At 37.9% G+C, this 57,671-nt stretch carries 50 protein-coding genes, 15 tRNA genes, 1 rRNA gene, 3 pseudogenes and 1 riboswitch (1 of these 70 running past the window's edge); of the genes and pseudogenes, 18 read left to right on the top strand and 51 right to left on the bottom strand.

The genetic code is table 11. The features are described 5' to 3' along the window. A protein-coding gene (locus ACH0AK_RS09725; RefSeq protein ID WP_499796881.1) for a DUF368 domain-containing protein crosses the window boundary here: on the bottom strand, positions 1–811 show its 5' portion. The gene continues 26 nt to the left of window position 1, outside the view; only the first 811 of its 837 coding nucleotides appear in the window; its start codon is at positions 809–811; its stop codon lies beyond the left edge, outside the window. A gap of 102 nt (positions 812–913) precedes the next feature. Then, the gene (locus ACH0AK_RS09720) at positions 914–1,543 is read right to left on the bottom strand and encodes a lysozyme family protein (protein WP_010735791.1); all 630 of its coding nucleotides are present in this window, start codon (positions 1,541–1,543) and stop codon (positions 914–916) included. Positions 1,544–1,753: 210 nt separating this feature from the next. Between ACH0AK_RS09720 and ACH0AK_RS09715 the strand changes: the two genes are divergently transcribed. Together ACH0AK_RS09715 and mprF are read left to right on the top strand one after the other, a co-directional pair. After that, positions 1,754–2,470, top strand: a complete 717-nt coding sequence (locus tag ACH0AK_RS09715) for an alpha/beta fold hydrolase (protein ID WP_010735792.1) — start codon at positions 1,754–1,756, stop codon at positions 2,468–2,470. Positions 2,471–2,493: 23 nt separating this feature from the next. Further along, positions 2,494–5,079 carry a bifunctional lysylphosphatidylglycerol flippase/synthetase MprF gene (gene mprF / locus ACH0AK_RS09710; RefSeq protein ID WP_499796874.1) on the top strand — a complete coding sequence of 862 codons (2,586 nt, stop codon included), beginning with the start codon at positions 2,494–2,496 and terminating at the stop codon, positions 5,077–5,079. A 74-nt stretch (positions 5,080–5,153) separates the two neighbouring features. Here the strand turns inward: mprF and fic are convergent. From fic to ACH0AK_RS09695, 3 genes and pseudogenes are all read right to left on the bottom strand, one after another. Further along, a pseudogene (fic, locus tag ACH0AK_RS09705) lies at positions 5,154–5,666 on the bottom strand (protein adenylyltransferase Fic); the annotation flags it as partial. A gap of 179 nt (positions 5,667–5,845) precedes the next feature. Beyond that, positions 5,846–7,033, bottom strand: a complete 1,188-nt coding sequence (gene tuf, locus ACH0AK_RS09700) for an elongation factor Tu (RefSeq protein WP_023519460.1) — start codon at positions 7,031–7,033, stop codon at positions 5,846–5,848. A gap of 407 nt (positions 7,034–7,440) precedes the next feature. Next, positions 7,441–9,324: a glycosyltransferase family 2 protein gene (locus tag ACH0AK_RS09695; protein WP_023519459.1), complete on the bottom strand. Its 1,884-nt coding sequence runs from the start codon at positions 9,322–9,324 to the stop codon at positions 7,441–7,443. A gap of 241 nt (positions 9,325–9,565) precedes the next feature. Between ACH0AK_RS09695 and ACH0AK_RS09690 the strand changes: the two genes are divergently transcribed. Continuing rightward, positions 9,566–9,922, top strand: a complete 357-nt coding sequence (locus ACH0AK_RS09690; protein WP_029594083.1) for a YxeA family protein — start codon at positions 9,566–9,568, stop codon at positions 9,920–9,922. Between the two features lie 129 nt (positions 9,923–10,051). Here the strand turns inward: ACH0AK_RS09690 and ACH0AK_RS09685 are convergent, their stop codons facing one another. Beyond that, positions 10,052–11,056, bottom strand: a complete 1,005-nt coding sequence (locus ACH0AK_RS09685) for a nucleoid-associated protein (RefSeq protein WP_499796873.1) — start codon at positions 11,054–11,056, stop codon at positions 10,052–10,054. Positions 11,057–11,215: 159 nt separating this feature from the next. Between ACH0AK_RS09685 and ACH0AK_RS09680 the strand changes: the two genes are divergently transcribed. From ACH0AK_RS09680 to ACH0AK_RS09670, 3 genes are all read left to right on the top strand, one after another. Then, a complete protein-coding gene (locus ACH0AK_RS09680; RefSeq protein ID WP_010735800.1) occupies positions 11,216–12,067 on the top strand; it encodes an aldo/keto reductase in 852 nt (283 codons plus the stop codon). A gap of 22 nt (positions 12,068–12,089) precedes the next feature. Further along, on the top strand, positions 12,090–12,335 hold the full coding sequence (locus tag ACH0AK_RS09675) for a hypothetical protein (protein WP_010735801.1): 246 nt from the start codon (positions 12,090–12,092) through the stop codon (positions 12,333–12,335). A gap of 308 nt (positions 12,336–12,643) precedes the next feature. Next, positions 12,644–13,384, top strand: coding sequence for a hypothetical protein (locus tag ACH0AK_RS09670; RefSeq protein ID WP_226076297.1), 741 nt, complete (start codon positions 12,644–12,646; stop codon positions 13,382–13,384). Between the two features lie 122 nt (positions 13,385–13,506). On the opposite strand, the gene ACH0AK_RS09665 is transcribed toward ACH0AK_RS09670, so the two are convergent. The 4 genes from ACH0AK_RS09665 to ACH0AK_RS09650 all read right to left on the bottom strand — a co-directional run bounded on the left by ACH0AK_RS09665 (position 13,507) and on the right by ACH0AK_RS09650 (position 20,486). Beyond that, positions 13,507–15,108 (bottom strand): phosphatase PAP2/LCP family protein, encoded by a 1,602-nt coding sequence (locus ACH0AK_RS09665; protein ID WP_077151656.1) that lies wholly within the window; start codon positions 15,106–15,108, stop codon positions 13,507–13,509. A 20-nt stretch (positions 15,109–15,128) separates the two neighbouring features. Then, the gene (locus tag ACH0AK_RS09660; protein WP_010735804.1) at positions 15,129–16,268 is read right to left on the bottom strand and encodes an FtsW/RodA/SpoVE family cell cycle protein; all 1,140 of its coding nucleotides are present in this window, start codon (positions 16,266–16,268) and stop codon (positions 15,129–15,131) included. Next, entirely contained in the window at positions 16,258–17,403 is a 1,146-nt protein-coding gene (locus tag ACH0AK_RS09655) for an FtsW/RodA/SpoVE family cell cycle protein (protein ID WP_010735805.1), read from the bottom strand. Before ACH0AK_RS09655 ends, ACH0AK_RS09660 begins: the two co-directional genes overlap by 11 nt. An 84-nt stretch (positions 17,404–17,487) precedes the next feature. Further along, positions 17,488–17,655: riboswitch (M-box (ykoK) riboswitch) on the bottom strand. Positions 17,656–18,047: 392 nt separating this feature from the next. After that, a complete protein-coding gene (locus ACH0AK_RS09650) occupies positions 18,048–20,486 on the bottom strand; it encodes a hydroxymethylglutaryl-CoA reductase, degradative (protein WP_226076280.1) in 2,439 nt (812 codons plus the stop codon). Between the two features lie 455 nt (positions 20,487–20,941). Between ACH0AK_RS09650 and ACH0AK_RS09645 the strand changes: the two genes are divergently transcribed. Next, entirely contained in the window at positions 20,942–22,099 is a 1,158-nt protein-coding gene (locus ACH0AK_RS09645; protein ID WP_062805420.1) for a hydroxymethylglutaryl-CoA synthase, read from the top strand. A 30-nt stretch (positions 22,100–22,129) separates the two neighbouring features. Here the strand turns inward: ACH0AK_RS09645 and ACH0AK_RS09640 are convergent, their stop codons facing one another. Both ACH0AK_RS09640 and ACH0AK_RS09635 read right to left on the bottom strand, forming a co-directional pair. After that, on the bottom strand, positions 22,130–22,852 hold the full coding sequence (locus ACH0AK_RS09640; RefSeq protein WP_226076278.1) for a class I SAM-dependent methyltransferase: 723 nt from the start codon (positions 22,850–22,852) through the stop codon (positions 22,130–22,132). Between the two features lie 202 nt (positions 22,853–23,054). Continuing rightward, positions 23,055–25,721, bottom strand: a complete 2,667-nt coding sequence (locus tag ACH0AK_RS09635) for a cation-translocating P-type ATPase (RefSeq protein ID WP_226076276.1) — start codon at positions 25,719–25,721, stop codon at positions 23,055–23,057. Between the two features lie 336 nt (positions 25,722–26,057). Between ACH0AK_RS09635 and cls the strand changes: the two genes are divergently transcribed. Further along, positions 26,058–27,509 carry a cardiolipin synthase gene (gene cls, locus ACH0AK_RS09630; protein WP_226076274.1) on the top strand — a complete coding sequence of 484 codons (1,452 nt, stop codon included), beginning with the start codon at positions 26,058–26,060 and terminating at the stop codon, positions 27,507–27,509. Positions 27,510–27,623: 114 nt separating this feature from the next. Here the strand turns inward: cls and thiD are convergent, their stop codons facing one another. From thiD to ACH0AK_RS09615, 3 genes are all read right to left on the bottom strand, one after another. Then, positions 27,624–28,439 (bottom strand): bifunctional hydroxymethylpyrimidine kinase/phosphomethylpyrimidine kinase, encoded by an 816-nt coding sequence (gene thiD / locus ACH0AK_RS09625; RefSeq protein WP_062805421.1) that lies wholly within the window; start codon positions 28,437–28,439, stop codon positions 27,624–27,626. A 148-nt stretch (positions 28,440–28,587) separates the two neighbouring features. Further along, positions 28,588–29,028, bottom strand: a complete 441-nt coding sequence (locus tag ACH0AK_RS09620) for a universal stress protein (RefSeq protein ID WP_010735813.1) — start codon at positions 29,026–29,028, stop codon at positions 28,588–28,590. Between the two features lie 195 nt (positions 29,029–29,223). After that, the gene (locus ACH0AK_RS09615) at positions 29,224–30,621 is read right to left on the bottom strand and encodes a glycoside hydrolase family 1 protein (RefSeq protein WP_062805422.1); all 1,398 of its coding nucleotides are present in this window, start codon (positions 30,619–30,621) and stop codon (positions 29,224–29,226) included. A 153-nt stretch (positions 30,622–30,774) separates the two neighbouring features. On the opposite strand from ACH0AK_RS09615, the gene celB reads away from it, so the two are divergent. The 4 genes from celB to ACH0AK_RS09595 all read left to right on the top strand — a co-directional run bounded on the left by celB (position 30,775) and on the right by ACH0AK_RS09595 (position 34,924). Next, entirely contained in the window at positions 30,775–32,046 is a 1,272-nt protein-coding gene (celB, locus tag ACH0AK_RS09610) for a PTS cellobiose transporter subunit IIC (protein WP_010735815.1), read from the top strand. A 303-nt stretch (positions 32,047–32,349) separates the two neighbouring features. Further along, entirely contained in the window at positions 32,350–33,072 is a 723-nt protein-coding gene (locus tag ACH0AK_RS09605; protein WP_023519447.1) for a GntR family transcriptional regulator, read from the top strand. Positions 33,073–33,323: 251 nt separating this feature from the next. Continuing rightward, entirely contained in the window at positions 33,324–34,301 is a 978-nt protein-coding gene (locus ACH0AK_RS09600; protein ID WP_062805425.1) for a ring-cleaving dioxygenase, read from the top strand. A gap of 20 nt (positions 34,302–34,321) precedes the next feature. Then, positions 34,322–34,924, top strand: a complete 603-nt coding sequence (locus ACH0AK_RS09595; RefSeq protein WP_010735818.1) for an alpha/beta hydrolase — start codon at positions 34,322–34,324, stop codon at positions 34,922–34,924. Positions 34,925–35,130: 206 nt separating this feature from the next. Here ACH0AK_RS09595 and ACH0AK_RS09590 read toward each other — a convergent pair whose 3' ends face one another. From ACH0AK_RS09590 to ACH0AK_RS09540, 11 genes and pseudogenes are all read right to left on the bottom strand, one after another. Beyond that, positions 35,131–35,394, bottom strand: coding sequence for a hypothetical protein (locus tag ACH0AK_RS09590; protein ID WP_010735819.1), 264 nt, complete (start codon positions 35,392–35,394; stop codon positions 35,131–35,133). Positions 35,395–35,766: 372 nt separating this feature from the next. After that, positions 35,767–36,072: a hypothetical protein gene (locus tag ACH0AK_RS09585; RefSeq protein ID WP_023519445.1), complete on the bottom strand. Its 306-nt coding sequence runs from the start codon at positions 36,070–36,072 to the stop codon at positions 35,767–35,769. Positions 36,073–36,081: 9 nt separating this feature from the next. Further along, positions 36,082–37,332, bottom strand: a complete 1,251-nt coding sequence (locus tag ACH0AK_RS09580; RefSeq protein WP_226076268.1) for an alpha/beta hydrolase family protein — start codon at positions 37,330–37,332, stop codon at positions 36,082–36,084. After that, the gene (locus ACH0AK_RS09575) at positions 37,329–37,724 is read right to left on the bottom strand and encodes a hypothetical protein (RefSeq protein WP_244062948.1); all 396 of its coding nucleotides are present in this window, start codon (positions 37,722–37,724) and stop codon (positions 37,329–37,331) included. Before ACH0AK_RS09575 ends, ACH0AK_RS09580 begins: the two co-directional genes overlap by 4 nt. A gap of 70 nt (positions 37,725–37,794) precedes the next feature. Beyond that, the gene (locus tag ACH0AK_RS09570; protein WP_244062938.1) at positions 37,795–38,202 is read right to left on the bottom strand and encodes a hypothetical protein; all 408 of its coding nucleotides are present in this window, start codon (positions 38,200–38,202) and stop codon (positions 37,795–37,797) included. Positions 38,203–38,443: 241 nt separating this feature from the next. After that, positions 38,444–38,842: a hypothetical protein gene (locus tag ACH0AK_RS09565; RefSeq protein ID WP_499796871.1), complete on the bottom strand. Its 399-nt coding sequence runs from the start codon at positions 38,840–38,842 to the stop codon at positions 38,444–38,446. Between the two features lie 19 nt (positions 38,843–38,861). Next, positions 38,862–39,107, bottom strand: a complete 246-nt coding sequence (locus ACH0AK_RS09560; protein ID WP_244062940.1) for a hypothetical protein — start codon at positions 39,105–39,107, stop codon at positions 38,862–38,864. After that, a complete protein-coding gene (locus ACH0AK_RS09555) occupies positions 39,104–39,499 on the bottom strand; it encodes a hypothetical protein (protein ID WP_244062941.1) in 396 nt (131 codons plus the stop codon). The genes ACH0AK_RS09560 and ACH0AK_RS09555 overlap by 4 nt, the downstream gene beginning before the upstream one ends. A gap of 56 nt (positions 39,500–39,555) precedes the next feature. Further along, positions 39,556–39,867: pseudogene (locus tag ACH0AK_RS09550) on the bottom strand (lipase); the annotation flags it as partial. Next, positions 39,864–40,271, bottom strand: a complete 408-nt coding sequence (locus ACH0AK_RS09545) for a hypothetical protein (RefSeq protein ID WP_041684184.1) — start codon at positions 40,269–40,271, stop codon at positions 39,864–39,866. The gene ACH0AK_RS09545 and the pseudogene ACH0AK_RS09550, both read right to left, overlap by 4 nt. 272 nt (positions 40,272–40,543) lie before the next feature. Beyond that, on the bottom strand, positions 40,544–40,831 hold the full coding sequence (locus ACH0AK_RS09540) for a hypothetical protein (RefSeq protein WP_438784572.1): 288 nt from the start codon (positions 40,829–40,831) through the stop codon (positions 40,544–40,546). 584 nt (positions 40,832–41,415) lie between these two features. On the opposite strand from ACH0AK_RS09540, the gene ACH0AK_RS09535 reads away from it, so the two are divergent. From ACH0AK_RS09535 to ACH0AK_RS09525, 3 genes are read left to right on the top strand one after another with little or no spacing between them, the layout of a single operon-like run. Beyond that, positions 41,416–41,712: a hypothetical protein gene (locus tag ACH0AK_RS09535; RefSeq protein WP_226076421.1), complete on the top strand. Its 297-nt coding sequence runs from the start codon at positions 41,416–41,418 to the stop codon at positions 41,710–41,712. Beyond that, the gene (locus ACH0AK_RS09530; RefSeq protein WP_226076415.1) at positions 41,652–42,341 is read left to right on the top strand and encodes an MFS transporter; all 690 of its coding nucleotides are present in this window, start codon (positions 41,652–41,654) and stop codon (positions 42,339–42,341) included. The genes ACH0AK_RS09535 and ACH0AK_RS09530 overlap by 61 nt, the downstream gene beginning before the upstream one ends. A 32-nt stretch (positions 42,342–42,373) precedes the next feature. Next, positions 42,374–42,634, top strand: a complete 261-nt coding sequence (locus tag ACH0AK_RS09525; RefSeq protein WP_226076264.1) for an MFS transporter — start codon at positions 42,374–42,376, stop codon at positions 42,632–42,634. 135 nt (positions 42,635–42,769) lie between these two features. On the opposite strand, the gene ACH0AK_RS09520 is transcribed toward ACH0AK_RS09525, so the two are convergent. The 7 genes and pseudogenes from ACH0AK_RS09520 to ACH0AK_RS09490 form a co-directional block, all read right to left on the bottom strand. Next, positions 42,770–43,438 carry a DUF624 domain-containing protein gene (locus tag ACH0AK_RS09520; RefSeq protein WP_062805430.1) on the bottom strand — a complete coding sequence of 223 codons (669 nt, stop codon included), beginning with the start codon at positions 43,436–43,438 and terminating at the stop codon, positions 42,770–42,772. A gap of 12 nt (positions 43,439–43,450) precedes the next feature. Further along, a pseudogene (locus tag ACH0AK_RS09515) lies at positions 43,451–44,286 on the bottom strand (carbohydrate ABC transporter permease). 13 nt (positions 44,287–44,299) lie between these two features. Beyond that, positions 44,300–45,196 carry a carbohydrate ABC transporter permease gene (locus ACH0AK_RS09510; RefSeq protein ID WP_023519438.1) on the bottom strand — a complete coding sequence of 299 codons (897 nt, stop codon included), beginning with the start codon at positions 45,194–45,196 and terminating at the stop codon, positions 44,300–44,302. 219 nt (positions 45,197–45,415) lie between these two features. Next, positions 45,416–46,681: an ABC transporter substrate-binding protein gene (locus ACH0AK_RS09505; protein WP_010735826.1), complete on the bottom strand. Its 1,266-nt coding sequence runs from the start codon at positions 46,679–46,681 to the stop codon at positions 45,416–45,418. A gap of 35 nt (positions 46,682–46,716) precedes the next feature. Next, positions 46,717–47,850, bottom strand: a complete 1,134-nt coding sequence (locus tag ACH0AK_RS09500; protein ID WP_226076259.1) for a glycoside hydrolase family 88 protein — start codon at positions 47,848–47,850, stop codon at positions 46,717–46,719. Between the two features lie 11 nt (positions 47,851–47,861). Next, the gene (locus ACH0AK_RS09495; RefSeq protein WP_499796869.1) at positions 47,862–49,649 is read right to left on the bottom strand and encodes a DUF2264 domain-containing protein; all 1,788 of its coding nucleotides are present in this window, start codon (positions 49,647–49,649) and stop codon (positions 47,862–47,864) included. Further along, entirely contained in the window at positions 49,558–49,863 is a 306-nt protein-coding gene (locus ACH0AK_RS09490) for a hypothetical protein (protein WP_023519435.1), read from the bottom strand. The genes ACH0AK_RS09495 and ACH0AK_RS09490 overlap by 92 nt, the downstream gene beginning before the upstream one ends. 308 nt (positions 49,864–50,171) lie before the next feature. Between ACH0AK_RS09490 and ACH0AK_RS09485 the strand changes: the two genes are divergently transcribed. Next, complete coding sequence (locus tag ACH0AK_RS09485) at positions 50,172–51,227, top strand: LacI family DNA-binding transcriptional regulator (RefSeq protein WP_023519434.1); 1,056 nt, start codon at positions 50,172–50,174, stop codon at positions 51,225–51,227. A 181-nt stretch (positions 51,228–51,408) separates the two neighbouring features. Here the strand turns inward: ACH0AK_RS09485 and ACH0AK_RS09480 are convergent, their stop codons facing one another. Both ACH0AK_RS09480 and ACH0AK_RS09475 read right to left on the bottom strand, forming a co-directional pair. Further along, positions 51,409–53,082, bottom strand: coding sequence for a heparinase II/III family protein (locus ACH0AK_RS09480; RefSeq protein WP_226076255.1), 1,674 nt, complete (start codon positions 53,080–53,082; stop codon positions 51,409–51,411). Between the two features lie 3 nt (positions 53,083–53,085). Beyond that, on the bottom strand, positions 53,086–53,934 hold the full coding sequence (locus ACH0AK_RS09475; protein ID WP_137072144.1) for a hypothetical protein: 849 nt from the start codon (positions 53,932–53,934) through the stop codon (positions 53,086–53,088). A 595-nt stretch (positions 53,935–54,529) separates the two neighbouring features. Between ACH0AK_RS09475 and ACH0AK_RS09470 the strand changes: the two genes are divergently transcribed. After that, on the top strand, positions 54,530–55,246 hold the full coding sequence (locus ACH0AK_RS09470) for a helix-turn-helix domain-containing protein (RefSeq protein WP_226076246.1): 717 nt from the start codon (positions 54,530–54,532) through the stop codon (positions 55,244–55,246). A gap of 167 nt (positions 55,247–55,413) precedes the next feature. After that, positions 55,414–56,040 (top strand): hypothetical protein, encoded by a 627-nt coding sequence (locus ACH0AK_RS09465; protein ID WP_226076243.1) that lies wholly within the window; start codon positions 55,414–55,416, stop codon positions 56,038–56,040. Positions 56,041–56,151: 111 nt separating this feature from the next. Here ACH0AK_RS09465 and ACH0AK_RS09460 read toward each other — a convergent pair. The 16 genes from ACH0AK_RS09460 to rrf all read right to left on the bottom strand — a co-directional run. After that, a tRNA-Leu gene (locus ACH0AK_RS09460) sits at positions 56,152–56,235 on the bottom strand. Between the two features lie 17 nt (positions 56,236–56,252). After that, positions 56,253–56,324, bottom strand: a tRNA-Gln gene (locus ACH0AK_RS09455). Between the two features lie 9 nt (positions 56,325–56,333). After that, positions 56,334–56,406: transfer RNA gene (locus ACH0AK_RS09450), tRNA-His, on the bottom strand. A gap of 64 nt (positions 56,407–56,470) precedes the next feature. Then, positions 56,471–56,555, bottom strand: a tRNA-Leu gene (locus tag ACH0AK_RS09445). A gap of 16 nt (positions 56,556–56,571) precedes the next feature. Then, a tRNA-Cys gene (locus tag ACH0AK_RS09440) sits at positions 56,572–56,642 on the bottom strand. A gap of 38 nt (positions 56,643–56,680) precedes the next feature. Next, positions 56,681–56,752: transfer RNA gene (locus ACH0AK_RS09435), tRNA-Gln, on the bottom strand. A 10-nt stretch (positions 56,753–56,762) separates the two neighbouring features. After that, positions 56,763–56,835, bottom strand: a tRNA-His gene (locus ACH0AK_RS09430). A 2-nt stretch (positions 56,836–56,837) separates the two neighbouring features. Next, positions 56,838–56,911, bottom strand: a tRNA-Trp gene (locus tag ACH0AK_RS09425). A 6-nt stretch (positions 56,912–56,917) separates the two neighbouring features. Beyond that, positions 56,918–56,998: transfer RNA gene (locus ACH0AK_RS09420), tRNA-Tyr, on the bottom strand. Position 56,999: 1 nt separating this feature from the next. Beyond that, a tRNA-Phe gene (locus ACH0AK_RS09415) sits at positions 57,000–57,075 on the bottom strand. Between the two features lie 43 nt (positions 57,076–57,118). Next, positions 57,119–57,191, bottom strand: a tRNA-Asp gene (locus ACH0AK_RS09410). A gap of 12 nt (positions 57,192–57,203) precedes the next feature. Then, a tRNA-Val gene (locus ACH0AK_RS09405) sits at positions 57,204–57,276 on the bottom strand. Positions 57,277–57,292: 16 nt separating this feature from the next. Next, positions 57,293–57,364: transfer RNA gene (locus ACH0AK_RS09400), tRNA-Glu, on the bottom strand. Positions 57,365–57,380: 16 nt separating this feature from the next. Then, a tRNA-Ser gene (locus tag ACH0AK_RS09395) sits at positions 57,381–57,469 on the bottom strand. Positions 57,470–57,508: 39 nt separating this feature from the next. After that, a tRNA-Asn gene (locus ACH0AK_RS09390) sits at positions 57,509–57,582 on the bottom strand. Positions 57,583–57,594: 12 nt separating this feature from the next. Next, positions 57,595–57,671, bottom strand: a 5S ribosomal RNA gene (gene rrf, locus ACH0AK_RS09385); the annotation flags it as partial.

The following is a 57,671-nucleotide window of genomic DNA, read 5'->3' as shown; positions in this document are numbered from 1 at the left end:
TCATCCACCAGCCTAGTGCAGCACCAGCAATGAATAACACTAGACATGCCAAGATACCTAAAATGCCAAGTCCACTATAATTTGTAGGAATGATCATGATCGTGGATGCAAAAACAATGCCTAGAATAAAATGGAATAATTTGCTATAAGCTTTTGAGAAAATAAAATCCATTACTTTGGAAAGACCTAGTACACACACGATTCCGCCGATTGCAATAGGAATGATCACTTCTAAACGCACTTCTTTAAATCCATCAGCCATCGCTTTATACAGTCCCATATAAACTAAAAAATTCGATGGACTTAATCCAGGAACGATCATTCCGAGACCAATCAAACCGCCTGCCATCATCCAGATATAGACATTTTGTTCTACTTGCCCATCAAATAAACGGGCACCATATAACAAGAAAAGATAACCTAAAATAAATGTCACAACCATAATAATGAGATCTGTATTGTTTCGGCCTTTTTTCCCTGACTCTTTCCATAAAGCGGGCACCGTTCCAGCAATACATCCCACAAAGAACCACAAAATCGTTGTTTCATAGGCCCCTAGTAAAAAACTGACTAAAAAAGACAGCAAGAATACACCAGTGACACCACCTAAGCCGACTGGTAAAAAGAATAAGACGTTTTCTTTAAAGTTTCTAGTGATATGTGCTAAGAAAGAAATCAGCCGCTCATACATTCCAAATACTGCTGCTAAAGCTCCTCCGCTCACTCCCGGCAAGATAAATCCTGAGCCGATAAACATTCCTTTGAAAAATCTTAATCCCCAATCTTTCGTTGTATTCTCTCTTTTCTCCATTACTTTTTGATTTTCTTCCACTCGTCCAAGCACTCCTTCTTTCCATTCATTGTATTCATTATTCGTCTTGCTTTGATTTGCAGTTGGTTCGATCCAACAGGCTTAAAAAATATTTTCATACCATTCAAGAAACTGTTGGTTCATCTTCACTACATCTGCATAAAACATATTACCACCATTATGGTATAAATACCCACCATTATACAATAATGACTGGATTCGCCAATAGCGATAGGTTTTTTTGTTGTCATTGCCTAAAAGCGGACTCAACACATCCCTAGAATACTCTTCGGCTAAACGGACCGTGTTCTTCCCGCCTCTTTCGTTGACGTAAGCAATATAGTCTTTGCCAAAATTGTACGCTTGGATCGCTGTCGCCAGATCGCAACCTAATGCTTTCGCCTCAGCTATCATCTCTGAGAGGTATTTGACTCCTTGGTCAATACTTCCTTCTTGTGTCGTGATCGCCTCCATCTGTCCATAGGCACTTTCCGAACTTTGCATCAAATCGACACCATTTCCTCTTGATTCAGTAAGTATGATTGCCTTCACTAGATTCTCATGTTCTTGCATTTGATACTTTTCTAATGCTGACGAAATCTCTGGCTGATAATTTTCTACACGCTTGATCGATTGATATGTTCTACCGAATAGAAAAAGAATCGTTGCCAGAATCGTGAAGACAAATAGACCTACGATCATACGGAAGATTGATTTTCTTTTTTTCTTCATTCAAACCCACCTAGCTATTTGACATCTTTTTTTATCTTACTATTTCTTTTCATTCTTGGCTATTTTTTCTCTGTTTTTTCTTATTTAATTTAATAAAAAATGAATGTTTCATTTTCCCTTTCATCTTACGAAAATGATCGTTCGTTTTATAGAGTTTCGATTTCTAAAATAGATAAAGAGCGTTATAATTCAAAATAGTAGGTGATAAATGTGAAAAGAGAAAAGAAATTTGCAAAAATGGCAGATGGTACTGACATCTATTATGAAAAAAGTGGACATGGATTTCCCCTCTTGCTACTTCATGGAAATGACGGGAGCGGTGATTTCTTTTCAGAACAAGTGCCCGTTTTAGAACAATACTTTACGATCTATCTCATCGATAGTCGCGGGCATGGACAATCGACAAATCAAGCAGGAACATTGAATTTTCGTTTGATGGCAGATGATTTATTGACAGTCATGCTGCTGGAACAAATCTCACAAGCGAATATCTTGGGATTTAGTGATGGAGCCAATCTTGCCTTAGTTTTTTCAAGCAATTATCCAGATAGGGTCAATCGCTTGATTTTAAATTCGGGTAATACACGGTTGAATGGGGTTCTCTGGTCCTCACGACTACTCAGTGCTTTTCACTATTTCTTTGTTTGGTTGCGCGCACTGTTCCAGCCACATTTACGTCAGCATTTATTGGTCATCGATTTATTGCTTCATGATATTGGCCTCACGACAGAACATTTAGAAAAAATCAATTGCCCAACACTGATCATCGTCGGTAAAAAAGATGTCATCAAACTGAAACATTCGCTTTATTTAGCGAAAACGATCCCTAATGCTTCATTTGTTCTCGTCACAGGACAAGGACACCAATTAGCTCGCCAAAACCCAGAACGCTTCAATCAAGAAGTTTTAGACTTCTTGACAAAATAAATTTGAAAATAGTAGGTGATTTTTTGTTCAAGCCAATCATTCAGTGGTTCAAAAGCCACTTGAGACTTATCAAAACGATTTTTTTGATTTCTGTATTAGTGATTATTATTCGTGAATTGATGACAATCAGTACTTTGTTATCTGCGGACCAACTAGCTCAAACATTTTCCACGATCCCACTCTGGAAAATTGGTGTCATGTTTTTGATTGGGTTGATTTCTATTCTACCCATGATTGGATATGATTTGATTTTCAACAAGTTACTAAATCAAAAGCAAAAGCCATTATATTTATTTGAAACAAGTTGGATGATCAATACCATTAATAACATTGCTGGATTTGGTGGCTTTGTCAGTATCGGTTTACGATCCGAACTCTACGGTCAAAGAAAAGATAGCAAACAAGTCATGCAAGCTTTATCTAAAGTATTTTTATTTTTGATGGCGGGTTTATCTCTGTATAGTTTAGTCTCGTTTTTTATGGTCTTCTTTACTCCTGTCGCTCCGTTTCTTAAACAGTATTGGATTTGGTTGATTGCCGGTGGTTTGTATTTCCCCATCGTTTTTATTTTTACCACGATCAAAAAAGAAGGCTATGTTGGTGGTCTTTCAATTAAATCCCAAGGGCAATTGTTACTCGTTTCCTTATTGGAATGGACGGGTGTCTTAGGAACCTTTCTTGCAGTCGGCTATTTGATGGAGATCCCCATCGATCTATGGCAAACAATCCCTCTTTTTATCTCTGCTTCAGTTATCGGGATCATCTCAATGATCCCAGGAGAAATCGGTAGTTTTGATGTGATGATGATCTTTGGTTTATCAGCTCTAGGTATCCCTAAAGAAACCGTTGTGATCTGGATCTTGCTTTATCGGATCTTCTATTACTTTATTCCATTTTTCATTGGATTAGTTTTCTTCTTTAAAAATGTCGGTGTATCGATCGACCAACGATACTCTGGTATTCCAAAGCAATTAGCGACCCAGATTGCCCGGAAGATCCTGGTGATCTTAATGTATTTTTCTGGCATCATGTTGGTTCTTTCAGCAACGATCCCGCAAGCATTTACTGAGTTTCGTTGGTTGCATCATATCAATCCTATAAAGATGCATTTTATTATGCAATTTCCAAGCATATTGTTAGGCTTCTTGTTTGTTATTATGGGACGAGGCATCGCAGCCAGAGTCAAGCGTGTCTACTGGCCAACCATTTTTTTGATCCTTGTTTCATTAATTTATGTTGGACTGAATGATCTAAGCACTACTGGCATTATTTTCTTACTATTGCTATTAGGTATCGTGATCGCTTCACGTAATGAATTGTTCAGAGATCAATTTATCTACTCGTGGGAATGGTTGACGATCGATGGGTTGATCATAGGTGCATTGACCGTTTTATATATCGTGATCGGTGTTTATAATATGCCCACTTTCCCACATCGTAATCATCGGTTTATTTCATTTTTTCTATTTCCATCAGAAAAAATTTGGTTGTCTGGTTTTCTAGCAATTTTAGCAGTAGCCTTTATCATGATTTTATTTGTCCACTATCTCCAAGGTAAAAAATCACAAGTTGGACAAGAGTTAGATGAAGCGGTCGCCACCACGATTTTAGAAACTTACGGCGGTAATTCAGATAGTCAACTGATTTTTTTGAAAGATAAACGGATGTTTACCTATGAAAAAGACGGGGAAGCAACCGTCTTGTTACAATTTGCTAGTTATAACAATAAGTGTGTGGTGATGGGCGATCCCTCAGGCAAAAAAGAAGATTTTCCAGAAGCGATCGAAGCCTTTATCGCAGAAACAGATCGCTTATGCTACTTGCCAGTCTTTTATGAAACGAGCGAAGAACTGGTTATGATCCTTCATGAATTTGGCTATGATTTTATCAAAATGGGCGAAGAAGGCCATGTTTCGTTAGCCGACTTCACGACTTCTGGGAAAAAAATGAAAGGCACACGTGCGATACTGAATCGCATCGAACGAGAAGGATTCACGTTTGAGGTACTTCAGCCCCCATATTCATCCCAACAAATGGCTGAGCTTAAAACCATTTCTGATCGTTGGCTAGGCAGTCGCAAAGAAAAAGGCTTCTCATTAGGTTTCTTCTCAGAAGACTATTTACAGCGAGCACCGATTGCAGTCGTCAAAAACGATCAAGATGAGTTGGTCGCTTTCGCTTCGATCATGCCGACTTATACGAATGATAAGATCGGAACGATTGATTTGATGCGCTATGATCCAGATACTGCCCCTTCCGGCAGCATGGACTATTTATTCATCCATCTTTTTGAATATATGAAGGAGGAAAATATCCGATGGTTCAATTTGGGTATGGCTCCTTTGTCTAATGTTGGGACTTCAAGAAAAAGTTTCATTCAAGAACGGATTGCTTATCTAGTCTATGAATTTGGCTCACATTTCTATTCTTTTCAAGGGTTGAGAGAATACAAAGATAAATATGCCACCAACTGGAAATCTCGCTATACACTTTATTCAAGAGATAGTTGGATCGCTTATGTAATGATCACGTTATTGATCATTGACAATGCGCCCGTTGATCAAAAAACAAAACCTTTGAATGGCTTAAAAAAATGGTTCCGTAAATAAAAAAACGCCTGATTTTGCTGTTTTAGTCAAAATCAGGCGTACTTTGTTTATTCATAAAACATTTTTTCCTTCTGTTATAAATCATCAATCGTATATTCAGAGTAACCTTCATAAAAATAACTCACATCGATCCCTTTCATATACAGTTCACGATCGGAAATCTTATCTGTCAACGCGTTAGAAATCAAATAGCTGATTTCTAAGTCATTGATCGGACTACGTTCCATTGCAGATAAATAATCCGACTTGTCAATTAGATTCCAGTCAACCACTTTCTGTATCTCCGATTTCAAAATGAGATCTAACCAAATTCTAGTACTCCTACCGTTCTCTTCACGAAAAGGATGAGCGATGTTCATCTCTACATTTTTTTTGATGATTTCTTCAAAAGTAGACTGTGGCATTTGGTCAATATGTTTTAGAGAATACTCTAAATACATGACCGGCGCAAACCGAAAATTTCCCTTTGCACTATTTACTGAGCGAATTTCCCCAATAAAATCATCGATTTCAGAAAACAAATAGTCATGGATTTCGCTCAACCCTTTGAACGTTCAAATTTCTAATTCATCTATTCTTCCAGAATCTCATAAAATGTTGTTCGAAGATTCCCCCCACAAAAAAAAGCGAGAAACCCAAAAATTCAAAGAAATTTTCGAGTTTGCTCGCTTTTTTATCGGTGATTAACACTTCTATTACAACCATTGGACAAGATATTCAAGTAAATACCTTGTCCACAGGTTTTATATTTTTTTTATATAAATACTTACGCTTCGATTTCTGTTACCATTCCTGAACCGACAGTTCGACCACCTTCACGAATAGAGAAAGTCGTTCCTTGTTCGATTGCCACTGGATGGATCAATTCTACGTCGATGGTTACGTTGTCACCAGGCATAACCATTTCTGTTCCTTCTGGCAACACGATCGTACCTGTTACGTCTGTTGTGCGGAAATAAAATTGTGGGCGGTAGTTATTGAAGAACGGTGTATGACGTCCGCCTTCTTCTTTCGTCAATACATAAACTTCCGCTTTGAATTTTGTATGTGGTGTGATTGAACCAGGTTTCGCAATTACTTGACCACGTTCAATATCTTCTCTTTGAATACCACGTAACAAGATTCCGACGTTATCTCCAGCTTCGCCATAATCTAACGTTTTACGGAACATCTCTACCCCTGTCACAACCGCTTTTTTCGTTTCAGGTTTGATTCCGATGATCTCGATTTCATCACCGACACGAACAGCTCCACGGTCGATCCGACCAGATGCTACCGTTCCGCGACCAGTGATTGAGAAAACATCTTCAACTGGTAAAAGCAATGGTTTGTCGGTATCACGTTCTGGTGTTGGGATATAGTCATCCACTGTTTCCATCAATTCATTGATCGCAGCTTCTGCTTCTGGGTCACCTTGCAATGCTTTCAATGCAGAGCCTTTGATGACAGGTGTGTCATCACCTGGGAAACCATATTCATTCAATAATTCACGAACTTCCATTTCTACAAGATCGATCAATTCTTCATCATCGACCAAATCAACTTTATTCAAAAATACAATCAAATATTTTACACCAACTTGACGTGACAAAAGGATATGCTCGCGAGTTTGAGGCATTGGTCCGTCTGTCGCAGAAACAACTAAGATCGCACCATCCATTTGAGCGGCACCTGTGATCATGTTCTTCACATAATCCGCATGTCCTGGTGCATCGATATGTGCATAGTGACGTTTATCAGTTTCATATTCTACGTGTGCTGTGTTGATGGTGATCCCACGTTCACGTTCTTCTGGAGCTGCATCAATGCTTGCATAATCTTGAGGATTTGCTAAGCCTTTTTTCCCTAATACTGTCGTGATTGCAGCAGTCAATGTGGTCTTCCCATGGTCAACGTGCCCAATGGTTCCGATGTTTACGTGTGGTTTACTTCTATCAAAATGTTCTTTTGCCATAATTAACAAACCTCCTAAATAGTCTTATGCACTGAATGATTTCAGCTCATCGTCCATAACAGTTTTTTCAGTATAAACTCAAAAAAATCATCTACACTTACTTTTTGTAAGTTATGAACAAACCCTATTATACGTCAAAATTGGTCAAAGTCAATTAAAGTGTTTCGATACACTATTTCAATAAAAAGTGAGTGGGACATTAGTCTTCACGCATATTCTAAAAGGGAATATACAGCGGGGACAGAAGTAAACTCTTCGGAAATAAGACGGCAGCCACAAAAATTTGAAGAACAATTTACGTAGCTGTCGTCTTATTTCTCGAGCCTAAATACTTCTGTGCCGACCTCTGTCATAACGCTATTGTTATTATTGACAGCGTTCGTTTTCTATTAGTAATAGTCATACTCTCAACTTTGTAAAGTATCGGTTTCCATATCGAATTCTAATTGTTTTGCTGCATTCAACTGATCACTGTAGTAACTTGCAAGTTCTTCTGCAGAAGCTTGTGTCAAATTGTTAAATGAGAAAGTCGCATATCTCCCATGATTTTCTTTACATATCGAATTGATTCTAAGTCCAGTTTTCTCATCCATAAATAAATAAGCTTTCCCAGGTGTAAAAGTGGGAGTAACTAATTTTTTGGAACGAAGTCTAAATCCGTTATAACTCATTTGATACATCTCAAATGATTGGGATAGATAACTTAGTTGTTTCTTTGTTACAATGCTCAATGCTTCACTGTCGCTTTCAATTGTTCGATTTTTACCAATCAAAATCGCATAGAATAATCCATAGAGGTTATACACTGACCATAGAAGTGTCACAATATAGCCTGTTTCATATCCTTCTCCTCGATAAAGTCGGTACAATGCAACGATAGAGGCGAAAGCGATCCAACCAAATAGTAACATATGAGGAAAAACTGTTCGCCAATCAAATGATTGACTGTCAACAAGTTCCTTTTTTGTCACTTTGAATTTTTTTTCCGAATGAAAGAACTCTTTGATCAATGCTCTAGTATGGATCGGCGCGACAAAACAATCATAGATATGCGAAGTAGTAAGATTCCTGATTTTAGGAACATACAACCGAAACGAAAGAGAAATCATGACAAACGGTGGTAAAAAGAACAATAATAACTGATTGTTGTTACTTCGAACAATAAATATATCAAAGACCATAAAAAGAGTTGGTGCTAATAAAAAAATGATTTTTTGAAATGAAGTAAACCAGTACAAATAAGAATTATAGTAACACAATTTTTGCATACGAGATAACCCTTTAAATTTACGTGGTTTAAAATGGTCAAATATTTGCTTTGTACCTTGGGCCCAACGTGTCCGTTGAGAGGACAGCTCTCGAGCTGTATAAGGCGTGATTCCCAAAGCATAAGCTTTATTTATGAAAATCGTTTCATAACCAGCATTTTGCAATAACATCCCTGTTGCCATATCTTCAGTAATGCTTTTTGTTGGGACGCCACCTATCTCCTCTAAAGCACTGCGTCGAATGATAGCGTTGGTCCCGATATGGATCAACGCATTTTCACGTGAAAGAGCTGGTTCTAAAAAACGCATAAATAATTCCTGTTCATTGTAAAATGATTTTCTCAATAATTGGAAGGGATCTTTATTATAAAAAGTTTGAGGATATTGAATTAACGCAACCTTTGGATTTCTAAAATAATCGATAGCCTCGTAAATAATATTTTTCTTAACGATGAAATCAGCATCTAAAAGCAAAATCAAGTCGCTACTTGTTTGTGAAAGTGCATAGTTGATATTTCCTGCCTTTGCGTTCTCGTTACCTTCTCTTGTCAGATAACCAATATGGTATTTTTCTGCAAGTTCTTTCAATTCCTCACGATGACCATCATCACAAATATATATTTTCTTATTTGGATAACGTAACGCTTTGACAGCCAAAGCAGTCGCAATCACTAATTTATTATCCTCATTATACGTACATATAAACGCTGCTACACTTGGTTGAAATGGCTCCTCATCGTAATGAACTCTCATGGACTCTTTCGACAACTTATTAGAAAACAAGTAAATAAAAAAACCATACACAAATAAACCAATAAATTCTGCCACATATAAAATAAGACCGAAAGTTAATGATATCACGCCATCATTTGGGATCGTGTAGAAAAGACGCCAGATCAAGTATACAACCAAAAATGCTAAAGTTAATTTGGAAAAGAATGGTTTTATCTTATTGTTTCTTTTTGCTAACACATAAAGTCCAAAAATTATACCAAACAAACCAACTAAATAATACAGTTCCATTTTAATACCACCTTTCATAACATTATTATATAATTTGTGTTTTTTTAAGCAAAGCAACTAGCTCTCCTAAAATTCGATTATCGTAAGCTCAACTTTGAAAAATGTTCTCACAGAAAACTTAAGTATTTTATACATAAAACGGCGAATATGCCATTATTATATATAAATACGATAAATTTTGGACTTTCGATAGACGAATAATAGATTTTGTTGAATAATAGTATCCGAGGTGAAAAAAATGATAAAAAAATTGATAGCATTATTGATTGTATTGGGAATTTTCCTAGGAGGAAGCTTTATCGCTTATGATTATTTCTATGGCGGTGAAACTTATTATACAAAAATCACCACTAACGGAGAAAAAGAAGTTGACTCAGCAGACAATGACATGGACGTTTCTATTTATGTATACGACCAAAATGCTTACAACGCACAAGGAGAAGAAAAAGCAGTCACTTTACGTGAAGCGAGAGAACGTCCTTTAAAAATGGATGCTTATTTAAAACTAAAAGTCAATTCACGTAAAGGCGTCATCAGTTGGGAAGAAGTAACAGCTTCTCAAGTGCCGGACAAAGCGTTAGATCAATTAGATCAATGAACCAGTTTACAATAAACAACACAAAAAAGGCAGTCAACACCCACAAGACTTGAAAAACGATCTTCGTGGATATTGACTGCTTTTTTACTATTCACTTTTATTTGGTTTCTTTGATTCATCTAAAAGAAACTATAGACGATTCAATACTTCATCCACATTTTTAATCATGACAGAGATCGTACCATCAGGATTATTGACAAATTCAATCAGATCCGGGTTACGATAAACGTCTACTGGTACAATCAATTCAATGCCATTTGATAAACGGAATTTTTGCTTTCCGAATTTTTTCTCTGAGATTTCTTGTACTTCTTTCACTGGTGGTGCTTCTGAAATAAAGCCTTGTTCTTTGACTTCTTCTTGGAATGCTAACTTGGCAGTGATATTTTCTTTGAATACTTTCTCCGCGATCATTTCATGATCCAATCTACCTTTTTCTTCGATCGTATCATACACAGCTTCTTTTAAGTCCGCCATGATATCGAATTCTTCTGCTTCAAACTTCTTGCCTAGCTGCTTCGCCACTTTTTTTATCACTTTGACGTTGTCTTCCAAAGAAGGTGCCGGGACGCTCTCAATCACTTTTCCCGAAAAGTACCATTCTTTTTTACCAGAGAACTCATAGCGTTTTTCAATCAACTCATACGTCAGATCTGTCAGATTGACTGCTAAGGCTTCATCTGCTTTTTGAGATTTTGAGCCAAGGATCGCTCGGTTCAAAATCAAACGGTTGTCAATACCGGCTTCATCTGCTTCCACATAGTGAGTATAAGCATCACGATAATTCACTTTCAATAAGGCTAAATACATCACAGTGTCTACTTCATACAAGACAACGAAAACATCTGCACTAGGTGCTTCCTCACTTTCTGCATAGATGTCAAACCACCGTTGGACTAAACGCTCACTTTCTTCGACAAAATTTTCTTGACACTGTTTCAAGTTTTGAGAAAATAGGCTTTCTTCAGTGAGTTGCCCTGTTTTAGTTTGTGCAGAAGAGATTTTTTGGATCTTCTTTTGTAGAAAGTCCCTGACAAAATCTTTCGTAAGATCCAGTTCTTGTTGTGAAAATACAGGAGATCCTGTTTCTCGATCAATAATATGCAAGATTGCTTTTTTTAAATAGATATCCATCGTTTCATTCCTTTCTGCTCTAGTTTACGGAAAATCAAACAAAAATACCAGAGACAAAATGGAACGAACAAAAAAATATTTTATAACAAACAAAATACATTTCTTTTTTTAGAAAATAAGCTACACTTAAAGTGTACTAAAATCAAAGGAGCTGAAAGTATGAATTCACTAACATCTACTTACCGTTTATCAAATGGCTATGAAATCCCTGTTGTCGGTTTCGGTACTTGGCAAACCCCTGACGGAGACGTTGCTGTTTCCTCAGTTAAAGAAGCATTAGCTGCCGGTTATCGTCATATTGATACCGCTCAAGGGTACAAAAACGAAGAAAGTGTCGGACAAGCAATCAAAGAAAGTGGTGTTCCAAGAGAAGAGATTTTCTTAACGACTAAACTTTGGAACGAAAACCATAGCTACGATCTAGCAATGTCCTCTTTCGAAGAGTCCTTAAAAAAATTACAAACAGACTATGTGGATCTTTTCTTGATCCATTGGCCTAATCCAGTTTCTTTCCGCGAAAATTGGCAAGAAGCGAATGCCGAAACATGGCGTGCTTTTGAAGAGTTATACGAAGCTGGCAAAATCAAAGCGATCGGTGTCAGCAACTTCTTACCGCATCACTTAGATGAACTTGCAAAAACAGCAAAAATCATGCCAATGGTCAATCAAGTATTTCTTGCTCCAGGCGAATTGCAACCACCTGTTGTTGAGTACGCGAAAAAACATGATATGGTCCTTGAAGCATATAGCCCTCTTGGCACTGGTAAAATCTTCGACGTCACAGAAATGCAAGAGATTGCCAACACACACAATAAGAGCGTTGCCCAAGTAGCGCTACGTTGGTCATTACAACACGGTTTCTTACCATTACCAAAATCTGTTACACCAAGCAGAATCAAGGAGAACACTGAATTATTTGATTTTGAGCTATCAGAAGAAGAAATGAAGACGATCGACCAATTAGATGGTGTCGTTGGCAAAGCAAAAGATCCAGATACTACACAATTTTAAAGGTAAAGGATAGTGATATTCTATGAACCCCGTGGACCGCTTAGATCGTTTATCTGAAAAAGTGACTCAGACATTTGATCCAGATTTTATCTTTTTGATCCGTCCAGAAAAAATCCAGCATTTTCCTGCTCGAAACTGGTCAAGGGATGAAAAACTTGCGGAAATAAAAAAACGCTTGGATCATTCATTGATGACGATGCAATGGCAAGGACATGAGGTCATCTATTCACCTGAACTAGTCACCTTTGCCTTATTGCCAAAAAAATAACTAGATGAGGGAGCATTAGTCTGTGGACTTTTGCTCCCCTTTTTGAGAGATTGGAACAGAAGTATTTAACCTCGAGAAATAAGGCGATATCTACGAAATTGTTCATCAAATTTCTGTGGATGTCGCCTTATTTCCGAGAAGTTTACTGCTGTTTCCACCGTTTATTCAGTTTTAGCATATGTGAGAGGTCGATTATCCCACTCAATTTTGTTTTTCCATCGAAGTAATAAAAGTTTTTTCTTGATAAACCTTTTCATTTGCTCGTTTTTTTCTTATAATCGAAAGGGTATGAATGAAGGAGAGTATCTATGAAGAAAAAACAAAAACAAAAATTATTAAAACAATTCCGTCCTTCTTTAGATGGAGTTCGCACACAATTATTCCGTTCATTGGAAGAAGAAAGTTTACGCCGTTATGGTCTGCCATTGCAAGTCATGCTTGATCCTAAAAACCGTCAAGTCTTAATCATTGGCTTAGCAGGACAAGCAAATGAAGATACACGCATCAATGTACCAATCGACGATAACTTTACTGCTGTCTTGAAACGTATTCGTTCTGGTGAAGCAACGATTTTTGAACGTTTCCGTGACAACCTATTGATTGAGATTGTTTCTTACTGGAATGATCAACGCATGAAAAAAGATCAACCAACGGCTCAACCTGTAGCGACACCAGTCACTAATGACGCGTCCGTAAAAGAAACACCAACAAAAGAAGTTGAAAAAGTTGAGACAACTTCTCAATCAGTCAGTAAAGAAGCAACAACTGACAAGAAAACAAGTGATGAAAAAGTTGAGACAGATTCTTTGACTTTCGATGATTTTGCCAAACAAGTAGCAGAATATCCGAAGTTCACTGCTGAAAAAACAGCAGATGCTGTAGTGATCAATGAAACAGTCAAAGACGACACACGAAAATTAGCAGAGATCTCTATGTCTGCTGTCAATGAATTTACGATCGAAAAAGCTTTAGAACGTAAATACAAAGTGAAATTAACATTAGTGCCATTGATCGAACAATTTGCCACTACACCGATCAACGAAAGATAAACGCAAGCAAATAGATTGCGTGATGATTTTTACCTAAAAAAGCAGCTGAAATGACGATCATCGTTCATTTCAACTGCTTTTTTTATCATTTATAAATGTAAAAAAGAGAATATCGATTGTTCCTATTGTTGCGCTGCGTTCTTCCCTGTTGTTTCTAATTGCTCTTGCACCAACTGCATCACTCTCATCCGTTCCTCATCGGGTATCTTCTCATAGTAGATCCCTGCTTCTCCCAAGATGCCATCACCAATATATTGTTCACCTTTCAACTGATGGTTCGTGATATTGGATAATGCCGAATGGTATTCATTCATCATTCCGAGCATTTCATCTAAGGACATATCCGTTGTCCCATTTTCACCGACTACCTCTAAAAGCTGGCGATAATTGAATAAACTTTTCACAGATAAGAACTCATTGACTAAAATGTTGACGACTTCCCTTTGCCTTTTCTGTCGCCCATAGTCATCCTCAGGATCTTCTGCTCGCATGCGCGCATACTGTAATCCTTCCCAACCATTTAATTCTAGCGTTCCTTCTGGATAATGGATGTCTTCTGCTGTAAACTCAAACGCATTATTTACAGTGATTCCTCCCACAGCATCGATCAACGCTTCTAATCCATCCATATTCAACGATACATAGTGATGAATCGGTATATCAAGATATTGTTCAACCGTATCCACCATCATGTCGATACCACCGTAAGAATGAGCATGGTTGATTTTATCAACCAGTCCATCCATATTGGCAATTTCTACGAAAGAATCTCGAGGAATACTCGTGATCGTCGTTGTTTTCTTTTGATTATTCAATGTCACCAACATGATCGTATTTGCACGATAGTCCGTTTTTCTAATTGAATTATTGGCGATACCTAAAACTAAAATGCTGACTGGCGTATCCTTTTCCCGCTGAACGGTTTCTCTTTGTAACGGTTGTTGCATCGAAGTCACGGTCTGTCTGGCATCGTAGTAAAAGCGAACACCATACGCAACTGCAGAACCTACTAATAGGAAAAGAAATGCCATAATAGACAATAAAACTTTTTGTTTTCTAGTGAATATTCGTTTTTGTTGGTGCTTTTTTCTTACTGTTTTTTCAGTGATAAAAGAGAAAAACAGACTATAGCATAAGAAAACAACTGAAAAACTCAGTAAAAAACCTGCCAAGATATCGCTAGGATAATGTACTCTCAAATAAATTCTAGAACTAGCAATCAATAATGGATATAGAGCCCCCACCCATACTAGTTTATTTACCCTTTTCTCGCGATAAATAATGTACATGGTGATCAAAAATACTAAGAATAGCGTCATAGACAAAATCGAATGACCACTTGGAAAAGAGTAAGAAGATCTAGGAATCAATTGCTCCACATCAGGTCGTGTCCGCTGGATAGCTTGTTTCATCACGTAGCCAATCAAACTAACTGTCAAAACCATTAAGACTTGCCAAATGGCTAATTTGTGGTACTGTTTCCGCCAACTAAAAATTGCAAGCAACCCTGTGAAAAATAAAGTAGGAATAATCGTTGCTAGTTTTGCAAAATAACTAAAAAATGTTGTTAATACTGGGAATTCGATTAATCGCTCCTGTTGATAAATGGCTAAATCAAGTTGGTTGAATAAGGTGTTTTCTGTCATAACTAGTGTGGTCAAAGTCGTCAATAAGACGAGTGATACGAATGCTACCACCAATGTTCCTTTTGGCATCTGTTTCATAATAACTTCCCTTCTACTTCTCATTCATACTTTTTAAATCCTAAAATAATGCCTAAACCACAGCCAATAACCAAGAGGGAAGTTCCTCCTTGACTTAAAAATGGTAAAGGAATCCCTGTTAATGGGAGTAGACCGATCGCAGCTCCAATATTTTCAAACACTTGGAATAACAAACCAAATACGAAGACAATCGCAAAATACACATTTCCTTTATTATTTGTTTCGATTGCGCTATAAATGATTTGGTAAAAAAGATAAAAATATAAAAAGAGCACAGAAACGCTTCCTAAAAAGCCAAATGTTTCAGCAATCACTGTAAAGACCATATCTGATTCACGAACGGGCACATAGATAGGATTGATTGCTTCGGCCCTGCCACTAAACCCACCTGCCCCGATAGAAAGTAAACTTTGTGATTGTTGATAACCAATCGATTGGCTATATGCAAATGGATCAACCCATGCGCGTACTCGATCTAACTGATAAGTCTTAAAATTCAGACGATATAAAATCTGGTGTCCGTATTCAGTAAAAACTAAAGCAATCAAAATGGCCCCGAGAATAACTAGAATCGAGGTTATTGCCGTCATGATCTTCCAATGTACCCCAGCGATCATGAATAATGCCCCCAAGCATATGACAAAAACCAAACTTGTTCCAAAATCTTTTTGCATGTACATCAATAAAAAGGTCGGTAAACTAACCAGTAATATCTTTCCTACATAAAATAAATCAGTTTTAACGGTTCGTTGCTTCACCTTTTGCTCATAGATCAAGGTCAAATAAACAACCACTAAGATAAAGGTGAGTTTCACTAATTCAGAAGGTTGAAATGAAAAGCTGCCGATCCTAAGCCAACGTTTGGTGCCTGTGAGTTGAAACATCACCGGATCATAAAACTGATACAACAGGCCCATCACAAAAAGTGAAAAGCCATAAAGATAAGGAGAATATCTTAACAATACGACTGTTTTCACTCGTTGTGTTAGAAACAACAGCCCGACCGACATCAAACAAAACACGATTTGTCGAAGCACGACTCCTCGGACTGGAACTTGGTCATAAACAGCTGCCCCATATTGCACACCGACACTTAATAAATATAAAAGAAAGATTGGTAAAAATAATGCATAGTTGAATTCATTTATTTTAAATTTCATTTTGCTTACCTCGTGAGGACAGTTTCAGGCAAACACCCAAAAGCATGGATAAAATCAAATAGCTTGATCCTCCATAACTAATAAAAGGAAGCGGAATACCTGTCATTGGGATCATGCCACTGATACTTGCAATATTGATACTTGTCTGTAGCAATAACAACATCCCTGTTCCCAAATAAATCAACCCGATCTGCTGATTTGGTTCATTCGCACTCAAGACAAATAAGCGCAAAATAATCGAAAATAACATTGCTAGAATCAGTAAGCCTACGATCAGGCCTAACTCTTCTAAAATAATCGAAAAAATAAAATCAGTCTCGGCTACTGGTAAATAGCCCTTTTTGGTAATACTATTTCCCAGTCCTAATCCAAAAAGCCCACCGTTGTACATGGCATAATAAGATTGACTCATCTGAAATCCTTTTCCATAAGGATCTAAAAAAGGATTAAAAGCAATGCTCAAGCGATCATAAGTATGAGCAAAAATACTTGGTAATAGGTCATTTTGCCCTAGTAAATAAATAATGCCGCCAAGGAGCAAAAAGAGACTGAACAGTCCTGCAAAAAACAATAAAATATAGCGAACTGGTAATTGAACCGTCGTGATCATGATTGCAGCTAAGATGATCAACAAGATCGCACCAGCTACTTTTGGTTGGAATAAAATCAGCAGAGAACATAAAGCGATGATAAAAAAGGGTTTTTTTAATTCATTCAATGATTGCTTGGGTTTTCTAAAATAATAAGCTAAATAAAAAATCATACCGACATTGACAATTTCAGCAGGTTGAAATTGAAAACCTGCAATTGAGATCCATCGTTGCGCACCACTGATATTGACACCAATCCCAGGTACCTTTGTCAAGATCAGCCCCACGATACCGATCCCCATCATTATTTTTACGATTCGATGATTGAGTATAAATGCAGGTTTCACTCGGTAAATGAAAAAAATCATTGCCCAACTAAGTGCTACAAATACCATTTGTCGAACTAAAAGTTGATTTGTACTTTGATCGAATGACATCAAACGGAACGTACTCGCACTATAGATCATCAATAATCCTATTACACTGATCAACAGATATGGTACGAGCAAATACAAATCTATTTTTCTTATGTCTTTTACACCCATCCTATATTTCTCCTTTGTGTTACAGCGGAGATACGTCACTTACCCATCTTGAATAAAAAAAGCCAAACGAAAAAAACGATTGGCTTTTCAGTCTCATCGTGTGAGTTTTGACACTAAACAACGTAAAGATTTCTCTTAGCTATCTTATGAAGAGCCTTAATCCGACAATTCCTGTTTTACACATTGGCGTCTTTCGACGTTTCTGCGCAATAGCCTATGTTTGTTTAGGAGTCTCGCCTAACAAGTTATTCTATTTGAGGAAAAGTATACCTGTTAGATTATTTATTCACAAGAGAACCTCAAATAAGCTTAAAAAACTTTAGCTTTTTTTAATGTTATATAAATTATTTTTAAAATTTAATAATATATGTTCTATATTTTTTAGATCAGAGTATGTAAAAAAACGTAACAGAAAACCTTTAATCGACAAGGTCTGTTACGTTTTGTTTGATATTATACAACCTCAAAAAAATGAAAATAGCATAAAAAGACGTGATGGCCTCTTATGAAAAAAATAAATTTCAGATTATAGATTCTTCATACTTAGCATAGGTATTTTTTTATGTGTTTTTAGAGGCACGTTATAATAATGAAAATTATTTGTCATTTTTCCTCAGCTACTACGCCCATTTCGCAAATTATTCCTAGTTTTTGCTCGCCTGGATAGCTTCTAAGGCAGCTAGTGCGCTTTGTTGGTTGATCGTTCCTGACTCCCTAAGCTTTGCGGCAACTCTCTCGATTTCGTCCCCTTTGGCACCAACTGTGATTGCCAATGCTCTCGCTTGTAAGGACATATGTCCTTTTTGGATACCGTCACTAACAAGTGCACGCAGTGCCGCCAGGTTTTGTGCTAAACCAACAGCTGCAATCACTTGTGCCAATTCTTGTGCAGAATCAATTGCTAACATATCTAAAGAAGCTTTCGCTTTCGGTAAAACTCGGGAAGCGCCCCCTACTGTCGCAACAGCTAAAGGAACCGTCAATTTCCCTACCAAATGATCTTCCTTGATTTGCCAGTCAGTCAACCCTTGGTAACTACCATTTTGAGCAGCATAGGCATGAATAGCCGCTGCGGCTGCTCGTGTATCATTTCCTGTGGCTAAGATGACCGCTTCGATACCATTCATGATTCCTTTGTTGTGGGTCGTTGCCCGATAAGGATCCAATTTTGCGTATTCACTCGCTTGACGAATCTTTTCAGCAATCAGTTGACCCGTTTCTTTGTCCTTTGCCAATCGCTCAAAAGGAATCATACAAGTCGCGATTGCTAAAGATTCCGTCGCCAGATTACTTAAGATACTGAACAAGATTTCTTGTTCAGGGAACCATTCTTTGATACGAACCGCAACTCCCTCCAAAATCGAGTTGATGATATTCGCACCCATCGCATCTTTGACATCCACTAAAAAATCAAGTGAAAGATAGGCATGCTCGCTCCCCATAAATTCTCGAGTAGAAATTTCTCGGACACCTCCACCACGCTTGACGATCGAAGGATAGCTTTCGTTTGCACAAGTGACCAATTCTGGTTTTCTTGCTTCAATGACTTCTTTGATTTTTCGATAATCACAACGACCAGTTAAGACGATCTGCCCACGCATCAATCGTTGGGGTATCTGAACGCTGATATCGCCACATATTTTTGCGCCATTGCTCGCTGCAGCAATTACAGAAGGTTCTTCCGTTGCCATAGGAATCCATTTTTTTTGACCGTTCACTTGAAAATTCAATGCGACACCTAATGGGATCTCTACTTGGCTGATTTGATTTTCAATCAAATGGTTGGCGATATCTTCTGTTAAAACAGATTCTTTAAAACCTGTTGCTTCTGCTTGGGAAATCACTTTTTCTTGAACTAATCGCTGTCTACGTTGTTCTGGCGTTAGTTCATAAAACTTTTTTTTTTCGTTATCACCAGTTTCTTGCAAATTAGCTTCCAAAAGAACAGCTAATCCAAGACCGCCACCAATACATAATGAAGCTACTCCGTATCGTTGGTGCTGCCTTCTTAACGCATAGCCTAAAGTAGTCAAGATACGAGCGCCACTAGCACCAATCGGATGGCCTAACGCAATCGCACCACCATAAATATTGACTTTCTCTGATGGGAGATTCAATTCACGATTCACAACGATCGATGACGCAGCAAACGCTTCGTTAATTTCAAATAGATCGATGTCGTCCAAGGAAAGCTCTGTTTTCTCCATCAAGGTATTGATTGCTTTGATTGGAGCTACCCCCATGATACTTGGATCGATCCCAACTTCAGAGACTCCTTTGATCGTAGCTAAATACGGTAAGCCATGAGCAATCGCATAGTCTTTAGACGCTAAGATCAGTACAGAGCCACCATCGTTCAAAGGTGAAGCATTTCCAGCAGTAACTGTGCCGTCCTCCGCAAAAACCGTCCGTAAGGTGCTTAATTTTTCTAATGTACTATTTCCTCGCACTGCTTCATCTGTTGCAAATACTTCTTCATTACGGGAAATTGGAATGATTTCTTCCTTGAAGACCCCTGACTCGCTGGCTTGTCCTGCTTTTAATTGTGAAGCCAGTGCATATTGATCTTGCTCTGCTCTCGTCACAGAAAATTGTTTTGCCACATTTTCTGCTGTCAGTCCCATATGAGTATTGGAAAATGCATCGGTTAATCCATCATTGACCATACTTGAGATTTCTTCGATTTTCTCGTTTTCTGGATCGCTCACTTGGATCATCGGCGCTCTAGTCATGCTTTCAACACCACCGGCTATGATCAGGTCCGCTTCGCCTAGTTGGATTTGTTGACGCGCAAGGATCACTGATTTCATCCCAGATCCACAAACTTCATTGATTGTCATTGCCGGAACACTAACGGGGATTCCGCTATTGATCGCAATTTGTCGTGCAACATTTTGCCCATTCCCTGCTTGAAGCACATTTCCAAAAATGACTTGATTGATTGCTTCTTTGTTTATCCCTGTTCGTTCAAGGATTTCTGTTGTAATGAATGTTCCCAACTCAACAGCAGAATAACTGCTTAAGCTACCACGATACTTTCCAATCGGTGTTCGTGCAGCATCTATAATAACGACTTCCTTCAAGTTAAGCCACCCGTTGCCAAAGCCTATAAATTTACTTATCCACGTATTATATAAAACGCGACAGATTTATAGGTGTTACAATCTTTTGCGCAAACGGATTCCCTCCTTATTTCTCATATATTTGCGAACAACGTCACGCTGTAACCGACGAGACATTCTTCAAAATGTTTGTCTATATCAAATGGATAGAACAATGTGAATGGTTTCGTAAAAATTAAAATACACTTCTTATTAAATTGTATAAAAGATGGACAGTTGATTATTTTCTAACTGTCAAGTATCTCCTACAAAAATATACCATTCTTTACCGGAAATACAAATATAATATACACCTTTTAAAAAAAGCGCTATATTTTTTTACAAATCCTTAAAAATTAGCTTTTTTGTATTTCTTTTAGCGATTTTGTGATACTTTAATAAAGTAAGTTTTTTATCATGAGTAAAGAGGTGTTGAAATGAAAATAGGGATTGATCGTCTTTCCTTTTTTATTCCTAATTTATTTTTAGATATGACTGAATTAGCAAACAGACGTGGAGATGATCCTGCCAAATACCATATCGGGATCGGTCAAGATCAGATGGCTGTCAATCAAGTTTATGAAGACATCGTCACGCTAGGAGCAAATGCAGCGAGTAAAATCGTCACAGAAGAAGATCGTGAGAAAATCGATATGGTCATTGTAGGTACCGAATCAGGCATCGACCAATCAAAGGCAAGTGCTGTGATCATCCATCATTTGTTAAAAGTTCAACCTTTTGCTCGTTCATTCGAAGTAAAAGAAGCTTGTTACGGGGGAACAGCAGCTTTGCACATGGCAAAAGAATATGTCAAAAATCATCCAGATCGTAAAGTCTTAGTGATTGCGAGCGATATTGCTCGCTACGGTTTAGCAAGTGGTGGTGAAGTGACTCAAGGTGTAGGTGCGGTCGCTATGATGATCACACAAAACCCTCGGATTCTTTCTCTTGAAGACCACAGCGTCTTTTTAACAGAAGATATTTATGACTTTTGGCGTCCAAATTATAGTCAATATCCTGTAGTAGATGGTCCTTTGTCCAACTCTACTTATATTGAGTCTTTCCAAAAAGTCTGGAATAGATATAAAGAAACAACAGGTCGAACACTTGCTGATTATGATGCGCTTACCTTCCATATTCCTTACACAAAAATGGGTAAAAAAGCGTTACAAAGTGTGATCGAAGAAACAGATGAGGCAACGCAAAAACGTTTGATGGCTCGTTATGAAGAAGGCATCACCTATAGTCGACGAATAGGAAATCTATACACTGGGTCCCTTTATTTGGGATTGATTTCTTTATTAGAAAACTCTCAAGCATTGAAATCGGGTGCCCGTATCGGATTATTCAGCTATGGTTCTGGTGCTGTGAGTGAATTTTTCACTGGATATTTAGAAGAAGGCTATCAAAACTTCTTATCCAAAGAAGACAATCAAGCGATGTTAGATAACCGTGAAGCATTGACGGTTGATCAATATGAAAAGATCTTCAATGAAACATTACCGGGAAATGGTGAAACAGCTGAATATCATTCAGATCTACCTTACTCGATCTATAAAGTTGAAAATGATATTCGTTTTTACAAAGAAAAATAATGAATGCAAAAAACTGACCTCGATCGTTGACTAATAGATAGTCAATAATCGATAGGTCAGTTTATTTGTACTCTGAATTGTCTCACTGTTTTTAAATAATTCTTGGAGAGCTGACTGGAAACGTGGATCATCTTGCATTTCTTCATAATAAGCCCGCAAAAATGAAGGCGTGACTTCTTCCTGTGAATCATAAGTGAATTCAGTTCTCTTATAAGAAAGGTGTTTCTTTGATAAATACGTCTCAAACCGATCCATAATAGTTGACGAGGTGTTAGGGTCAGATTCCTCGATCCCTAAATACCTTTCAAGGGGTACGAAGACACTATCTTCTGAGGAGACTACTCTTAGGATCAAACAAGCTCTCATCGCTTTCCCACGCAGTTTTTCCAATTGTTCACAAGAAACCAAGGCGGGATTTGCTGCCGAAAAAATAAGTTCATAGGTCTTCTCTTCTTGTAAAAAATTAGTAAAATCTTTCAAAATGAATTGACAGTTATTTAGCCCCAGTATTTGTGCTTCATGTTCAGCATATACAAGCATTTCTTCTGAAAAATCAATCAACTCATATTGTTCTATTTCTTTTGCTAACGGCAGATAACGCCCTGCACCACCGGCAACATCTGCGAATGAGCCAGCTGGTAATAAATCCTCGCTTTTTAGATAAGCAACGACATCCTCTACGATCGTCGTACTAGATTCTTTTTGTGATTCGTAATAGTCTTTCGCAAAGGTATTCCATTCTTCTTTGTCCATTTGGATATTTCTCCTTTTATCTTCACTTTTCGGAATAAATATTTTATCAGAAAAACGATGAGCTTTGTTTCTTAGTATAAATCAAAATCCACGAAAATCGAAGAAACGATTCTCGTGGATTTCTTTTTGATTCGAAAGGCTAAAAACTATCACATTTCATCGTTATTCGTAAGTGATAGATGAACTATTTTTTCTTTGATAATTATTTGTTTCCTTGTACACGTACCAAAATCATTTTAGTGATTTCCATCAACACAACCGTTACAAGCGCGATTCCGATACAAGTGAAGACTTCAGTCAACCCAAATGCCGCTGGGATCGAGAAGACTTCTTTTAGTCCTGGGATCATTGCAATACAGTAAAGCGCACTACATACAGCAACTGCTAATAGAACACTGCGGTTTGAGAAGAAACCAGCTTGAATCGCTGTTTGGGTATTTGAACGGGCTGGGAATGTTTGCAATGTACGACACCAGATCAACGTTGTGAAGGACATCGCTACGCCAAATTCAGGTGAATGTTGCATCCCTAACCATTGAGCAAAAATAACTGCAATACCGATCAATACGCCACGATACGTCACAGAGATCAATGTTTTGTCCGTAAAGATACCTGAATTTGGATCTCTTGGTGGACGTTTCATTGTCGCTGGCTCTGCTTTTTCAGTTCCTAACGCGATTGCTGGTAATGAGTCGTTGACTAAGTTGATGAACAATAATTGTAAGGCTGTAAATGGATTTGACCAATCTGCAACTAAGGCAAAGATGATCGCGATAATCGCACCTAGGTTTCCTGAAAACAAGTAAGAGATGGCCTTTTTGATATTATCAAAGACATTACGTCCTACTTCCACTGCACTGACGATCGATGCGAAATTATCATCTGTCAGAACCATTGCTGCAGCATCTTTGGCTACGTCAGTACCTGTACCCATTGCAATACCAATATCTGCTTGTTTCAAGGCAGGAGCATCATTTACTCCGTCACCAGTCATCGCAGAGATATGACCTTTTGTTTGCCAAGCACGCACGATACGGATTTTATTTTCCGGAGATACACGCGCATAAACCGTTACTTTTTCCAATACTTCATTCAATTGATCTTCTGATAGCTCATCTAATTCTGTACCAGTCAAGGCTTGATCACCTTCAGCAAAAATACCGATTTCTTTTGCAATAGCAACTGCAGTTGTTTTATGGTCACCAGTGATCATGATCGTTTTGATCCCAGCACTTTTTGCTTCTTTGACCGCTTGAGTTACTTCATCTCTTGGCGGATCGATCATTGCCATGATCCCAACTAAGATCAAATCATCTTCATCATCAAATGACAATTCTAGGCTATTGATTGGACGATAAGCAAAGGCTAATACACGCAATGCGCGTTTTGAGAATGCTTCGTTTTGTTCTTGGAATTTTTTTCTTAACTCATCTGTCATTGGCACGACTTCACCATTTACTAATGCTTTTGTACTGCGGCCAAACACGATATCTGGTCCACCTTTGACAAATAAGAATTGTTGATTTTCGATTTCATGTGCTGTTGACATCAATTTTCGATCCGAGTCAAATGGTAATTCTGCTTGTCTTGGATACGTTTGGCGGATCTCGCGATAAGGTTGGTTCATTTTTTCACTGAAGTCAACAAAAGCGACTTCTGTTGGATCGCCTAGTTTTGAACCATCTTCACTGATCGACGCATCATTTGCCAAGACACTGATCTCAATTAAACGACGTTCGTCTACAGACCAGTTTTTTGGATCATTTGAAAAATCACCAGTTGCCCCATTCGCTAAATAATAATCAACAACCGTCATTTTGTTTTGTGTCAATGTACCAGTTTTATCCGTACAAATGATACTCGTTGAGCCTAATGTTTCTACAGCTGGTAGTTTACGGATGATAGCATGTCGTTTGGCCATTTTATTGGTTCCCAGTGACAAGACGATCGTTACGATCGACTGCAATGCTTCAGGGATCGCTGCTACGGCAACCGCGACTGCAAACATGATGGCACTAACGATATCTGCTGTCATATCTCCTGTTCCGCCACCCATATAGATACGGAATAACTGGATACCTAAAATCACCAATGATAAGCCTAAAATGGCTAAACTTAACTTCTTACTGAATTTATCTAATCCACGTTGTAATGGTGTCACTTGTTCCGTTGTTGATTCTAATAAACCAGCAACTTCACCGATTTCTGTATTGTTTCCTGTAGCAGTTACTAAGAATTTCCCACGACCGTAAGTAATGATTGTACCACTAAAGACCATGTTCAAGCGATCACCGATCGGCACAGTCTGAGTGATTTCTACTACTTCTTTTTCTGCTGATGTCGACTCACCTGTCAACATTCCTTCGTCAACTTTTAATGAACCAGCTTCTAACAAACGTCCATCTGCCGGTACATAATCACCTGCATCAAGTAAAACGATATCCCCAACCACTAATTCATTCGCCGGAATCGTCATTTCTTTTCCGTCACGAATCACTTTTGCATCTGGTGCAGAAAGGTTTTTCAATGCTTCAAGTGAACCTTCTGCTTTTTTCGTTTGGATCACACTAATCACTGAGTTCAACATCAACACGGCAAAGATAACGAAAAATTCGATATAGTCACCCATCACCATTTGAATCAATGCAACAACTAATAACACAATTACCATAGCGTCTTTAAAAGTTTCGAGAAACAGTTTCCAAGTTGGCTTCTTCGGTGCTTCCTTCAGTTGGTTCAAGCCGTCTCTTTCTAATTTTTCTTTTGCTTGCGTACTACTCAACCCATCTGGTGAGCTTTGCGTTTGTTGCATCAACGTGTCGATCGATTCTTTGTAGACCGTTGATTGTGCGTGTTCCTTGTTTTCCAAATTTCATCCCCCATTTTAGTTATTGTTTCCGCTATCGCCTGAAAAAAAAGAGACCTAAGACAAATACGGATTTGTCTTAGGTCTCACCATTTCATACAATACCAGAAAACCATTTGGTTAACTTACTGTTGATATTATCACAACAAATGTTGTCGGTTACTCCCCTAAGGAGATATTCAACTGTACATTTATCCTACATGATTTGTTTTTAAATTGCAACAACTTTCGCTTATCCTCTTGATATTTTCAAAATATTTCCACCTTTGTTTTCTTGTGAATATGCTTCTCCCCTTTCTCATGCTATACTAGTGTTATTATATAAAGGAGGATTCACTCGTGGTAGGAAGCATTATTACTTTTTTATATGTATTGAACGCACTTATTGCTCTTGTAACTATCTTGATCAAACCTCGTGACGTCGCAGCAATCTGGGCATGGTTACTTGTTTTATTTGCTTTACCTGGTTTTGGTTTTATTCTCTACCTTTTCTTTGGCCGTGGTTTGACCGACAAGAAAAAATTCTATCTGCGTCAGAGTGATTTAACAGAACTGGAAAATTTCCAGGATTTCAAGGGGGATACCTTGGAACATTATGATCCCATCATCCAAAATGAAGATCATCAGCATTTCGTTGATTTCTTTTCATCCTTGAATCAAATGCCACTCACACGAAAAAATGCCGTCACTTTACTGACAGACGGTCAAGAAAAATTAACAGCCGTCCTGAAAGATATCGAAGCAGCTGAGCATTCGATCCATATCGAATATTATGCCTTCGTTACTGACAACATCGGCCAACAAATCTTGAAAGTATTGGAAAAAAAAGCAGCGGAAGGTGTCGAAGTCCGTTTACTCTATGATGCCTTTGGCTCCCATGGCACAAAAACAAAAGATTTTAAAAAGTTAGTCGAAAATGGTGGTCATGTACACACGTTCATCACTTCCCAGCGGGCACTTCTACGCTTTCGTCTGAATTATCATGATCATCGAAAAATCATTGTTGTTGATGGCAAGATTGGATACACAGGTGGTTTCAACATCGCCGATCAATATGTCAACCACACCAAAAAATTTGGCTATTGGCGAGATACGCATATTCGTATTTATGGGGCCGCTGCCTCTTTATTACAGCTTCGCTTTTTGATGGATTGGAATGTCTCTGTTCCAGATCAAAAAAAAGTCGGCTATCATTTAGATTATTTCTTTAAAGCAGAGAAAGAAGATCAGGATCAACTATACCAAACATCGATCCAACTTGTATCTAGCGGACCGAACAATGAACGGGAACAGATAAAGTTATCCTTTATCAAGCTGATCAGTTCAGCAAAAAAACGTGTATGGATCCAAACACCTTATTTAGTACCTGATGAGAGTGTGATTGCTGCGTTAAAAATCGCTGCCGCTTCTGGCGTAGAGGTGAAAATCATGATCCCTAACAAACCAGATCATCCTTTCATCTACCGAGCAACTCAGTACTACGCTCGCCAATTGATCAAAGAAAATGTACAGATCTTAGTTTATGAAAATGGCTTTTTACATGCGAAAACATTGATCATGGACGACGAAATCTGCATAGTCGGATCAGCTAACCAAGATATTCGTAGCTATCGTTTGAATTTTGAAAGTAGTGCAATCATTTATGATCCAGCTTTCTTGCAACAACTAGCCGACCAATTTGTACTTGATGAACAAGCAAGCAATCCGATGACTACTGAAACAGTCAAAGAAATGTCAAATTTGTTGTTGTTCAAACAACAAATCTCCAGACTATTCTCACCGATTTTGTAACCCAAAATTGTTAGAAGAACAATAAATGATAAGCTGGCTTACTCAAACTATTTTGAGCAAGCCAGCTTATTTTTTTAGTCCATAGTATGAATCGTTCAAACAGGTATGGCGTTCTTAGTCGATCGTACTTGCCGCCCAATGATTGATTGGGCCATATTTATGTCCAATAAAAAGTTCTTCTTTGATTGCTTGATTGACATATTGTTTCGCAATACGGATGGCTGCTTCCACCGTTTCTCCTTTTGCTAATTCAGCAGCAATACACGCAGATAAAGAATCACCTGTTCCATTGATGCGATCTGTTGCATAAAATGGTGCTTCTAACCAAAATGTTTTTCCTGAAGCTAAACGAACATAATCCCTCACTGTTTGTTGATTGGAATCACTAGTATGATGTCCTTTGATCAAAACATTTTTGGGTCCCAGCTCTTGGAGGATCTTAGCCGCTTTTTCATAATCTTCTTCTGTTCTCAATTTGAGACCAGTCAGTTTTTCTGCTTCATAAAAATTAGGAGTCACTACTTCTGCCAATGGCAGTAATGCTGTTTTTAATGTAGTCAATGCTTCTTCTTCCAATAATTGATTGCCATGTTTCGTCATGATGACTGGATCAACTACCAAGGGACCGAAATCATACCTTTGAATATTTTTGACCACGGTATTGATCAATGTCGCATCTGCTAGCATCCCAGTCTTTGCTGCTTTGACTTGGTAATCATCTGCAAGCAGTTCAAATTCTTTATCGATAAAATCCGTAGGTAACGGAACACTTGCACCGATTCCATAAGAATTTCCAGCGACACAAGCAGTCAAAACAGATACCCCATAGACCTTTCTTGTAAAAAATGTATGCAAGTCTGCTTGCATCCCTGCACTTCCATCGCTATCTGATCCAGCGATCGTCATTACTTGGACATATTGTTGTTCCATTTCATCCATCTCCTATTTGAAATACGTTTGTCTTGTTTATCCTACCGCATTTTCTGCTGAAAACAAAAAAGGATGCGCAATGAATCATGCAGCATCCTCAAAAACGGATAAATTATATGTTAAAAGTAAATAGTTCGAACAACATCTTCTATTTTACTACTAATACATTGCATTTCGCGTGATTTACCACATAAGAAGTCGTTGAACCAACCAATGCACGTTCAACGGCGTTTAACCCAGTCGCCCCCATGACGATCAAGTCAATTGGCTCTTCTGACTCGTTGAAGTTTGCGATCAATGTTTTAGGATAACCGTATAACACATATGTTTTAATATCCGTCAAACCTTTTTCGATCGCTAGATTTTGATGTTCCTTCATTTGTTTGTCTGCCACTTCATCTAACTCTTCTTGTAAACTTGTTGTCACAAAAGCAAAGTCACCAAAATAATTCCCTGACACCTCATTTACATACAAGATGTGTAATTTTGCTTGATTTCGTTTTGCTGTTGCGATTGCTTCAATAAATGCTTTTTCTGATTTTTCTGAACCGTCGATTGCTACTAAAATATTTTTATACGTGTCTACCATTGAAACCGCCTCCTTCTTTTCTTTTAGTGTAGCACGATTAGAAACGAAGAACAATTCTTATGGATATGGTTCAAAAGCCCATGGCTCCAACAGAAAAAATAAGGCAGAAAATCTAATTTTTAGATTCACCGCCTTATTTCAAAATAATTTATCCCATTCATTTAGTTATAAAATACTTGTTTTTTAAGCCATTAATTAAGCGTCAAAACCATTATTTGTTGCTACTTCTTTAAACCAGTGTCCTGATTTTTTGATCGTCCGTTTCCCATCTTGATCTAGATCGACTGCGATAAAGCCATAACGGTTTTTATACGCATTTGTCCATGACCAGTTATCCATACATGTCCACATATGATACCCTAAACAATTTGTTCCTTCTTGAATGGCTTGATGCACATATTTCAAATGATCTGTCACAAACTCGATACGATAATCATCTTCGATCATGCCTTGTTCATTTACGTAGCGCTCTTCCCCTTCGACACCCATGCCATTTTCAGAGATAAAGCATTTGATATTGCCATAATTTTCTCTCGTATTCGTCAAGATATCATAGATACCTTTCTCATAAATTTCCCAACCACGATAAGGATTCATTTTTTTATTCGGCATATCGTAGTTATCGAAATAATCATCTGGTAACGGCGCACGATCTTTGTCGATCGGTGTTTCTTTCGCTTTGATCCGTCGTGGTTGATAGTAATTGATTCCTAATAGATCCACTTTATTTTCTTGGATGATCGTCAAATCGCCTTCTTCCATAACAGGCATGATATCCAATTCTTTGACGATATCGATCAACTCTTGTGGAAATTCACCTTTTACTGCTGGATCAAGGAATGAGCGATTGAAAAAGGCGTCCGCAATCGCCGCAGCTTTCACATCGGCCGCATTATTTTCGTCACGTGGATAACTTGGAGTCAAATTCAGGATAATACCGATCTCCCCATCTTGTCCTGTTTCATGGTAGATCTGAATCGCCTTCGCACTTGCCAAGTTTTCGTGGAAACCCACTTGAACTGCTTCTTTGAAGTCCACATGATTTGGATAGTGGAACTGATAAAGATAGCCACCTTCTACAGGAACGATCGGCTCATTGTGCGTAAACCATTTCTTCACAAGATCTCCGAATAGCTCAAAACATGTTTTGGCATACTCAGCATAAGCATCAACAGTCTCTCTTGCTAACCAGCCACCTTTTTCTTGTAAAGGCATCGGCATATCAAAATGGAAGAGATTGACGAAGGGTTCAATACCATTTTCAATCAATTCTTCAAAATACGTACGATAGAAAGTGACTGCTTGCTCATTTACTTTCCCTGTACCATTAGGAAGCAAACGACTCCACTGGATCGATGTTCGGAACGTATTATGACCAGTAGCTTTCATCAATGCGACATCCTCTTTATACTTCGTGTAGACTTGAGAAGTCTTGCTTGGTCCTACTTGATTGAAAAACTTCTCAGGCTCCAAGTCGTACCAATGATCCCAAATATTTTCTCCTTTTCCATCTCCTGCTACACGTCCTTCTGTTTGTGGTCCACTAGCAGCTGAACCCCACCAAAAATTTTCTGGAAATACATAGTTTGTCATGTTTAGTCCCTCACTTATTTTTCTTTTGATAACGTAATCATACCAAACCTTAAAAATAAATCAATACTTTTTAAATAAATGACTAGACATTTAACTAAAATGAAGTTATACTCATTTTGTAATCGATTGCAAATTTAAATAGAGGTGAATAGAATGAACGGTTTTATGGATAAACTTGCTCAGAAAATCATGCCTTTAGCGAACCTACTAGGGCAAAATCGTTACTTGACAGTGTTACGGGATGCATTTATGTTGTCGTTTCCTTTAACAATGTTCGGATCGATTGTTGTCGTTTTCAATAACTTACCTTTCTTTAGTGATGCGACTAAAGGAACGTTGTCTAGCTTATTTGGAAATGGACAAAATGCAACAATGAGTATCATGTCTGTCTTTGTTACTTTTGGTATTGGCTATTATTTATCTAAATCATATGATGTAGAAGGTATTTTTGGAGGGGCTGTCTCATTCGCCAGCTTCTTGATCTTAACACCTTTCGTCATGACAACTGTTGGTGGCGAAGAAGTATCAGGTGTGTTGACTCTTGATCGCTTAGGTGCAAAAGGAATGTTCATCGGTATGATCGCAGCTTTCATCGCAGGTGAAATCTATTGCCGAATCACTAAACGTGGTTGGCAAATCAAAATGCCTGCAAGCGTACCACCAGCTGTGACGAAATCATTTGCTGCGTTGATCCCAGCAGTGGTTACTTTAACTGTCTTCTTGATCATCAATGCAGTGATGACTGGTGTCTTCCACGCAAACTTGCATGATGTGGTTTACGAAGTTATCCAAAAACCATTGACTGGTTTAGGAAGTAGTTTACCTGCAACTTTAATTGCTTTGTTCTTTGTACAATTCTTATGGTTCTTTGGTCTTCATGGTCAAATCATTGTCAACTCTGTGATGGACCCGATTTGGAACACACTAATGCTTGATAACTTAGAGGCATATCAAAATGGTCAAGAATTGCCACACATCATCACAAAACCATTTATGGAAACATTCACTGTCGGAATCGGTGGCTCAGGTATGACTTTAGCAGTTGTACTATTGATGGCCTTTGTTTTGAAGAAAAAACAATATCGTGATGTCGGTCGTTTAGCTCTTGCACCAGGAATCTTCAACGTGAATGAACCAGCAATTTTTGGTTTACCGATCGTATTGAACGCAACTATTTTGATTCCTTGGGTTGTCGCACCATTAGTTGTAACAACGTTCAACTACCTTGTAATGGCAGCAGGTATCGTACCAGCGCCAACTGGTGTCTCCGTTCCATGGACAGTGCCAATCATCGCGAGTGGTGTCTTAGCCACAAACTCATGGTTAGGTGGCTTACTCCAAGTGATCGATTTTGTGATCGTTGCAGTTATCTGGTATCCATTCTTGATGATCTTAGATAAACAACCTGATTTGGATGTTGTTTGATCCTATACTAAAGGAATGTAGTATTTGAAGTTGAAATAAACATATTCACGAACAATAATCAAAGAAGCATCCACGAAAATTTGCTCGTTGCATTTTCATGGTTGCTTCTTTAAGTTTTGAAACATACATAAATTGGTATTTTATTGATCGCAATGAGCAACTGTCCTCTATAAAACATCAGTCAGCTATTTCCTGTACCAAAATTAAAAAGTAAATTCTCTGATAAAGCTATCCGCGCTTCTCATGCTTTTATTGGTTGTCGGCGCTATGATCTTTCGTTATACTCAAAGTGAGGTGAAAAACGTGCCAAAATATGAAGAAATCGCAAATGTCCTAAGAGATCGAATTCGTTCAAAAAAATATCCACCAAATAGTTTTTTACCAAATCAGGTGGATCTAGTCGAAGAATTCAACGCTAGTCGAATGACGATCAAAAAAGCCATCAACATCTTAGCCATGGAAGGACTCGTTTATTCCCAAAGAGGGTCTGGAACTAAGATTTTAAGCCATCCTTATTTAAACAAAGATACTTCTCCAGCTAATGAATACGAAGGATTAAGTTTACAAATGAAACGCCGACAACGCTCGCTGACAAGTCAGATCATTCAATTCGATGTTGAGTTTCCTAATGCTTTTATTCAAGAACGCTTGATGATCGATGCGGAACAGCCTGTGTATAATATTCATCGCCTACGTATCTTAGATGATGAACCGTATATTCTAGAACATACTTTTATGCCAGTTCAACTTGTTCCAGGATTAAAGAAAGAGCATCTCCTATCATCGATCTATGATTATTTGCACAAAGAACTCAATGTCCATTTTGCCGGAGCCTATCGCGCGATCTCAGCAGATAAAAGCTCTGCATTTGATCAACAATATTTGAATTGTGCAGAGACCGATCCAGTTCTTGAAGTCCAGCAAGTAGTCTATCTAAAAGATGGTCAACCCATCGAGTATTCCTCAAGCCGCAATCGCTTTGATGTCCGCAATTATTCACTGTTGGATGTCCGTGGAAATCAATAAGCATTCTGACTTTTCCTATCGTCATTTCATCTAAGCAACGTCTACGATCTTACTATCGTGAGCGTTGCTTTTTTATATCGTCTTAGCTGACTACACCTCTTCCTCTCATTAAATCGAGTGAACAATATTCCAGAAGCAACCTCTCTTTCAACTAGTAAGACATATTTATTGCAAAATTTTTGGTGACGCCCTATACTAACTTTAATAACATTCACTTACTTTTTGTAAGTTAAAAGAAAAGAGGATAAATTATGGATACAACAATCAGAGGCGTCCACCATGTGACAGCAATGACATCTAGCGCAGCAAAAATCTATCGCTTCTTTACAGACATTTTAGGCATGCGTTTGATCAAAAAGACAGTGAATCAAGATGATATTGAAACTTACCACTTATATTTCACCGACGAACATGGCTCTGCCGGTACAGATATGACCTTTTTTGATTTTCCCAACCAGCCAAAAGGAACGAAAGGAACGGATACGATCGCACGTACGTCTTTTCGTGTCCCTTCCGATACAGCATTAGAGTATTGGTTGGCTCGCTTTGAAAAATACCAAATCACTCATTCTGAGATCAAAGAACGTTTTGGTAAGAAATATCTTGAATTTGAAGATTTCGATGAACAAGCGTATCAATTGATTTCGGATGAAAAAAATAGCGGCGTTCCTGCGGGTGTTCCTTGGAAAAACAGTAGTATACCGACAGACGTGGCAATCACTGGACTTGGTCCGGTCATCGTACGTGTGAGTGATCTTGAGCCGATCCGAACAGTATTGCTGGCCTTACTCGGTTTTAAAGAAACCGAACAAGTGGATGATTTTTATTTGTTTGAAGTTAGTGCTGGTGGAAACGGCGCTAGTATCATCGTCGAACATCGTGCCGATCTACCCAAGGCCATCGAAGGGTACGGCAATGTCCATCACCTCGCTTTACGTGTCGCTGATCATGAAGCACTACAGTTTTGGATCAATAAAATTAGTCAAACGTCCCTACCTAGCTCTGGATTTGTTGATCGCTTTTACTTTGAATCTGAGTATTTCTTAGCTTCTACTCATGTCTTATTTGAATTAGCCACCGATGGCCCTGGATTCTTTGGAGATGAACCCGCTGAAACAGCTGGAGAGATCCTTGCTTTGCCACCATTATTAGAAGCAAAAAGAAAAGAAATCGAAGCGTATGTTCGACCTTTTGACACGCGTGATGCAAACCAAAAACGGGTAGATTAACGACGACAGGAGTGAGTCATTTGAAGTATCTTTATAGACAAGGAAAAGCAACACAAAAAAAATTGATTCTACTTCATGGAACTGGCGGCGACGAACACTCACTTTTGGAAATTGCAGAGTTTCTTGCACCTGAAAGTACGCTTTTATCCTTTAGGGGGAATATCAACGAGCAAGGCTTGAATCGTTTTTTCAAAAGAAACGGCTTGAACCAATTCGACTATGACAGTTTAGCTGAAGAATCTACAAAACTATATAATAAAATCAAGGAAATCAGTCACTTACAGGATATCCCATTAACTGATTGGATCGTTGTCGGTTTTTCAAACGGGGCAAATATTGCCGCTCATATCATGTTGGCTCAACAGACAGAACTAAAAAAAGGGCTCTTCTTTCACCCGATGTCCTTAGATGACTATCAGGAAAAATCAGAACTCCCTGACACTTCTGTCTGGTTATCCTTTGGCGAAGGAGATCCTATCGTTTCTAATACTTCATTTAGTCATTTAGTTCGCGAATTTGATTCACGAGGCGCCAAAGTAACAACACAAATCACAGATCAAGGACATCAATTGACAATGGATGAGTTGACCCATGCCAAGCAATGGCTTGATACTTTAGACTAATGCATAGCGTGTTTTTTGAAACGAAATCCATCATCCAACATCGAAAAAGAACTTGGGAAAACAAATCGTTTTCTCAAGTTCTTTTTTACATTTTAACTCCACTTGTTGGACGAGGTAGCTTGCAGTTCGGATAAATCAATTATAAAAAGAAACACAGAGGAACAGCCCGCCAAACTAACACTTATTATTCTCATGATAACACTGATTTATTCAAACACTTTCAATTCTTTTTCTTGTTCATCGAATACTTCTATTACCTTTTTGGCAAATCCTCCTTTTAAAGAATTTTCTAACTGATCACGACTACTAGAAAATGAATTTTCCGCTTCCTTTACCGCATCCTTATGGGTTTTATCCGTCGTTTTCTTTTCTGCCGCTAAATTTCCCTGCATGGCAATTCCCACAGTTTGGACATTCCATCGCTCTAAAGTTTTTCTTAATTCATTTAACAAATCTTCTAATTCATCCATGACTTCCCGTTGCCAAAAATCTATAATTAGTTCCTCAAGATAAAGTTATCTAACATCTAATTTATAGAGATTATATATTTTGACAAACTAGTTTCCTCCTTATCTACCTCTTATTTTTGAGAGACTTTACGCTATAACCAACGAAAGCGCTCCTCAATCATTCTTAAATTCCTCTTTTGATTGATACATTTTTATAGACTAATCTATATGAGACAATTGCCAAATATAGAAAATTCGAATTTCAAAACTCCACTTTCATTGAGTAAAGCAGAATGAACTTTTAGTATAATTTCTCCTCAACCACAAGCTACGCATTATTGATCCATTTAAAATGACATGTGGGTATGTTTTTATGTAATTATTGCTCTTTTATCACTGATTTAACTTTCGATAAGCCGCTTGATACTCTCGTTCTAAATCATCAAATCGTTGATGTAACTGACGTCGTTCTGAATTTAATGCTGTCTTATATTGCTCTTCTGCAATTTGATATTGTTTCCTTGCTCTCATCAATGGTTCGTTATCACGGGCTAAACCATTTAGACTTCGCCTTAACAGTTGTTCAGATTGTTCAACTACTTCTTCTCCTTTTCGGTTGAAATATCGCAACAAGTCTTCCTCTTCTTCTAGTTTGATTCGTTTTCTCTGATAGTCTGCTTGCAACTCTTCAATCGTCATTTTCTTCCCTCATCCCTTTAGTTGATTGGCTAATTCTTGATCTCGTGCGACTAAATCATCGATTTTATTTTTGATTTCTTTCGCCAATTCGTCATAGCGTTCGCCTTTTCGTCTGGCTTTTTGGATTCTTTGTTGACACTTTTCCTTTGGCGTCATTACGTGTGTTTCCCATGTCACGCCAACAGATGCCAATGTTTCTTTTACTTCCCAAGCAGTCAAAGAAGGTGCAGCATGTTCCGCTCTTCGTAGCTCTTCTGCCCAATTCATTTCGATTCGTTCAATACTACTCTGATTGATTCGAATGACTTTTTCCATTGCACTTTTAGTCTTTCGTCCCATTGTTTCTACAACTACCTTTGTTTGACTATGATTTAAATAAATTCGCTCATTCGCTGATAAATGTCCTCCACTCGCAGTAAACTTCTCACGCCATTTTTTCAACGTTCCCAAATGACTTGAGAAATCACTCATTGCTTTATGTTTTTCCTGTTGTATACTTGCTTTCGTATTATAGTCGTTCTCTGGAATGATCAGATTTCCGTATTTATCAAACCTCCAAATATCTAAACCATGATAATCAAACGGATTCATTAACCCCATTTCCATGCTTATTTTTATTTCTGCGCCTGTTCCATCTCCCATGAGATTGCCAAGCAATTCATCCCCACGATTACGATAATTCGTCAACATCCCCGGATTTTCCTTTATCCATTTTTTGGATTCTGGAGATAATAGTTCGTAAGGATCTGGTCCATTGAACCCAACATTTTTCCATTGGTTTTCAGCTGCGACATACAAGGCTAGATACTGTCCTAATGAATGTCCAGTTGTAGAAATTTCGGCATCTTTATACTCATTCTTTACCTCTTTCGCAAACTCAGTAGCTGACGTCAATTGCCCTGAAACACGTGCTTGACTAGGTGTCATAGAAAAACCCGGACTAACTGTTTTATCAAAAAAACCACCAATCGTTCGTATATCTGTTTCTATATCCTTAAAATCTGATGTATTTGTTCCTGCATAAGAAATCACTACTTGGGAAGTATCAACATTCCCTTTTTCATCCAGCGGAGCAACTGCCATAGCTTGCATGCCATCTGTTTTAGAGTTTTCTTTAAGTTTTAGTATTTTGAATTCGGTACCATTAAAATCGCGAATAGCTCCTTCTTTTAAGCTAGAATCATATTTCTTTTTATTGTTAGGATCTGTCCAATAAACGACATCACTATAAGTTTGATAATCTTGGTCTGTAATTGTCAAATCTCTTCTTCCTCCCCACTAGTATAAATCACCCTTATTTTATTTTTAGTAATACCTTTTATTTGTATTGCTCTATCCTCGACACCAAAATCCCCTAACTTATTAGATTCTTTCCAAAATCCATACGAAAAATAAACTGATTGTCCTTTTAGATTTTTCATTGTTACAAATAATCTATACGAACCAGTCATGTCATTTTTAGCAGAACCTTCAAATTTTATCTCTGCAATATCCGCAAATGTATTTTTTAATACTCGTACCGATTGTTTCTCTACTGCTAACAATTCTTGTGCTTTTCTTTCTTCTCTCTTATCCATGTATAATTTCCCTCCAATTACGATTATTACCAAACTGAGCATGACTGTTATACCTATTAACAGTTTTTTATTCATTCGTTTTTTCATAATCCCTCTCGCTTCTTATCGATATCGTTAATACACCAATCTGCCTATTTCACTAGGTTCAAACATCTTCCTCCTCCCCATTGGAATAAGTTACTTTTACTTTGGTATTAGTTACCCCTTCAATTTGTATATGGCTATCTATAATTCCATAATCACCAATTTCTTGACTATGTTTTCCAAATCCATACGAAAAATAAACTGATTGGTCTTTAATATTCTTCATAGTAAGAAACATTCTATATGAACCTGTCATATTGTTATAAGCTGTATCCTCAATTTTCACTTCTAAAATATCCGCAAATATATTCTTCAAAGCTTGGACCGATTCTTTTTCTGCGATTAACAATTCTTGTACTTTTCTTTCTTCTCTATTATCGATGTATACTTTCCCGCCGACTCCAATCATTACCAAACTAATTATTACTGTGATGCCTATTAACATTTGTCTTTTCATTCGTTTATTCATTTTCTATATCCTTAATATCTTATATATTTGTTCTTGCATAACAAATCACTACTCGGAAAGTATCAACGTTCCCTTTTTTCATCCAACGGAGCGACTACCATAGCTTGCATGTCATCTGTTTTCGAGTTTTCTTTGAGTTTTAGCATTTTGAATTCAACCCCACCGAAATTTTGAATAATCCATTCCTTTAAATCAATATTATATCTAGGATGTTTAGGATCTAGCCAGTATACCTGCTCCCTTAACCATTGGAATGAATCACTTTTACTTTATTTTTCGTAATTCCTTTTACTTGTATTGTTCTATCTATAATTCCATAGCTATCAATTTCACGACTATGGTTTCCAAAACTATAGGAAAAACAAACAGACTGGCCTTTAGTATTTGTTAGAGTAACGCGCATGCCATAAGCCTCCGTCATGGAAACTTTGTCATATCCTGCATCTTCCATTTTCACCTCTAAAATATCCGCAAATATATTCTTCAAAGCTTGGACCGATTCTTTTTCTGCGATTAACAATTCTTGTGCTTTTCTTTCTTCTCTCTTGTCGATGTATACTTTCCCGCCGACTCCAATCATTACCAAACTAATTATTACTGTGATGCCTATTAACATTTGCCTTTTCATTTGTTTATTCATTTTCTATATCCTTAATATCCTATATATTTGTTCCAGCACAAGAAATCACTACTTGGGAAGTATCAACATTCCCTTTTTCATCCAGTGGAGCGACTGCCATAGCTTGGTTGCCATCTGTTTTAGAGTTTTCTTTGATTTTTAGTATTTTGAATTTTTCCCCGTAAATAAATTTTATAGAAGCTTCTCTAAAATTTTTATTATGTTTAGGGTCTGTCCAACAAATATACTCACTTAAATATCTATAATTTTCATCAGTTAAAATCATATTTCCTCACCTTTACCGTTTGAATAGACTACTTTTATTTTTTCAGTAGTTCTCCCACTTTTTTGAACTTTTTCGTTTTCTAAACCATATCCCCCAATCTTCATGGAATTTTTTGAAAAAAGATAATCAAAACTAACTGATTCTCCATTCGTGTTTGTCATTATAATAAAACCACCATATGTACCTGTTTTTTCGTTCCTAACAAAATGTTCAATTTCCACTTCTGCAATATCCGCAAATGTATTTTTTAATACTTGGACCGATTGCTTCTCGACTGCTAACAATTCTTGCGCTTTTCTTTCTTCCCTGTTATCCATGTATACTTTCACGCCGATTCCGATTATTACCAAACAGATCATTACTGTTATACTTATTAAAATTTGCTTACTCATTCATTTTTTTCATATATCTTCTCTCTTTTAAAGTATTATCAATGCACCTAACCACCTGTTTTATCAAAAAAACCACCAATCGTTCGTATATCTGTTTCTATATCCTTAAAATCTGATGTATTTGTTCCTGCATAAGAAATCACTACTTGGGAAGTATCAACATTCCCTTTTTCATCCAGCGGAGCAACTGCCATAGCTTGCATGCCATCTGTTTTAGAGTTTTCTTTAAGTTTTAGTATTTTGAATGTAGTCCCGCTAAATTTTCGTATTTCTCCTTCTTTTAAAGTAGGATCATAGTAAAGATGGTTAGGGTCTATTCTATACACTACTTCATTTAATTTGTTATAATTTTTATCTGTAATTTTCATACATAGTCCACCTTACCGTTTGAATGAATTATTTTGACTTTATTTTTTGTAATTCCTTCAATCTGTACACTGCTATTTTCTATTCCGTAATCCCCCATTTTTCGGCTATGCTTTCCAAATCCATACGAAAAATAAACTGATTGGTCTTTGATATTCTTCATAGTAACAAGCATTCTATATGAACCTGTCATATTGTTATAAGCTGTATCCTCAATTTTCACTTCTACAATATCCGCAAATGTATTTTTCAAAGCTTGGACCGATTCTTTTTCTGCGATTAATAATTCTTGTGCTTTTCTTTCTTCTCTCTTATCCATATATACTTTCCCTCCAATTACGATTATTACCAAACTGATTATTACTGTGATACCTATTAACAGTTGTTTATTCATTCGTTTTTTCATTTTCTATATCCTTAATATCTGATGTATTTGTTCCTGCATAAGAAATCACTAATTGGGAAGTATCAACGTTCCCTTTTTCATCCAACGAAGCGACTGCCATAGCTTGCATGCCATCTGTTTTAGAGTTTTCTTTGAGTTTTAGTATTTTGAATTTATAACCTTCAACAACTTTTATAGAACCTTCTTTATATGTTGAATCATATTTCTTTTTATCATTCGGATCTATCCAATAAACTCTATCATTAAAATTTTATATTGTTCATCTGTATTGCTCAAAGTATTTCCTCCTCTCCATTTGTATAAATTATTTTGATTTTTTCATTAGTTATCCCTACTTTTTGAACCTCTTCATTTTCTAATCCATAATCCCCTATATCATCATTTTCTTTCCAAAAACCATATGAAAAATAAACTGATTGTCCTTTGGTGTTTTTCATTGTTACAAACAATCCATAAGAACCCGTCATATCATTTTTAGCAGAACGTTCAAATTTAACCTCTGCAATATCCGCAAATGTATTTTTTAATACTTGGACCGATTGTTTCTCTACTGCTAACAATTCTTACGCTTTTCTTTCTTCCCTGTTATCCATGTATACTTTCCCGCCGATTCCAATCATTACCAAACTGATCAGCACTGCCATACCTATTACAAGTTGTTTGTTTGTTCGGTTTCTCATCTATCCCTCTTTTCCTTTCAAAAATAAAGTTTCGCTTCTCTATTTAATAGATACGTCAAAGACAATCAAAAAACGAAAAACTGAGAAACATCCTCTAAACAATTTATCAGCTACTTCTCCATCAAAATAAATCGTTATTTAATAGTTGCTCATTTTTGGAAAATCCAAAATCAATGCGGTTGATTCATCTTTATATTTAAGGATTAAATTTCACTACTATCTCTTAGATCAATTTATTACGCAACTCATCCTATCATTTTTACATTGTTATTTATTACATTCCTAATAAAAGATCTTTTTAGTATCATAATCGTATGCATAAATACTTCCCTCCTATTTGTTCTTTACAAATTTTTTTAGATATGATAAATTCGTGACAGCAATTAGGACACATTCTCCGAAAAACCCTTTTGGGCATATAAATTGTTAAACACATGATTTATATCAAAAGGGAGAGAATACAAATGTCAAAAATTATTTATGATGAAAAGAATTGGAAAACGAACATAGCATACTTACTAACATCGCAAGCCATCTCAATGATCGGAACGATGTTGGTACAGTATGCTATTATTTGGCATGTCACATTATCAACCCAATCAGGAACGATGGTTGGTTTGATGAACGCTATTGGCATCTTACCAATGGTGCTGGTCATGCTTTTGCAGGAGCACTTGCTGATCATTACGACCGAAAAAAAATCGCTATTTTATCTGATAGCTGCGTTGCACTTGCTTCTTTGTTCATGGCGATTTTATTGATGATAAACAAAGAAATGGAGCATAATCTTTTCTTATTATTGGGACTGATATTCATTCGCTCTGTAGGTCAAGGATTTCAAACGCCTGCTGTCTCTTCGCTCATTCCACAAATTGCCAAAGAAAAGCACTTAGTACGGATCAACGGTATTGATCAAACGATCCAAGCTGTGATGATGCTTGCAAGTCCTGCATTAGCAGCAACATTACTGACAGTTTTACCTTTAGAGATGATATTGATGATCGACTTTGTGACAGCGGTTATCGGTGTGACTATGCTGTTTTTTCGAGTAACAGTTTCTCCAATGAAATCTCAAGAAACAAATAAAATAAACATGTTATCCGAAATAAACTCAGGTATCAAATACCTCCGTACTCATAAAATCCTGCTCGCACTGATCCTTGTTGGTTTTATGGGCAGTATATTTTCTACACCTGCTGCAAATTTAGCGCCTTTACAAATCACTCGTAATTTTCATGACGGACTATGGCAGCTATCAGCCATTGAGATTGGTTTTGCTGCTGGGATGTTAGTTGGAGGATCTGTGATGAGTACTTGGGGAGGTTTCAAAAATAAAATCAAAACGATTGCTTTAGGCTATTCATTATTGATCCTTCCTTTTTTATATTAGGTATCACATCAAGTTTTTGGTTGTATTTCGTCATGATGGTAGCAATTGGTTTTATTGTGCCCATCTCACGAACTGCTATGGTTTCATTCTTTCAAGCAAAAACGGATAACGCATATATGGGGCGTGTTATGAGCTTAGTAACGATGGCGATCAGTAGTGCTTCTCCAGCTACGATGTTGATCCTAGGTCCATTAGCAGATATGCTTTCAATCGATTGGATCATGATAGCAAGTGGGCTTATGCTGATACCACTTGTCCTATGGCTATTGGTCGGAAAAAGCTTTCGATTTTAGGATCTATTGACCTTTTTTCGAAATCTTCCAGCCACCGATAAATGAATACTATTTGAAATGATTAGCCCCCAAAAGTTAGATTTTTTGGTCTAACCTTTGGGGGCCTATTCGTTTTCATTTTTTATGTGTTAACAGCTACTTATTTTGATTTAGATAGCGATACGTCTGCTTGCAGTTCAAATAAATCAAACCTAAAAATAAGCAGGGTGTGACCAAGAAACCAAATTGGGGCTTAACGACCATCACGACCAACAAAAGAAACACCAACACAGTATTCAATAAACTAATGTACCATTTTCTCACTACATAATAGAAAGAGACATGGTAGATTTTTCGTATGGAGATTTCTGGATTTTTCACTTGGAGATAAAAATTATTGATCATCAGATTAATGGCCAAGATAATGAATATAAAAAAGAAAGGAATGAGCCATTTTCCGATTGGTTGGTCCATGAAAAACAGGATATCGACAAAAGAAATCACGATTACAAGATATCCTGGACCACCTAAGTACATACTTTTTTTCCATAACGAGCGATACAATTGAAAAAAAGTTTTGACTGGTACTTCATTTTCTTGGATTCCCTCGACAAACCAGGCAAAAGTTGTCATGGTGGCAGGTAAGAAAAAAAACAGACTTCCTAAGAAAAAGAGGCTATTCCTGATATCGATTGCAGTAGTTACTACGACTAAAAAAAATGGGAGATTCACAAGTAATAAGCATAAATTACCCGCCAGAAAACTATATGCTAAACGAAACAGCTTCATGTAAACATTCGTTTCAAATGTTTGCTTTTTAAACATAGCCTTTCCTTTCTATCCTTTGACCCCAGAAGAAGCAATACCTTCAACAAAATATTTTTGCATGGCTAAAAAGACGATCGCAACTGGTAAAACAGACAACACAGACGCTGCCATGATCAAGGCATATTCCGTATCATACAATCCGACGAACATTTTTAATCCTAATTGGATCGTTTTATTTTCTGTAGATGACAGATAAATAAAAGGTCCCATGTAGTCATTCCATGTATTGACAAAAGTGATGATCATCAAACTAGCCAAAGCTGGTTTAGTCAATGGTAAGATGATCCTGCGATAGATGCCCCATTCGGATAATCCATCGATTCTTGCACTTTCGCAAAGTGAATCGGGAATACTACTATAGTATTGTTTCAATAAAAATACGCCAAACGCACTAAATGCTTGTAACAAAATCAAAGAAAGTAACGTATCAGATAATCCTAATTGCCGCATCATGATAAATTGTGGGATCATATAGGATTGCCATGGAACAGCGATCGTACCAATATATGCAAGAAAAGGAGGTTTCTTCCTTTAAAGTGCATTTTGGAAAATCCATAAGCAGCAAAGCTTGATGTAAATAACTGGATCAGCGTAATCACGATACTTAAAATAGCTGTATTTTTGAAAAAGGTCAATAATGGAATGCGTGTCCAAATGACCGAATAGTTTTCTGGATGCCAGGTTTTAGGTATCCATTGGATTGGAACCGAAAAGACATCATTGTTTGCTTTGAATGACGCAGAGATCATCCAGATAAAAGGGATCAAAGTGAGCAGTGAAAAAATTAGAAGTAACGTAAATACTAAAATTTTATGAAATGATTTTTTTTCTGATCGATTATTCATCCGTTTTCCTCCTTTACACTTTCTCTCGGATCTGATTCCATTTAAACTGGATGACTGTAATCACAAGGACGATGACAAACAAGACCATAGCAATCGCTGAAGCATAGCCGAAATTGAATTTTACGAACGCTTCACTATAAACTTGATAAACTAACACATTGGTCGCACGCCCCGGTCCTCCATCAGTCATCACTTGAACAAGGTCAAAAATCTTGAAGCAGTTGATAACCAACATGATCGTCACAAAAAAGGTTGTTGGGCGCAATGCAGGCACGGTGATGTGGATGAATTGTTTCCATTTATTCGCACCATCCATTGCAGCTGCTTCGTACAATTCTTTCGAGATCCCTTGTAAGCCAGCTAAGTATAAAATCATGTAGTACCCCATTCCTCGCCAGACACTAACGATAATGATCGCTGTCAATGCCCAATCTGAACTAGACAACCAACCAGGGGGATTTTCGATAACCACACGTAAAAACTGGTTAATCGGTCCCATAGTAGGATGGAACAACATACTCCACACCACTGCGATTGCCACTAATGATGTGACATACGGAAAGAAAAAAGCTGTCCGAAAAAATTTGACTCCTTTGATTTTCTGATTCAATAAAATGGCCAAGCCCAATGAACATACCAATGTCAACGGAACCACACCGATCGTATACAAAAAGGTGTTTTTAAGAGAGAGCCAAAATGTATCATCCGATAACATGCGAGTGAAATTTTGCAGACCAACAAATTCGGGTGTACTAAAGGAATCCCATTTCATAAAGGCTAAAATCAATGAAAAAACAACAGGTACTAAAGTAAAAATCAAAAATCCAATAAAATTTGGCGCAATAAATGACCAAGCAATCAATGTATTTTTACGTTTTAGTTTACGTGAAGCTGACTTCGTTACTTCCATAGCTTGATGTTAAAAGAACCAATTGGTTCTTTTAACGCTCCCCCTTTCATTAAAGGCAATAACAGGTATTCCTGTTAGCTATACACTGAAGGCGCAGAGAAAGCTCCTTCAGCATATAGTTGACAAGATAGCGGAGGAAAATCATTTATCCCCCTTATTTATTTGATATGAAAATGAAAGAAATCTTACACCTTCAAGACAAAATTGCCACACACCTTTTTATTCACTTTCTTGTTTTACTCGTTTTTCCATATTACCAATTGCTTCTTTTGGTGTTTCGTCTCCTACTAAAATCAGTTCATGTTCTTCTTGTAAAATCTTATCGATAGCTGGTCCGTTTTCATCCACTGGAAACTCAATAGCGATTTTCTCCGGCTTGAAAGCTGTTTGTGAGACTTCGTCATTTGGCATTCCGTTGTGGCTAAAGTACAACTCATTGATCGCATCTGTTCGATAAGAAGGTACTACACCTACTTCTGCTAATACTTTAGCTCCCGCTTCACCCGAACAAAAATCAAGGAATTTTTGCGCTAGTTCTTGTTCTTTCGAGTTCTTATTGATTGCAAAGGCTGTTGGTGACCCAAATGTTTGGATTTCCTTTCCTTTTTCATTTTGTGGCATTTGAGAAATCCCCCACTCCACATCTGTTGTTCCAGCATCGATATTAGTCAACAAAGCGCCCATGTACCAAGAGCCCATATACATCATGCCTGCCTTGGAGTTTTCAAATTGAGATTGATAGGTCACATTCGTCGACTTGGCCGTACCAAAATCCATCTGTGCTTGGTCTTCTTGCATCCGCAATACACGGTCATAGTACTCACCTAAAAATCCATAATCTGGCTCCACCAGATTTTTATTATTTTGCGCAGCAGCAATCGCTTGAACAGTCGAACGCCACGTATGTTGGTATGCACCGTATACTTGCTCTTCTGGTTTTGAAAGTTCTTTCGCTAATTCTTCGTATTCTTCCCAAGTCAAATTATCTGGATAAGGCAATCCTGCCTCATCAAATAAATTTTTATTATAATAAAGCACCCAAAAGTCTGTACGATACGGTTGCGCATAGGTTTTTCCATCAATATCATACATCTCGTAGCTTTCCATTGCAGGGTCTGTGTCTAAATCTTTGATGTGTGAAGATAGATCGACTAATTGATCTCTTAATGCATAGTTTGAATAAGACAAGAGATTTTTCATCGTCAACACGTCTGTCGAATCTCCGCTAGCTAACATCGTGGTCAATTTCGTATCATAATCATCTGAAGCAATATCTACTGGTTTCACTGTTACCCCAGGATTTTCCTTTTCAAATGCCCGAAAAAGTTTGTCAAATTCTGGCGTAGTATCATAATTCCATGTACTGACTGTCAACACCGTTCCGTCCGTTTGATCTTGTGCTTGGTTTTCATTTCCGCAGGCCCCCAACCATAGCCCTCCACTAACAAGTAATCCAGTAACTAAACTTTTTTTCCAAAACTTCATATTCCAATTCCCTCCATTTCTTTCATCTTAGTTTTTTACCAGTAACTGTACCAAACTTTTTTCAGTCTTATCATGGCTTCTACATAGTAGTAATCCCCCCAGATCATGCACTCCTTCACTCCTTTATTTGATTTTTTGTCATAGACTCCTTCAAGTAACAAGCCGTTCGATTGTGGCGAATCCACACTTGTATAATCAGTTGATAACGTTTTCATAATTGTGATAGCAACAGTCTGATAATATTCTTTTTTCGGATCGCTTAATGGCAGTTGCTTCGCCAGTTCCAATAAACCACACACCGCGATTGCCGCAGCGGAAGTGTCTCTTTCTTCACCACTGCCATCATGAAATACTAAATCCCAATAACAGATAGTGTCTTCTGGTAAGCAGTCGATGAAATAGTTAGCCAGTTTTTTGGCTGTTTCTAAAAACGTGTAATCACCTGTATGATTATAACTCAGTGTAAAGCCATAGATTCCCCATGCTTGCCCACGCGCCCAACAAGAATCATCTGAAAACCCTTGTTGTGTCTTACCACCGATTGCTTTGCCAGTTTTCGGATCAAAATAATACGTATGATATGTCGTAAAATTATCACGAACGATGTAACGTTGTGTTTGTTTGGCATGGGCATAGGCAGCTTCTTTATAACTGCTCTCTCCCGTCATATTAGATGCAAAATACAGAAGCGGTAAGTTCATCAGACAATCGATGATCATACGCCCACGTTGGTGCTCATCCTTTAAATCTCCCCAAGCTTGAATGATCTGTGTATTAACGTCATAACGCTTCATCAGCCGATCCGCTGCTTGAATTGCTAATTCTTTTGAAGATTCCCGTCGGTTCACTTGATAATCAGCTACTGCTGAGAGTGTGTACAAAAAACCGATATCGTGCGTTTCAAGCGCAATGTCATTTTCAAGGCGTTGACGAAAAGATGCCAATTGTTTTTCGATCGTTGCATCAACCGCTTGGTCATTCGTCAGTTCTTTTACTAGGAAGAGCATCCCTATCCAAAAACTAGCTGTCCAATCCGTGTTTTCCTCTGGAACGTAGACAAGGTCTACGCTCGTAGCAGGTGGTACGGTATCTTGAAAAAGTGTCAGATTTTTTTTGACTTTATTAGTTACAAAATCAATTTCATGTGTCAACCAATCAAATTGTGTCATTCCTACCTCCATTATCTAATCGTTAGTTCGATCGTTTGATTCTTTTGTTGGATCAGTAATTTTTGTCCTTTTTGCTCAATAACTGGCTGGATCACTGTTTCACCAGGTAAAGTCCCTGAAACAAGGGATACAAGCAAGTGTTTGCCTGAGGAGATCTCAGCTGAGACAAAAGGTATCATCGTACGTGGGTAAAAGAGATTCGTATTTGGTTCCGTTCGCACAACATCCGCTTTTTCATACCCGATGATGCCCTCGATCTTTGAGATTCCGATACTTGTTTTTGCTTCGATACTTAACGTGTCTGCTTTTGGCAAAGTCTGTTCGAGAGGGACACTAAAACCTCCGTCATAGGCATGTATAGAATCTGTTGTTTCAATTTCATGAACTCTGACATGACAGTTTTCCAGTGGAACGATCGTGGAATGAATTTTGACGTCTTCCCACGGAGACCACTCATGGATGATACGATCAGGTAGAACAGAAAAATCTAGGTCTAACCCTTTCGGACGGAAATAATGACCATCTTTTGCCAAAGCTAACGTACTGTCGTAAGCACCTTCGTAATACCTATAATCAGATTTTGGGACACTGAAACCGAAGCGTGTCGAATAGACGAATTTACTATATTTGGCATGTGGGAAGCTTTGCTGATTGACAAACTGCCCAGCTGGGAAAGCTTGAAGATGCGTCAATGACTGATTGTATTGGTAAAAATTTTTGCTTTCCGGCAATGCTAGCGTCTTTTCTTCAATTTGTAGTGGACATATTTCTGCTTGCCAATACGGATGATCATCAGGTACAGCCAATAAGAGAAAACTCTTCATTGCCCAATAAGGAGAACCCGGTCCGTTATACCCTTCTCCAAACACTAGATTTTGATAATGATATCCAACAGTTAGAAGCCCATCTGTCGAGAAAATCTCTTTATCCATCCAGTTTTCTAAATGACGACTAAGCAACCCTTTGATCTCACCCCAAGGGAGTGCTTCCACATCCGCGAACACCAAGGCACTGAAAAAGCTCGCTTGGGCAAAGCGGTATGTCAAGCTACGACCAAAAGGTAATGCTTCGCCATTAGCATCAAACCAATATTTAAATGTTTGAGCAAAAAGAACGGCCCGCTCTTTGATCCGTTTTGTGCGGACTGGATCTTCCTCTGCCATAAAATGGGCATATACTAAGCTGTAATAATGGATCGCAAATGAGACGTAGTAATCATATTGCGTATATGCCCCGTCAAAATACCAACCATTGTCATTGTAAAAATGCTCGATCACTTCAAAATCTTGATCGATTTGTTGCAGTGAATAGGATTTGCCACATTTTTTCAATGCGATATTCACCAAGATACGGAAAAAATACCAATTATTTTTAGGTATTTTACGCGAATTGACTGTGAATAACCATTCTGCCAAGTTCGTCTGTTCCATCGAAGTTAAACGTCCCCAGATTTTTTCAGGATTCAAAAGCAACGTTGTACTTATTGAAGCCATCTCGACAATCAACTGGTCATAGTCTGTTACTGTCCCCCAATACTCATCACTCTGTGGATCAGTCCCTGCACTGATTCCTTTCAGATAATCAGATGCTAATTCAGCATCATCTTCGTCGACCAGATAAGGACCAAATCCCCAGAGTGGTCGTAAAAATGCTTCAACTTCTCTTGTTGCCTCTGAATAGACGGTGCCATGTGTTCCTAGTTTTAATTTACCCGGTTGATTTTTGTAATAAGGACGTAACGGTGCCATTAACTGGCGAAAATTTTCTTGCCATTGTTTTTTTGTACGAAATTGTTGCATGTATATTCTCCCTTTCAATTAAAAATCCTTTGATAAACCCATAATATTCTCCGTAAACGATCACTTCATCGCCCACATTGATTGATGCTGCTTGTTCATTGAATACTTGGTAATCACTGGAACCACTTCTCAGAATAAAGCGATCGCCTTTTTCTATTTGTTCTTTACCATCTGATCGTATAATTTTTCCTTCGATTTTTACCCACTGATGCAATGGAACCTTTGCTGACTGATATTCTTTTTCAGTAAAAACATGCGCCTTTTGCTGGATTTCTTCTTTGATTTGATTTTCAAAAGCCTTCTCTTGTTGTCGGCTATTTGTTTGACATCCTGTACAAAAACTAACGATAAAAATGAATTGTAATCCGAAGAGAAATCGTTTGATTTGGTTCCCCTCCTAATGAAATCGTTTTCTTTTACTAAATTTTACCTAAAATCAGTAAAAAGTCAACATTTTTACTTGCCTTTTTACTGAAATTACCTATACTATAATTAATAAAGTCTATTATCCGGAGGTAGCTTATGGCGACGATCACCGACATCGCAAAGGAAGCAGGCGTATCGATTTCTACTGTTTCACGCGTTTTAAATTATGATGATACACTCTCAGCAACAGAAGAAACCAAACGTAAAGTTTTCGAAATTGCAGAAAAGCTGAACTACACTAAATATAAAAAGAAGGCAAAAAAAAATGGCAATTCCCACTCAGCAAATGGACTGTTGAAAAAAAAAGGTGTCCTTGGTTTGATTACTTGGCGCACGAGTGACGAAGAACTAGAAGATATTTATTACATGTCCATTCGTTTAGCTGCCGAAAAACGTGCAGTAGAACTTGGCTATCACGTCATTAACTTTTCCCAAAACGAACAACATCAAATCCAAGCAGTCGATGGCATCTTAGCAATCGGTAAATTCACGCAAGAAAAAATTGATGAATTAAATACTACTGCGCCAAATCTATGCGTCGTCGGATCAAATTTTCCTTTTCACGATTATGACTGTGTCAATACTGATTTTGGTCAAGCCACTGAAGTCGCACTTACTCATCTCTTAGATTTAGGACATAAAAAGATTGCCTATATCGGTGCAGAAGAAAGTGCCAATCTCTACGGGTATCGAACCTACAAAACACCAACGACTAATACGTATATCGATATGATGAAACATCATCAGCTATTCGACGAAAAATATTTTTTCGTAAAAGAAAATAGTTCTCTTGACGTCAAAACGAGTGAATCACTGACAGAAAAAGCCTTAGTACAATGGCAAGACGATCTACCGACTGCCATTTTAGCCGCAAATGATGCTTTTGCTATCGGTATCATCCATACATTGAATGCTCATCAGATCCAAGTACCTAAACAGATCAGCGTGATGGGTATCAATGATTTATCAATTTCTCGCTACATCACGCCACCCCTTTCAACGGTCAGAGCTTATACAGAGGAAATGGGCGAAACAGGCATCAATCTTTTACACGAACGTATCCACTCCCCTGGTATTGCGAAACGAATCCTATTAGATACAGAATTAATCGTCCGTGGCTCAACTACCCCACCAAATAAAAAGAACTCATGATTGATAGATGAACTTCCGATAAATAAGCTAGAAAACCCGAATTTTTAAAACTTTGGGGTTTTCTAGCTTATTTACGAAGGAATTGCTTCTGAAACACCATTTATTCAGTTGCGAGGATGTGTGTGTCACTACCTCATTCCATTAAACAAGTCCCACGCTTACCGCTGATAATCACGTGCCCTCATTTACTTTTGATCGCAATCTCGATCTGGATTGTTTCTTCTTTCAGCAACTGATAAGTCGCTTGGATCAGCGTAGCTTCATTTTTTTGGCCATAGTGATCGTAATAACTTTCTTTGATCAACTGCACAGGTTTTGAAAAATACATCTCACACTTTTCTTTTTCTCCTGTGATACATACCGTTTTCCCTATAACTTCCACTGGATTCGTCGTTATAAAATTTTCAATAACTAACTGATTTTCTTTTTCGAATGTAAATGCATCACTCAAAACAAGTTGTCGTTTCGAACGATCCACTTCTATTGTCCGATCCATCTGGCGTAGTCCTATCTGCGAAGGATACGTGGAAGCCAATTCTGTCTTGAAGACTCCACCAGTTCTCGTTGATTGAAAACTCGTATGTTCTGCCGCAACAGCTCCAGGTAATTGGTAACTGTTCGCAACGATAGGAATACTATGCCCAAGTGCGCTGTTCACTAAGAAAAGATAACGTGTTTTTTCATCAAAGTAATCTTTTGTATATTCTCCCGCTCCAAGATCGGTAAGAAATAAGTCTTCTCTCGTACCAAATACGAAATGACCAATATCTATATGATTATGGCTTTCATCATTTCGTCCTCCCTTTGCTGCAAACACCAAATTTTCTTTCGAAGATTGAAGAACGCCCCATGCTACATCCTCAAAATAATGAAGGACTTCTTTTTGATCATTCACAATATGTCTTTTTGACCAGAGTAAATTACGTAATAAAGGGGCAAAACGATAACAATGATCAAAATCTAAGTCATTGATTCTCACAACTTCAGGAATTGCGACATGGAACCTTTCCTGACAGAAACTCAATAATCCACTTGGTAAGTCCGCTGGGTGGTAGTCGGAAAACGGTATAGCCTCTGTTTCAGCGAGCATCACATCATTAGGGAAAGCCGCGATCTTTTTCACTTTATCACCCAACAGATAGCGGTCATCATCATAAACTTGTTGGTATTTTTCTGCAAAATAAATATAATAACCAAATCCATATGCCCAATAGCTGACGCCTTCCTCACATGCGCCATCCATCCCAAAACTTCGTAAATAAGAGGCCATACAACGATCTACTTTCCTCAATATCTCCGCTTGTGATTTACCGTCTTTTTCTTGTATATCCAAGGCAGCCATACCAATCGAACCACCTACAACCGCACTCCAATTGTTCTCAAATGATTCAAACGGCCATGTGTTTGTTACAAAAGGAACGAAGAGTCGTCGATCGATTTCCGACCGGATTCGAAACGTCAATAGTTCAGATAATTCTTTCTCAAACAATTTGACTATCTCTGCTAACATTTGTCCTGTCTCAGCTACAAATAAATCGATCCATGTCGGGGAATCCACACGAAAGTGATTCGCTTCAATTGGTAAATGAGCTGGTAAACTCCAACTATACTCATTGCAGATCCCCCACAAAACTTGTTCTAACCCTTCAACTACTTCGGCTTCTTTTTTTTGCAATAAGGACAACGCCAAGACAGTAGCATGTTTACGTCTTGCAAAGTACGCCTTCTCAAAAACCAATCGCTCTCCAGTCATCAAAAACTCTCTATACCCCGAGACTGGCAACTCAGGAACTACTTTATTCGTAAGATACTCTTTTTTGGCTTCTGACAGTTGCTTCAAAAAGTATTTTTTCATTGCTTATCCTTTCATCGGCTGATCATTCATGCCCCACAATTCAATTTGCGTCAATGCAGGAAACGGCGATGGGTCATTCGCTTGAATAAGATCACAAAAGCGAATAGTTTTGGTCTTTCTTGCACTAAATGAAAAATATTGTGGTTGAGCTGTTTTTTCGGTCGCAAACGTCTCACTAGTTCCATCGTCAAACTGAATCGTCACATTCGTCCAGTAACTATCATGTGGAAAGTCTGCTCGCCATGTAAAACCAACTTTATCCAATTGGACCTCTCGACCAAAACCAATCGTCAAAGCTGCATCAGCTTGCTGATTGATGCCCCAAGATTGAAATGGGTATGAACCATGAGAATGATTCGCGTATACGCCATCAATCGCATTACATGCAAAGAAAGTGGCATCATTTCTCGTTTCCACATTTGCACTCGCATGTGGATACGCACCAGTTTCTTCTTTTTGATCATGCGGATTCAACGCTAAATTACGATACATCTTCACTTCCTCTTCAGAAGCACAACGAACACTTAGATAATGTCGTCCCCCAGAAAAACGAGTCTCCGGTCTGGCTTTGATACGATTGGAATGAAATGATACTTCATAGGTCCATTTATTTCCCGGTAGATAGATCAGTGAACTTTCTAAAGTTTCATCTAGTTTGACCCATAGGTACCTCCCAGACTCATCCATTTCGACAGCAATTTGATCTCCTTCTTGGTACTCAAATTTTCTCATAGACAAATGCACAAAATTTTCTGCTGTCACAACCAAATCTTTTTCTATTTCTTCTTCTCCTTGAAAACTTTTTCTTGGAACTCTTTCTTTATCATAAATCGCTAATGTTAACTTCGTCATTTCACTACCCCCTAGTGATCATTTTTATCTATTATAACGTGACTGGCAAGAAAAGAAAACGATTTATTTTACTAAATATTTAGTAATTTAATTTTCGTTATTTAGTTAGAAATACTATTTCCATTTCTAATAAATTCAGATTCAAATTTGTTACTACTGCTAAAAATCATTGTTACCAACTGAATATCTCACTACATATTTATATCCATAAAATAAGTTTTTATTTAAAATAAGATTAGATTAAGTAAATAAATAACCTTGTATCTCTAACTAAAATTACACAAAATCAATTATATTCATTATTAAATTTAAGAAAAATGAGATTCAGCATAACGTTTTATCTATTTAAAATAATATTTCATCTAATTCACAAATGAAATTCACCGCTTAAAAATAAGTTTTATCAAAGATAATGCCAAAAAAAGTCGGGTAAATCATCGCTCATCGGAAATAGTTAAATAAAAATGTGAAAATAATGATAAAAAAATTGATCAAATTTTAAATAACTAAACACTATTAGTAATAACTATATTTTCATCTTCTAAAGTGTACTTATTATCAAATTCTACATTTGTCTTAAAGAAAGGTTTCTCTCATGAATAATTTACCTATGACATTACAATTAGATAATCAATTCAAACGACAGTATAACTTACTACAGTTTATACGTACGCACCAAAGTAAGAATTTAACCCTTAGTGATCTATCACAAAAGTTAGGAATTTCAAAACCAACTTTACGAAAAGATATCGATATTATCAATCATTCCTTACCTACGATTGATTTTCAGATTACTTACAATGAACAAGGATTCTTACAAATAGACCCTCAAGAAATCTCTGTCGATTCAGTCATTACTATACTAGCTAAAGATACAACCATTTATCGTATGATGGATCTATTGCTTCATAACAAAACGTATAGTACAGAACAATTATCGGACTACTTGATGATCTCTCGTAGTTCAATTTTCAATATCATTCGTCATATGAATGAAGTACTGAAAGAGTATCGCATATCGAAAGCAACCGGTCCGCTCACTTTTATTGGCAAAGAAGAAGATATTCGTTTTTTACTCTTTTCTTTTTATTCAAGCTTTGGTGATAGTCAGATCATTGATTCTGATAGCAATCACCATGCGCAATCAATTATCGCTCATGGTCGAAAAAGTGGGATAACTTTTCTACATTTTAGCCATTTTCGTTTTTCGCTTTGGTTATCGATTGCTAAAGTTAGAGGGCAGTCTAAAAATTTTTGTCACTTTAACAATAGCACCGTTGCTTTAGTCAAAAAAATCGAGGCAATCAGCTGATTGAACATCTGATTGCCTCCTACTATTCTTCACTCTTCAAGCTAACGATTCCTGAATCAGAATCGCTATGGCTGTATCTTGTTTTTTTACATTGTGTCTCTTATTCAAATTGGCAAGGATTAGATGAAGAACGAACCTACGCCTTTCGTTGTCAAGAAGGTGCAGTGGTGGTCGATGCAGTCCAACGTTTTTTATTACAGGTTTTTCCAAAACAGATGCTGGATAATGGTGCTTTAGATAAAATCGAAGCCTTCTTGATCAATACGAGATTACTCTCAAAGATGAGCCCTTCATATGAAATGACCTCTGTTGCTTTGATTGATTTAATGAAAAAAAAATACCCAGAGCTTTTTCACCTTTGGCTTCAGCATTTAGAGCGATTAAAAGTCCATCCGATGTTTGAGTTCACACATCTTGATCATTTAGCTGCTAGCCTGACCACGTTCCATGCAACGATTTTAAGGATCAACTCACAACAACCTCTGAGGGTCATCGTAGCACTACAAAGTTGTCCCTCGATGGACGATTATATTATTCAAGAAGCAGAATTACTCTTCTTGCGACAAATCTCAGTCAAATTTTTGATTGAACAACCAGTGACAAAAAAAGAAATCAATGATCATCAAGCCAACCTGATCATCTGCAACTATGATCTACATGTAAACGAAGATTTCCCGTGTCCGATTCACCGTTTGCCTAATATTCCTACACAAGAGGATTGGACGCTTCTAATGGATAGAATCACTCATTTAAATTCAGCCACTTCCACAACAAACTATACAGGCTATTTTTAATCACTTAGATATTTTTCCTGGCGTATATTATCCGTTCGTATATATGTCTCAATGCCGATAACGTCAAACAAAGAAAAAAGCACCAACGTATAGACTACATTAGTGCCAAAATACCGGCGGCCGGGGTCGAACCGGCACGATCGTGAGATCACTGGATTTTGAGTCCAGCGCGTCTGCCAATTCCGCCACGCCGGCAAATAAATAGATAAAAACTGGGGTAGCTGGATTCGAACCAACGCATGAGGGAGTCAAAGTCCCTTGCCTTACCGCTTGGCTATACCCCAATAATAAAGGGCGAATGATGGGAATCGAACCCACGAGTGTCGGAGCCACAATCCGATGCGTTAACCACTTCGCCACATCCGCCATAATAAAATAATTTGTTATTTAATTTCCGAATAAAAAACTAAGATGTGGTCATCTTAGTTAATACCGGCGGCCGGGGTCGAACCGGCACGCCCTCAACGGGCACTGGATTTTGAGTCCAGCGCGTCTGCCAATTCCGCCACGCCGGCAATGTAATTAGTACTAAGGCGGTAACCGGATTTGAACCGGTGATGAAGGTTTTGCAGACCTCTGCCTTACCACTTGGCTATACCGCCATTATACTATTTTAAGCTATAAATTAATATTTATAGGACTGGGGTAGCTGGATTCGAACCAACGCATGAGGGAGTCAAAGTCCCTTGCCTTACCGCTTGGCTATACCCCAATGAAAAAAAGGCGAATGATGGGAATCGAACCCACGAATGTCGGAGCCACAATCCGATGCGTTAACCACTTCGCCACATCCGCCATGGCAGGGGCAGCAGGAATTGAACCCACACTAACGGTTTTGGAGACCGCTGTTCTACCTTTAAACTATGCCCCTATAAAATGGAGGAGAGTGGATTCGAACCACTGAACCCTAAGGAACGGATTTACAGTCCGTCGCGTTTAGCCACTTCGCTACTCCTCCATGGTGGCGCGGGACAGAATCGAACTGCCGACACACGGAGCTTCAATCCGTTGCTCTACCAACTGAGCTACCGCGCCATAAAGAATAAATTATTTATTTTTCTTAATTGAATAGAAATGACGGTCCCGACGGGAATCGAACCCGCGATCTCCTGCGTGACAGGCAGGCATGTTAACCCCTACACCACGGAACCAAATCATTATTATGGAGGTTAACGGGATCGAACCGCTGACCCTCTGCTTGTAAGGCAGATGCTCTCCCAGCTGAGCTAAACCTCCAATGTATCCAATTAAATGACCCGTACGGGATTCGAACCCGTGTTACCGCCGTGAAAGGGCGGTGTCTTAACCGCTTGACCAACGGGCCAGTAAAACATCAATTACGGAGAGTAAGGGATTCGAACCCTTGAGACAGTTTGCACCATCTACATGATTTCCAATCATGCTCCTTCGGCCTCTCGGACAACTCTCCAGAGTGAAAGAAGCTCATTACTCTTCTCATAAATGAGAACTCCGGCAGTAGGACTCGAACCTACGACATCATGATTAACAGTCATGCGCTACTACCAACTGAGCTATGCCGGAATAATAATACCAGCGTGGCGGCGTCCTACTCTCACAAGGGGCAACCCCTCACTACAATCGGCGCTAAGAAGCTTAACTTCTGTGTTCGG

Source organism: Enterococcus pernyi, from assembly GCF_045371165.1.
GTDB lineage: Bacteria > Bacillota > Bacilli > Lactobacillales > Enterococcaceae > Enterococcus_B > Enterococcus_B pernyi.
The sequence above is the reverse complement of the archived record's forward strand: the minus strand, read 5'-3'. Positions and strand labels throughout refer to the sequence as shown.

What these genes read in the sequence shown, in the direction of transcription:
- ACH0AK_RS09720 (WP_010735791.1), bottom strand. Translation starts at nt 1,543, where the DNA reads ATGAAGAAAAAAAGAAAATCAATCTTCCGTATGATCGTAGGTCTATTT.
- tuf (WP_023519460.1), bottom strand. Translation starts at nt 7,033, where the DNA reads ATGGCAAAAGAACATTTTGATAGAAGTAAACCACACGTAAACATCGGA.
- ACH0AK_RS09695 (WP_023519459.1), bottom strand. Translation starts at nt 9,324, where the DNA reads ATGGAACTGTATTATTTAGTTGGTTTGTTTGGTATAATTTTTGGACTT.
- ACH0AK_RS09685 (WP_499796873.1), bottom strand. Translation starts at nt 11,056, where the DNA reads ATGGATATCTATTTAAAAAAAGCAATCTTGCATATTATTGATCGAGAA.
- ACH0AK_RS09680 (WP_010735800.1), top strand. Translation starts at nt 11,216, where the DNA reads ATGAATTCACTAACATCTACTTACCGTTTATCAAATGGCTATGAAATC.
- ACH0AK_RS09675 (WP_010735801.1), top strand. Translation starts at nt 12,090, where the DNA reads ATGAACCCCGTGGACCGCTTAGATCGTTTATCTGAAAAAGTGACTCAG.
- ACH0AK_RS09670 (WP_226076297.1), top strand. Translation starts at nt 12,644, where the DNA reads ATGAAGAAAAAACAAAAACAAAAATTATTAAAACAATTCCGTCCTTCT.
- ACH0AK_RS09665 (WP_077151656.1), bottom strand. Translation starts at nt 15,108, where the DNA reads ATGAAACAGATGCCAAAAGGAACATTGGTGGTAGCATTCGTATCACTC.
- ACH0AK_RS09660 (WP_010735804.1), bottom strand. Translation starts at nt 16,268, where the DNA reads ATGAAATTTAAAATAAATGAATTCAACTATGCATTATTTTTACCAATC.
- ACH0AK_RS09655 (WP_010735805.1), bottom strand. Translation starts at nt 17,403, where the DNA reads ATGGGTGTAAAAGACATAAGAAAAATAGATTTGTATTTGCTCGTACCA.
- ACH0AK_RS09645 (WP_062805420.1), top strand. Translation starts at nt 20,942, where the DNA reads ATGAAAATAGGGATTGATCGTCTTTCCTTTTTTATTCCTAATTTATTT.
- ACH0AK_RS09640 (WP_226076278.1), bottom strand. Translation starts at nt 22,852, where the DNA reads ATGGACAAAGAAGAATGGAATACCTTTGCGAAAGACTATTACGAATCA.
- thiD (WP_062805421.1), bottom strand. Translation starts at nt 28,439, where the DNA reads ATGGAACAACAATATGTCCAAGTAATGACGATCGCTGGATCAGATAGC.
- ACH0AK_RS09620 (WP_010735813.1), bottom strand. Translation starts at nt 29,028, where the DNA reads ATGGTAGACACGTATAAAAATATTTTAGTAGCAATCGACGGTTCAGAA.
- ACH0AK_RS09615 (WP_062805422.1), bottom strand. Translation starts at nt 30,621, where the DNA reads ATGACAAACTATGTATTTCCAGAAAATTTTTGGTGGGGTTCAGCTGCT.
- celB (WP_010735815.1), top strand. Translation starts at nt 30,775, where the DNA reads ATGAACGGTTTTATGGATAAACTTGCTCAGAAAATCATGCCTTTAGCG.
- ACH0AK_RS09600 (WP_062805425.1), top strand. Translation starts at nt 33,324, where the DNA reads ATGGATACAACAATCAGAGGCGTCCACCATGTGACAGCAATGACATCT.
- ACH0AK_RS09590 (WP_010735819.1), bottom strand. Translation starts at nt 35,394, where the DNA reads ATGGATGAATTAGAAGATTTGTTAAATGAATTAAGAAAAACTTTAGAG.
- ACH0AK_RS09585 (WP_023519445.1), bottom strand. Translation starts at nt 36,072, where the DNA reads ATGACGATTGAAGAGTTGCAAGCAGACTATCAGAGAAAACGAATCAAA.
- ACH0AK_RS09575 (WP_244062948.1), bottom strand. Translation starts at nt 37,724, where the DNA reads ATGAATAAAAAACTGTTAATAGGTATAACAGTCATGCTCAGTTTGGTA.
- ACH0AK_RS09570 (WP_244062938.1), bottom strand. Translation starts at nt 38,202, where the DNA reads ATGAATAAACGAATGAAAAGACAAATGTTAATAGGCATCACAGTAATA.
- ACH0AK_RS09565 (WP_499796871.1), bottom strand. Translation starts at nt 38,842, where the DNA reads ATGAATAAACAAATGAAAAGGCAAATGTTAATAGGCATCACAGTAATA.
- ACH0AK_RS09560 (WP_244062940.1), bottom strand. Translation starts at nt 39,107, where the DNA reads ATGATTTTAACTGATGAAAATTATAGATATTTAAGTGAGTATATTTGT.
- ACH0AK_RS09555 (WP_244062941.1), bottom strand. Translation starts at nt 39,499, where the DNA reads ATGAGTAAGCAAATTTTAATAAGTATAACAGTAATGATCTGTTTGGTA.
- ACH0AK_RS09545 (WP_041684184.1), bottom strand. Translation starts at nt 40,271, where the DNA reads ATGAAAAAACGAATGAATAAACAACTGTTAATAGGTATCACAGTAATA.
- ACH0AK_RS09535 (WP_226076421.1), top strand. Translation starts at nt 41,416, where the DNA reads ATGTCAAAAATTATTTATGATGAAAAGAATTGGAAAACGAACATAGCA.
- ACH0AK_RS09525 (WP_226076264.1), top strand. Translation starts at nt 42,374, where the DNA reads ATGATGGTAGCAATTGGTTTTATTGTGCCCATCTCACGAACTGCTATG.
- ACH0AK_RS09520 (WP_062805430.1), bottom strand. Translation starts at nt 43,438, where the DNA reads ATGTTTAAAAAGCAAACATTTGAAACGAATGTTTACATGAAGCTGTTT.
- ACH0AK_RS09510 (WP_023519438.1), bottom strand. Translation starts at nt 45,196, where the DNA reads ATGGAAGTAACGAAGTCAGCTTCACGTAAACTAAAACGTAAAAATACA.
- ACH0AK_RS09505 (WP_010735826.1), bottom strand. Translation starts at nt 46,681, where the DNA reads ATGAAGTTTTGGAAAAAAAGTTTAGTTACTGGATTACTTGTTAGTGGA.
- ACH0AK_RS09500 (WP_226076259.1), bottom strand. Translation starts at nt 47,850, where the DNA reads ATGACACAATTTGATTGGTTGACACATGAAATTGATTTTGTAACTAAT.
- ACH0AK_RS09495 (WP_499796869.1), bottom strand. Translation starts at nt 49,649, where the DNA reads ATGCAACAATTTCGTACAAAAAAACAATGGCAAGAAAATTTTCGCCAG.
- ACH0AK_RS09485 (WP_023519434.1), top strand. Translation starts at nt 50,172, where the DNA reads ATGGCGACGATCACCGACATCGCAAAGGAAGCAGGCGTATCGATTTCT.
- ACH0AK_RS09480 (WP_226076255.1), bottom strand. Translation starts at nt 53,082, where the DNA reads ATGAAAAAATACTTTTTGAAGCAACTGTCAGAAGCCAAAAAAGAGTAT.
- ACH0AK_RS09475 (WP_137072144.1), bottom strand. Translation starts at nt 53,934, where the DNA reads ATGACGAAGTTAACATTAGCGATTTATGATAAAGAAAGAGTTCCAAGA.
- ACH0AK_RS09470 (WP_226076246.1), top strand. Translation starts at nt 54,530, where the DNA reads ATGAATAATTTACCTATGACATTACAATTAGATAATCAATTCAAACGA.